This window comes from Nonomuraea sp. NPDC003707, assembly GCF_053587055.1.
In genome coordinates this window covers 486,676-543,538 of sequence record NZ_JBSFNK010000005.1, presented here as the reverse complement: position 1 = coordinate 543,538, position 56,863 = coordinate 486,676, and the positions used below count along the sequence as shown (strand labels likewise).

Below are 56,863 nucleotides of genomic sequence, written 5' to 3'. Positions count from 1 at the left end.
CCGATCGGGAACAGGGCGCTCACGAAGACCGCGGGGCCCGCCTCCGGCGCGGCCGAACTCGGGGCCGTGGACGCGGTGCTGCTCTCCCACGACCAGCACCCGGACAACCTCGACAGGGCCGGGCGGGACTACCTGGCGTCCGTTCCGCTGGTGCTCTCCACCGGGTCGGCGGCCGGGCGGCTGGGATCCTCCGTGCGGGCGCTGCCCAACTGGACGTCCGTCACGGTGGGCGACGGGCTGCGGGTGACCGGCGTCCCCGCCCAGCACGGGCCCGACGGGACCGAGCACCTGGTGGGCGAGGTGACCGGGTTCGTGCTCAGCGGTGACGGGCTGCCGACCGTCTACGTGAGCGGGGACAACGCCTCGCTGGACGTCGTACGGGAGATCGCCGGGCGGTTCGGCCCCGTGGACGTGGCGCTGCTGTTCGCGGGCGGGGCGCGCACGCCGCTGGTCGACGGCTACCTGACGCTGACCAGCGACGACGCCGTGACGGCGGCCGAGATCCTGGGGGCCGGGCACGTGGTGCCGCTGCACTTCGAGCACTGGGCGCATTTCACGCAGGGGCGGGACACCGTGGAGAAGGCGTTCGCCGGGTTCGGCGAACGGCTCCGGCTGCTCGCTCCGGGCGAAACCACCGAGATCCCCTGATCACGGCACCCGGATTCGCCGGCCGCCCGCCCGATCGGTCGGCTCGTGGCGAACGGCGCCGCCTGGCCCGCCCCGGCCTGGCAGAGTGGAGCTGTGAGCTGGAACGCGCGGGCCCTCGACGTGCTGGCGGCGGGGGAGCCCACCCCGCTGATCGACTTCCCGGTCCAGGCACCCGGGATCAGGCTGCTGCTGAAGGACGAGTCCGCGCAGCCGACCGGGAGCCTGCGGCACCGGCACGCCAGGGCGCTGTTCCGGCGGGCCATCCTCGACGGGCTGGTCGGCGAGGGCACGACCGTGGTGGAGGCCACGGGCGGCAACGCGGCCGTCGCGCAGGCCTGGTTCGCCCGGCGGCTCGGGCTGCCGTACATCGTGGTCATGCCGGGCGAGCGCAGCCAGGCGCGGGCCAGTGCGGTGGAGGCGCTGGGCGGGGAGTGCAGGTTCGTGACGCCGCCACTGGCGATCTACGACGCGGCGCGCGGGATCCCGGGCCATTTCCTCGACCAGTTCGGCCGGGCGGCCGAGCACGACCTGGGGGAGGAGCTGTTCGCCCAGGTGCGGCCCGACTGGGTGGTGACGGGCGCGGGCACGGGTGCCACCTCCGCCACGCTCGGGCGGTGGGTACGCGAGCACGACGTGCCCTGCCGGGTCGCGGTGGCCGATCCCGATAATTCGGCATATTTCCCGGGTTGGACGCTCGACGTGTCCGACTACGCGACCGGGATGCCGTCGCGGATCGAAGGCATCGGGCGGCCCCGCGTCGAGCCGGGGTTCCGGCCCGATCTCGTCGACCTCGTCATCCCGGTGCCCGACGCCGCGAGCGTGGCGGCGGCCCGGCACCTCAGGGCGGTCACGGGGCTCGCGGTGGGCGGCTCGTCGGGCACGGCGCTCTGGGCGGCGCTGGAGCAGGTCGAGCGCATGCGGGCCAGGGGCGAGACCGGCACCGTGGTGTCGCTGGTCGGAGATGCCGCCGACCGGCATCTGGAGACCTGTCACGATGACGCGTGGGCCACCGCGAAGGGGCTGGACGCCGGGCAGTTCGCCGATGAGCTGCGGCGCCGGGTCGCGCTCAGGCCAGGGGGTGGCTGACCCAGACGTTCGGCTCGACGTACACGGCGTGGTCCTGCTCCACGTCGCAGTGCACCGGGGTGAGCGCGCCGGGCACCTCCACCGGGCCAGGACGGTCGAACGGCAGGTCCGTCCACCGCCGCCACTCCGCCAGCGTGCCCGACACGACCATCGAGCGCGGCGCCACCTTGACGATCTTCCCGCCCACCCGCACGTGCACCCGTAACCAGGCGTCATGGGGCAGGCCGTCGGCGCGGGTCCTGAAGGCGTACTCGGCCATGGGGGTGCGCGGTTCGAGGTGCTTCCTGTTGGGCCTGACCGGCGCCACCAGCTCGCGGTATCCGAGGCCGGCGGCGCGCTCGCGCATGGCCGCGAGCATCAGGTAGGAGAGCCCCGTCCCCTGGAGGTCGCGGCGGACGGAGATCTCCAGGGCGGAGATGCTGTCGGGCCGCTCGCCGCGCTCGCGGGCCAGCCAGCCGTACCTGATCACGCCGTCCCACCCGTCGTCCGGCAGCTCGGAGCTCCCGGAGAGGAACGGCATCATGCACGCCCGCGCCGCCAGCCGTCCCGGCTCCTCCTCGGAGTCGGCCACCAGCACGTAGTCGGCGTAGGTCGTGGTGGCGAACGGATAGAACAGGTCCGCCATCGGGTCCTCGAGCACGAAATCGTGCCACGTATGGTCCATCTCGAACAGCGACGACGCGAACTCGGGACGCTCCGCGAGCGTCGTGATCCGGAGGGCCATGAGAATCATTCTCACATTACGGCCGACCGCTACGCACTTGTATAAAACAGGGCGAAAGGTGTGCGCTAGCGTCGGCCGCATGACAGAACTTGACGCCAGGCTGCGAGCCATCACCGACCTGTTCGTGGCCGAGGCGCGCGAGGGCGGCGGCAGGCACGAGTACGACGGCCGGATCCAGGACCTCTCGCCCGCGGGCGTGCGGTCCGGTCTGGCGCGGCTCGGCGAGGGGCCGCTGCCCGCGGACGCGCATGACGCCGAGCACCTACAGGTGTTCGAGGAGAGCCTGCGCACTCAGTTCGGCGAGCTGGAGCTGCACCGCAAGAACCCGCTGATCCATCTCTCGAACCTCGACCTCGCCTGCTACGACCGCGACTACGCCCCCGAGGAGGAGCGCGAGGCGGCCAAGGCGGCCCACCTCGCGCTCTGGCCCGAGGCGGTGGACCAGGCGCTCGCCTCGCTCGACCAGGTCCCCGCCCCCGTCGCGCAGTCCCTGCTCGCCGCGACCAGGGGACTGTCCGCCGGGGTCACCGACGAGGCCGCGCTCAAGGCGCACAGCCTGCTCGTGGCCCACGTCGAGCGGGCCGCGGCCGAGGGCGACCCCGACGCGGCGCTCGGCGGCGAGGCGCTGGCCAGGCTCATGGGCACGGCCGAAGGGCTGCCCGTCGACCTGGGCAGGCTCGCCGAGCGCGCCGACGCCGAGCGGGACCGGCTGATGGGCCTGCTCGCCGAGTCCTGCGCCAAGCTGGGGGAGCGGGACCGGGCGCCGCTGGACGTCGTACGGGAGCTGGTCAAGGACCATCCCGACCCCGACGGGGTCATCGAGGCGGCGCGGATCGGCACCGAGAAGGCCATCGCGTTCACCCGCGAGAAGGACCTCGTGCCCTACCACGACGGCGAGTGCCTGGTGGGGCTGGCGCCCGAGTCGCGGCGCTGGGCGATGGCCATGATGGCGTGGAACTCGCCCGGCGAGCCCGAGGGCCCGTCCTGGTACTACATCACGCCGCCGGACCCGTCCTGGCCGGAGCAGGACCAGGAGGAGTGGCTGGAGGTCTTCAGCAACGCGACGCTGCCGGCGATCAACGTGCACGAGGTCGCGCCCGGGCACTTCTCGCACGCCCGCGCGCTGCGGCGGGCCAAGTCGGACGTGCGCCGGCTCCTGCAGTCCCTCGCGTTCATCGAGGGCTGGGCGCACTACGCCGAGGAACTGTGCGTGGAGGAGGGCTTCGAGCCGGACGACCCGCGGTTCGAGATCGGCGTCTGGGTGGAGGCGCTGCTCCGCGTCACCCGGCTGGCCTGCGCGATCGGCGTGCACACCGGGCAGATGACGGTCGAGGAGGGCGCCAGGCGCTTCGAGTCCGACACGCACCTGGCCGGGCCGGCCGCGCTGTCGGAGGCCAGGCGGGCGACGTTCGACCCGACGTACGGGCGTTACACCTGGGGCAAGCTGCTCATCCTCGACCTGCGGGAGCGGGCGCGGGCGGAGTGGGGCGCGGACTTCAGCCTGCAGCGCTACCACAAGGCCCTGTTCGACCTCGGCTCGCCGCCCCTGGGCCTGATCGACCGCATCCTCTAGATCGCCCCCTCCCTTCTCAAGAAGGGAGGGGGTAGCGTCGGTCGCGAGCGAGGGGAGGATGATCCTGTGCGGGAGCTCTCCGGCAAGGTCGCCGTGGTGACCGGCGCGGCCAGCGGCATCGGGCGGGCGCTGGCGCTCAGGTTCGCGGCCGAGGGCATGGCGCTGATGCTCGCCGACGTCGATCCCGGCGGCCTCGCCGAGACGGCCTACCAGGCAGGCGACGGCAAGGTGCTCACGCAGGTCACCGACGTCTCCGACGCGACGGCCGTACGGCACCTGGCCAACCGCTGCTTCGGCGAGCTCGGCGCCGTGCACGTCCTCTGCAACAACGCCGGCGTCTTCCAGGGCGGCCGCATGTGGACCCGCGGCGAGGAGGACTTCGCCTGGCTGCTGGGCGTGAACCTGTGGGGCGTGCTCCACGGCATCCACGAGTTCGTCCCGCGCATGATCGAGCAGGACACCGAGGGGCACATCGTCAACACGGTGTCGGTGGCCGGGCTGTTCACCACGCCGGGATCGGGCGGGTACGCGGTCACCAAGTACGCCGCCATGGCCGCGTCCCAGGCCCTCGCCGAAGACCTGGCCGCCACGGGCGCCAAACTCCGGGTGACCGCGCTCTGCCCCGGCGCGGTCAGGACCCGCATCGCCGACTCCGAGCGCGTACGCCCGGCCGGTCTGGCCGCCACCCCCACCCAGGACGAGGCGGACGCGCAGGAATGGGTCGGCCGGGCGGCCGAGCGCGGCATCGAGCCGGCCGAGGTGGCCGGCCTGGTCGTGGCGGCCATCCGCGAGGAGCGGTTCCTGGTGCTGACCGATCCCCGGTACGCCGCCCGGCTGCGCCTGCAGACCGAGACCCTGCTCACCGGGAACCTGCCGCCCTACCAGTGACGTTCGTGCGCCAGCACCCGCACCACCGTGCCGCTGTGCGGCCTGACCAGCAGCCGGACGTGGTCGCCGGGCAGCACGTCCTGGTAGAGGCCCTGTGTGACCAGGAACGACCTGGCCTTCTCCGAGCTGCCGTCGTGCACGGCCACGTAGTAGGCGCACCTGCCGCTCGTCGTCTCGTGGTCCGGGTCGGCCACGGCCCAGTGCTTGACGACGTAACCGGAGACCTCCTGCCGTTTGGGGCCGGACGCGGCTGATCCGGGCGGCTCGATCTCGTCCCCGTGCCAGCCGCTGCCCGTGAAGATCCACTCCTGCCCGGGATCCGTCGGCTCGGCGTCCGGCCCGGCGATCTCCCGCCCGGCCGGGGTCAGCAGGAACCCCCGGCCCGCCATGAGCAGCCCCACCCCGGCCACGAACGACACCATCGTCGCGATCATCCCCGGCCACGACAGCCCGGCCGCGGAGATGGTGGCGTACCAGGGGATGAACAGCCCGGCGGCCAGGAGCACCGGAACGATCATGGTCGGCCAGCGCCGCCGCGCCAGGCCCAGGTCGATCGCGGTCTGCCGGGCCAGCGGGACCAGGCCGCCGTCCAGCTCGGCCCCTTCGGGCATGACCGCCATCACGGGCGCGTACGGCCGGCCCGCCAGGCGGGCGACCACCCGTTCCAGGACCCATCGCTCGTACGGGAGGAGCGGCTCCTGCCTCAGGGGCGCCAGCGAGAGGCGATCGTCCTCGATCGTCAGCCACCCGCGCCCGGCCAGCTCGAACAGCGCCGAGTGGAACACCTCCTGGGCCCGCATGCCGCGTAACAGCTCGACCACGGCCGGTGGCGTCTCGTGTCGCGGCGCCCGTCGCGGGCGGTCGCGGCTGGACACCTTGAAGGCGGCGGCCAGCGTGGCGGCCCACAGGGCCCACGCGGTCACCGGCCAGACAAGATCCATTGTTCTGTGTTAGCACGAGTGCCGGTGGCAGGCCAGGCGTAATGCACAAGGCCGATAGACTGTAGTCACCGCATTTCGCCTTTGGGGGGTTCTCACGGTGTCTGAATTCGACACAGTGCTGGTGGTCGACTTCGGCGCACAGTACGCGCAGCTCATCGCCAGGCGTGTGCGCGAGTGCCACGTCTACTCCGAGATCGTGCCTTCGACCATGCCGGTCGAGGAGATGATGGCCAAGAACCCCAAGGCGATCATCCTGTCCGGCGGCCCTTCCTCGGTCTATGCCGAAGGCGCTCCGCCGGTGCCGCACGGGCTGTTCGAGACGGGTGTGCCCACGTTCGGCATCTGCTACGGCTTCCAGGCCATGGCGCAGGCGCTGGGCGGCGAGGTGGCCCGCACGGGCGTGGCCGAGTACGGCGGCACCGCGCTGGACGTGCTCGAAGAGGGCGTGATCTTCGCCGGGCTGCCGGACGCCCAGACGGTCTGGATGTCACACGGTGACAGCGTCGCCGCCGCCCCCGAGGGCTTCACGGTGACCGCCTCGACGAGCGAGACCCCGGTCGCCGCCTTCGAGCACCCTGAGCGCGGCCTCTACGGCGTGCAGTTCCACCCGGAGGTGCTCCACTCCGAGCACGGCCAGGTGGTCCTCAAGCACTTCCTCGACGCCGCCGGCTGCCGCCCGTCGTGGACCATGCTCAACATCGTCGAAGACTCCATCGACGCCGTGCGCCGCCAGGTCGGCGACGGCCGCGCGATCTGCGCCCTGTCCGGCGGCGTCGACTCCGCGGTGGCCGCCGCGATCGTCCAGCGCGCCATCGGCGACCGGTTGACCTGCGTCTTCGTCGACCACGGCCTGCTGCGCAAGGGCGAGGCCGAGCAGGTGGAGCGCGACTTCGTGGCCGTCACGGGCGTGAAACTGCGCGTGGTGGACGCCGCCGACCGCTTCCTGAAGGCGCTGGAGGGCGTCTCCGACCCGGAGGAGAAGCGGAAGATCATCGGCCGCGAGTTCATCCGTGTCTTCGAGGACGAGCAGCGCGCCATCATGGCCGACGGACCGGTGGAGTTCCTGGTCCAGGGCACGCTCTACCCCGACGTGGTGGAGTCGGGCGGCGGCACCGGCACCGCCAACATCAAGTCCCACCACAATGTCGGCGGCCTGCCTGACGACCTCCAGTTCAAGCTGGTCGAGCCGCTGCGCGCGCTCTTCAAGGACGAGGTGCGCCGGGCCGGCGAGGAGCTGGGGCTCCCGTCCGCCATGGTCTGGCGCCAGCCCTTCCCGGGTCCCGGCCTCGGGATCCGCATCGTGGGCGAGGTCACCCGCGAGCGCCTGGACCTGCTGCGCGAGGCCGACGCGATCGCCCGCGAGGAGCTGTCCCGGGCCGGCCTCGACCGGCAGATCTGGCAGTGCCCCGTGGTGCTGCTGGCCGACGTGCGGTCGGTGGGGGTGCAGGGAGACGGGCGCACGTACGGGCACCCGGTGGTGCTGCGGCCGGTGACGTCGGAGGACGCGATGACGGCCGACTGGGCGCGGGTGCCTTACGACGTGCTCTCGCGCATCTCGACCCGGATCACCAACGAGGTTCGGGAGGTCAACCGGGTGGTGCTCGACGTGACGAGCAAGCCTCCGGGCACCATCGAGTGGGAGTAGTCCGCTAGCTGGGCCGGGGCGGGAGAGCTCGGGGCTCAGGGGGCTTTTCGGGGCTCAGGGGGCGATCGGGGCTTTTCGGGGCTCAGGGGCGGCCGGGGCTCGGGTGGTTTCCGGGCTCAGGCGGCGACCGGGGCGAGGGCGCCGATGGGGGCGTCGGTCTCGGCGCGGGCGAACACCGGCAGCTCGAACCAGATGGCCTTGCCGCGCGCCGTACGCTCGCCGCCCCAGCAGCAGGACAGCATGTCGACGAGGAACAGCCCGCGTCCGCTCTCCGCGTCCGCGTCGACGACCCGCATGTGCGGCAGGTCGGGGTTCTCGTCCTCGACCTCGCAGCGCAGCAGGCCGTCCTCGGCGGAGAAGCTGAGGCGGACCGGCCCGTACGCGTGCTCCAGCGCGTTGCCGACCAGCTCGCTGACGAGCAGCTCCGCGGCCTCCACCTGGTCGTCGAGGCCCCAGGCGGCGAGCTTGTCACGGGTCAGCCGGCGGGCATCGCACACCGAGCCGAGGTCAGGCGAGAGCCACCACGAGACCGTGCGGCACGTGGTCTGGCGGCGGCCGGTGACCGCGGTCAGGATGCTGCTCATCAGAAGCCTGTTCATGTCCTACCCCGAGTGGGTCCTCTTCCTTGCCTCTCGTTCAGTGAGCCTGGGTTGCTCACACCATCGAGAATGCCTCAGTGAGGTGCCGCAGGAAGAGGTGAAAACTCCCCGTATAGGTACCTATTCCACGTACGTAGGCAGCCCACGGCAGGGACTGGGGATGCTTTCTGATACGAGGGTGCCCTATGAGGTGGTCTGGGGCACGACGCAGTTGTTGTTCGGGGGCTTCCCCTCCGGCCAGGCGACACCCTTGAACGTCAGCTTTCCCGAGGCCGGGTCCAGCCGGACGACCGGCAGGGCCTTGTCGTACGGGTTGCCCGCGCCGGTCAGGCAGATCAAGCCGCTCGCGCCCTGGATCCGGTAGGCGGCGTGCAGGTCGGCGAGAACGTCCTTGACATCCTGCCGGGAAGGGACCTCCGTGGGGCTGATCGCGACCGCTTTCGCCAGGGCCCGGTGGGCGGTCAGGAGCACGTCGTGGGTGATGATCGTACGCCCGTCCTCGAGCGCCACAGGGCCGATCTTGGCGGTGGCGATGAGGTGCTGGAGCCGGGCCAGGGACTCCTGCGGCTCGGCGAGATAGCGCGGGAGGTCTTCCCGCTTCGGCTTGGAGCCTTTGCGGGTGTTCTCCCGCCACCACTTCTCCACCTCGACGTTCCAGGCGGCGGGGTGGGCCGGGGCGGCGTACTCGACGGACACGGACGGTCTGCCGCCGCCCGGGTCGCCCCGGATGAGTTCGAGGTCCTCGGCGTCCAGGCGGCTGTCGAGTGTCGTCGCGTCGGAGCCGGTGATCACGGTGTAGGACTTCTTGCCGGCGCAGTAGGTGTTCGCCAGCGTCTTGACGAAGAGCTTCAGATGGAAGGCCCGGCCGGCGAAATAGATGAAACGGGCGTTCGACTGACAGATGTTCAAGGCGAAGTCCTGGAACCGGTTCGGCGTGCGGCCGGGCTCCTCGAGGCCGGGTGACTCGTACGTCATGTCCTGGACCCCGGTGCCCTTCTTGCCCTTTCTGGCCTCGGTGAAGGCGTCGCGCAGCGACTTGTCGTAGTTGTCCAGGGGCCGGGTGTCCGCGACGAGCGCGCTCTCGGCGCCCGCCAGCTTCGGGTCGGACTTGAGCAGCGCCTCGGCCTGCTCTTTGGTGGTCGAGACCACGCGGGCGAGGCCGGGGAACGGATCCCCGCTCCGGTCCTGGGTCTCCGGGTTGGCGAAATCAGATGAGGTGACCAGGCTTGCGACGACGGGGATCCCCAGGTCCTTCGTCAGGTGGTGCATCGCGTTCCACGTGTTGGTCAGGCTGAGGTTGAACCCGGCGACGACGCGGAGCTGCGGTTCCCTCTCGGTGAGGTAATCCACGGTCTTCTGCCAGTACCCGTAGTCGCGGCCGGGGTTGGCGAGGACGAGGCGGATCGGGGGCTTCGCGGCGTCGGGGGTGTTGGCCTGAAGCTGGGCCAGATAGGCGCCCTGCACCTCGCTCAGGATCTGCTTGCGCACGGCCGGGATGTCCGACTGCATGGGGATCATCAACGCCACGGTGGCGTACGGTTTCGCCGCGATCCGATTGTTCTCCGCCTCGACGCGCGCGAAGACCTCCGGCATGCCGTCGAGATCCGGCATGAGCACGCCTGTGCCGTCCGACACGCCGATGCAGTCGCGGCCCATCACCACGAGCCCTTCCCCGCAGCTCACCGGCTCCGGCGGCGGGAGGATCACCGCGTACGTGACGAAACCCAGGACGCCCGCGAGAGCGAACATCTCGGTGGTGAGGGTCAGCGGTCCCGGCCCCCTGCGGGGCGGTTTCGGCGCCGGACCCGATCCCAGGGTGACCGGCAGCAGCCGGCTGGGCACCGGCTCGGCGCCGCCGGCGATGACGTTCTCGATGGCCTCTTTCCGCCGTGCGAACAGCGCCGGAATCTCCTTGGCGAGTTCGCCAGGAGAGACGGGCGGATTGGCCCCTCTCGCGACCGGTGCCTCGCCCCGCGCCGAGGTCGCCACGACGACGGGATAGACGCGCAGGCCGCGAGATCCGTGATCGTACGCGGCGAGGAGCGTGTCTCTGATCTTCCGCCGCGCCGGGACGAGGTCGACGTCGGGCAGGAGAATGACGGGACGGCGCACCCGGTTGAGCCGGCGGAAAAGCCCGTGGTGCGCGTTGATATCCGCCAGCAGGGCCTTGACGAGCAGGAGCTCTTTTTCGTCGATGTTGTTCTTGGACGGCTCGATCAGCAGCCGGCGCAGTTCCCTGACGAGCTCCTCGGTGGTCCCCAGCGGCCGTCTGAACGCCTTCTTCCGGTACCAGCGCAGGGTCCAGTGGGCACGGACCTGGAAAGCGCCGAATATGCCGATCACCAGGCCGACAAGGCCGCTCGCCAGGTTTCCGAGGTAGGAGTTGGTGACGACCTTCTTGATCGCCTTGCGGACCTCCTTCAGGATCTTCTGCCGGGCCTTGTCGATCGCCTCCTTGACCTTCTCCTCCAGCTCGGCGTCCAGTTCGCCCAGCTCGGCGAGGCGCTTCTGCTCCGGGTCGCGGAGATTCCAGTTCGCGAGCGCGTACGCGGCTTCGAAGCGGGGGAAGACGAGGGGGAGCCGGTAGGCGGGACGCGAGAGCCTGTGCACGACGGCCCGCAATTCCGCCGCGAACTGCGACAGGTCGGCGTTCGGCGGGGTTGTGCACGGCTCGTTGATCGGCAGGACGCTCGAATACTCTTCGTAGTACTCCGCGGGCCACGATCGAATCGCCTCGAGGTCGGCCGCGTGGTCGTCCGAGGGCTCGCACTGAAGGACCAAAGGCCCGGTCCGGCGGCCGAAACGGACCTTCCTCCGGCGGAGCCGGCGGAGGATCACCAGCTCCGCCAGCGCCGCGTTCAGGTGCTGAGCCACCTCGGCCCCCATCGTCGTCATCTCTGCGCCAGCGAGTGGGTTGGACTTTAACCGGTCGTGACCACGTCGTCACTGGATTTGGAGAAACGCCGAGGTCCTGTACGGCGGCGCTCGCCGTACAGGACGAGGGTTATGCGGGGTCAGTTGGCTTTCTTGTCCTTGTCGGCGAGCGTGCCGCAGGTGAAGCCCTTTTCCCGGTCGGGATCGAGCTGGATGTCGATCAGGATCGTGCTCTCCGAGAACTTGCGGAAGGTCATCAGCTTGTCGCAGTCATAGAAGGCGTATCCGCCCTCGAACTCGCCCAGGAGCATCATCCAGCGCCCGTCGTAGAGCGTCTTGCCGCTGCTGTCCTGGAGCCTGGCCCACTGGTCCTGGAAGCCGAGGCTGTCGAGCAGTGCGTTGGCCTGCCCGGTCTCCTGCACCTGCACGGCGCCGAAGACCATCTGGATGATGAGCGCGTATCCCAGCCCGACCCCCGTGAAGGCCCCGATCAGGACCTTCATCCCGGCGCGGCCGATCGACCTGCGGCGCAGCAGCCGGAAGGGCACCACATAGGCCAGGAAGCCCAGCAGGATCGCGAAGACGACCTCACCACCCCCCAGGTGCTCTTCCACCGCGGTGTACACGTAATAGAGGAATCCCATGTAGGACAGACCGGCCCAGACCGCGGCGATCACGGCGACGATCCACGGGCGTTTCCGGACGGCCTGGAACAGGCGGCCGGCCCAGCCGCGGGTGATGAGGTTGAGCAGCCAGCCCAGGCTGATGAGCAGGCCGATACAGGAGGCGGCGATCAGCGTCAGCGGCAGCAGGGAGCCCAGGAGCCGCCCGAAGAGCACGGACTGGTCTATGCCGGCCTGCTCGGGCGTGATGCCGAAGACGCTGTACATCTCCTTGAAGCCCATGTACAGCAGCGCGTACAGCGTGACACCGGCCGGGACCACCACCGAGCCGATCTTCTCGAGTACGTCGAGGACGCCGCCGCTGTCCTCTTCGCCCTCTGCCGTCGCATTGACGGCCTCGGCCGGGGGAGCGTCCGGCGTCGCCGGCTGAGCCGGAAGCGGCTGATCTAACGGGTAAGACTGATAAGTCATGATAAATCGGAATCCATGCCTGTTTGACGGAGTACGGGAGCAATTGCAAGATCATTGGCCGCTTGAGGGCAGTGCGGATTGACCCCATCCCGATCGCCTTAATGGCGATCCAGCACAAAGCCCTCAAAGCGGGCGGGCCAGGATCTCGGCAAGAGTAGGGGGACGCGGCGACGCCGCAGTCGTCACTTCAACTTCCTCGAAATGTTCCCCTGATCTTCGCTGATCGTCCGAGGTCGCCGCCTCGGCGGCGGCGCTCAGCCCCATACCGTAGCGGTCGAGGCGGCACAGCCGCGACAGAACCCCCTTGATGCCGATATGTGGCTGTAAGCCGCCGGAAGCTGCCACAAGTGCGCGGCGTTTTCACTGACTCGCACATTTACCTGACCGGTCCTGTGGTCAGTCGGAGTCATTCGTGTCATCACGTATTCACCGGCCGGGTGTGTCGTCCGCGTGTTCGCCGATCAGGGGGACGAACCGGGCGGGTGTCAGCAGGCGCTCCTGGACCAGGCGGTCGTGCCGCTTGCCGAAGAGCACGACGGTCTCGTCCAGCTCCGCGTGGATCGGCATGACCAGCCGTCCGCCCTCGGCGAGCTGCTCGGCGAGCGGGGCGGGCACGGTCCGGGCCGTGGCGGACACGAGGACGGCGTCGAAGGGCGCGTGCTCGGGCAGTCCGGCGGTGCCGTCGCCCACCAGTACCTCGACGCCGGTCACCCCGGCCCAGGCGAGGTTGGCCCGCGCGTGCCGGGCCAGGTCGGCGTGGCGTTCCATCGAGTACACCCGGCGGGCCAGGCGGGCGAGCAGGGCGGTCTGGTAGCCGTACCCGGTGCCGATCTCCAGGACCGTCTCCGTGCCCGACAGCCGCAGCGCGTCGATCATCTGCGCGATCAGGGACGGCTGCGAGGTGGGCTGGCCGTGGCCGATCGGGATCGGTTCGTCGAAAGGGGCGCGGTCGGCGTAACGCGGCGGCACGAACCGGTCGCGCGGTGTGGTGGCGAGGGCCGCCAGCAGCCGGGGATCTTCCACCCCGGCCCACTGGGCGGCCTTCACCAGCGTCTCGAACTCCATCGGCGGTCACCCGCCGACGTGCTGCTCCGAGCCATGCCCACCTGCTTCCCCACAGGCCGGGCTCGATGCTGTCGGTGTCAGCAGTTCTTGCCGCTGTTGACGCAGCGGACGATGGTGTTCATGAGCCTGTGCGACATCACGCCGATGGCGCCGGCGTGGTCGGTGCTCGGGTCGTTCTGCTCGCTCGCGGGTCCGTCCACCGCGAAGGGGACGTCTCCTGAGGTGGGCACGTCGTCGTAGGTGAGCGTCATCCGGAGCTGCGGCACGGCCTCGGTGCCGCTGGGGCAGGCGCCGGTCTCGTCAGGGAAGACGAGGTGCGTGCGGTGGTCGGCGCTGTCGAGGTTCTGACCGTCCCAGCAGCTGGGCATGTCGAAGACGCGGACCAGGTCGCTGCCGGAGGGGCAGATCGGATACTTGTCGGTCAGCCGGTCGGTGAAGCCCGTGCAGGTGAACGTCGGGCGGGCGTTCTCAGCGCCGTTGCTGGCCGCCCTGGCGTCGCCGGAGATCATCCTGAGGAACCGCGGCGCCGCCGTCACCTCCGAGGTGAGGTTCCCGCGGTACTCGAGCTTCACAGACGTCGGCTGTACGGGGGTGCCGGCGTTGTTCGTGTCGTCCCCGGCCGCGGATTCGTCGTCGGATCCGCGTACGCGCAGGGTCGGCCAGAAGTAGGCGGACCGGTCGTCGCTGGTGCGGCAGGTGGTGTCCGCGGCGGCCAGGCTCTCGTTGGTCGAGAACGCGTCCGTGGACATGTTGCCCACGTAGTCCTGCCTGAGCTGGGCCCCGTCCGACATGCCCGGGGCGAGGATGAGGTTGTCGGTGTTGGAGTGACCGTCGCGGTTCGTACCGCATCGGGAGGCGTACGTGCCCGTTGAGGCGTTCTCGCCTGCCTCTGGCTGCTCCGCCTTGGGGACGTCACGGATGTCGACGTAGTCGTCGGCCGTGGGCCCGGCATCCGCCGAGTTCTGGGCGTCGTCGAGCGAGCAGGTGGCGAGTTCGTCGAGGCCGGTGGGGCGTTCTGCGACGCGTCCGATGGCTATGGAGATGCGGTCGATGGCGGCGGCGCGTTTGTCGGCGAGTGGGCCGAGGATGGCGTTCTGGACGAAGTTGGCGCCTCCTTCTCCTGCTGAGGTGGCGAGTCGGTCGTTGGCCTCCTGGAGTTGTTTGTCGAGTTGGGCGAGGTTGCGGTCCACCTCGGCCTTGGCGGCGGCCGGGACGTCGGCCAGCTTGTCCGCCACGTTCGGGCAGACGATGGTCTGCGCCGCCGGGGCCGCGGTCTGGCTGCCGCTGGGATCAGGCGTGGCGGAGCCGGTCGCCGGGGGTGCGGTGGTTTGTTCCGGTGGGGTGGCTTGGTCGGATGAGGTTGCCTGGTCGGTCGGGGTGGCTTGGTCGGTCGGGGTGGCCTCCTGGGATGGGGTGGCCTTCTGGGACGGAGCGGCGGCGTCGCCGAGCGAGCAGGTGGCGAGCTCGTTGAGGCCGGTGGGGCGTTCTGCGACGCGTCCGATGGCTATGGAGATGCGGTCGATGGCGGCGGCGCGTTTGTCGGCGAGTGGGCCGAGGATGGCGTTCTGGACGAAGTTGGCGCCTCCTTCTCCTGCTGAGGTGGCGAGTCGGTTGTTGGCTTCTTGGAGTTGTTTGTCGAGTTGGGCGAGGTTGCGGTCGACCTCGGCCTTGGCGGCGGCCGGGACGTCGGCCAGCTTGTCCGCCACGTTCGGGCAGGAGATGCCCTCAGTCGCGACCGTGCTCAGATAGACATCCACCGCCCCGGTCTGCGCGTACGGCGGAGAGCCTGACAGGACGAGCGCGACGCTTCCGCTCAGGCAAACCGCCCCCAACCACGGCCTGAATCGTCTTTCCCCCGATGGACTCCACATGCGACCACTCCCTCCGGTTTTGTCGTGGGCAAGGAAAGTCCGATCTTCGACAGGTACGGGGGTTCTTACGGGAGGGTTCACCCGCATGCGTCCGGGAAGGGCCGCCAGACCTCCTCCTACCAGCGCGAATGCGTATTTATACACATTTGCGGATTGAACCCGGCGCGAGGCGCGGGTCGTACAACCGGGCGTCGAACACCGCTACGGGCCTCACCCCTGAGGCAACTGAAAGGGTCAATCATGACGAAGCGCATCCTCACCGCCTCCGGCCTCGCGCTCGCCACCGCGCTGATCGCCGCCTCCGTCAGCCCGGCCATGGCACAGGCGGACACGCAGTCGAGCACCGACGTCTATCTGGCGGCGACGCTGCTGGGCAAGAACGAAGTACCCGCCCCCGGCGCGAAGGTGGGTGACCGGAACGGCAGCGCGATCGCCGTGTTCCGCATCCACGGACAGCAGGTCGACTATGCGATCCGGTGGCAGAAGGTGGCCGCGCCGACCGCGTTCCACATCCACCGGGGCAAGTCCGGCAAGAACGGCGACGTCAAGATCCCGTTCTTCGGCGCGGCCCTGCCCGCCTCGCTCAGCGCCGTCAAGGGCACCGTCACGGTCAAGGACTCGGGCCTGCTCGCCAGGATCGCGAACAACCCCAAGGGCTGGTACGCCAACCTGCACACGGGCGAGTTCCCCGGCGGCGCCGTCCGCGCCCAGCTGCACCGGGTACGCCCAGTTTCGCTCGACTCGGTGCTGGCCGCCGGCTCGTCCCACCACACGCTCACCGCGCTGGCCGACGGCCGCCAGGAAGTGCCCGCGCCCGGCACCAAGGTCGGCGACCAGGACGGGCGCGCCGCGTGGCTCGTCTGGGTGAAGGGCACCAAGGTGCACTTCGCCACCGCCTGGAAACGCGTCGCCCCGCCCACGAACGGCCACGTCCACCGCGGCGTGAAGGGCAAGAACGGCCCGGTGGTCGTGGACTTCTTCGCCGCCGCCAACGGCCTGCCGGCCGGCGTCAACGGCATCGCCGGCACCGGCACCGCCTCGGCCAAGGTCGCCGACGGCATCAAGCACAACCCCAAGGGCTGGTACGTCAACCTGCACACCGCGGAGTTCCCCGGCGGCGCGGTGCGCGGCCAGCTCCACAACGGTGGCTGGTAGCGGCGCACGCGAACGCGCCGCGCGGGATCTCGCCCGCGCGGCGCGTTCGCGTGTCCCGGCTCAGGCGCTGATCAACGCCACCAGGACGAGGATCGAACCGCCCATCACCACCGTGTGCCGGACGTTCTGCAGACCCGGCATCACCCAGCTCGGGAAGCCGCTGCCGGCCGCCTTCAGCAGCGCCGGCACGTCGACGCGCCGGAGCATCGGGTCGCCCTTGCGCTCGAAGGCCTTCCGCACGGACGTGGCGGCGGTCAGCTGGCTGTAGAGGATGAGGACGTTGCCGACGAGCACGAGCGGCTGGAAGGCCCAGGACAGGACCTGCCCCCAGTGGTTTCCCATCAGGTTGAGCACGGCCAGGGCCGTCATGATCAGCGCGACCGTGGCGGGCACGATGGTCTCGTGGCCACTGGCGTCGAAGCTGATGTTGTTCTCTTTCAGGATGCGGGCGGGGACGCCCTGACGCTCCAGCTCCCGCACCGCGGCGACCCCTGCCTCGCGGCCGTAGCGGTGGCGTACGAGGGGGATGCTCACGAAGCCGAGAGCGATGAGCAACTGCAGAACGGCGGCGAAGGTCATCATGGCGGGGGCTCCTCATCGGGGGTGCTTCTCGATGAGGAAGACGATGCCGACCACCGCTGCTCCCGGGCTGACCGCGCGCTGTCACGGCCCTGCCGTCACGTATCAGCGACATCCCGCTCGGCAGAGCCTGGGCCCTATGGCAAATGGGACCGTGCCACACCGGCACCCGGAGCCTCACCGTGCGCTGGAACCCCTGACGTGCAGCTACGTAGGTACCTACGTAGTCCGGAATAGGTGCCTATATGGGGATTTTTCACCTCTTCTCCAGGGGGCCCACCGAGGCATTCTCGTGGTGTGAGCAATTCACGCTCACCTGAAGAGAGGACCGGAGGGAACCGGACGGCAGCCACCTCAGCTGCCACACGGGGTGCAGGGCAATGAACAGCGTTACGCGGACCAGCAGCCACACGACGGCCACCAGCCACAGCCCGGCAACACGCCGCACGGCTTCGTGGTGGCTGACGCCTGACCTCAGCTCGGTGCGTACCGCTCGCCGGCTGACCCGCGACAAGCTGACCGACTGGGGCTTCGACGACCAGATCGAAGTCGCGGAGCTCCTCGTCAGCGAACTGGTCGCCAACGCGCTGGACCACGCCCACGGACACGTCCGCCTCGGCTTCTCCGCCGAGAACGGCCTGCTGCGCTGCGAAGTCGAAGACGAGAACCCCCAGCTGCCCACCATGCGCACCGTCGACCTCGACGCCGAGCGCGGACGCGGGCTCTTCCTGGTCGACATGCTCTCCGGCTCCTGGGGCGGTACCCCCACTCCCCGCGGCAAGGCCATCTGGTTCGAACTCCCGACATTCGCCGAAGCCGAAGCCGACCCCTTCGAGGCATTCACCCCGATGGCAGCCTGAGAAACAGACAGGCCGGTTCCGCGTGGGAACCGGCCTGTCTGAGGCGGGGCGGTCAGGCGGACACCGCCACAGACTCCCGGTCCCTGGCGGGCCTGGGGAGCATCGTGAGCGCCGCCGCCAGGCCGACCGCGGCCAGCAAGGTCGAGCCCAGGAACGCCATCCGGTAGCCCGAGACCAGCGCCTCCGGCGCGGGGGAGCCGCCCGTGACGCCGGCCGCGACGGCCACCAGCACCGCGATGCCGACCGAGATGCCCACCTGCGTCGTCACGTTGAACAGGCCCGACACCATCCCCGACTCCTCCGGCGAGGCGTCCGAGGTGGCGGCGACGGTCACCGCGCCGACCAGGAGGCCGAAGCCGAAGCCGGTCAGCAGCTCGGCGGGAAGCAGGACCAGCAGGTAGTCGCCCTGCACCCCCACCCGCAGGTAGAGCGCCGCGCCCACCAGGATGAAGGCCATGCCGGCGGCCGTCGTCGTGCGCAGGCCGTACCTGGTCAGCACGCGTCCGCCGAGGAACGAGGCGGTCAGCGCGATCGTCGCGGGGATCGCCAGCGTCGAAAGGCCCGACAGGGTAGCGCTGTAGCCGAGCACGAGCTGGGTGTAGAGGCTGAGCAGGAAGGCCACCGGCTGCATCGCCATGGCCACCAGGAACATGATCACGTTGCCGGCGCGGAGCGTGCGCCTGCGGAAGACGTTCAGGGGGACGAGCGGGTTGGCCGAGCGGTACTCGATGGCGAGGAAGGCGACGATGAGGGCGATCGCGACGGCGCCGACGCCGAGCGTCCTGGCCGAGGTCCAGCCCGCCTCCGCCGCGTCCACCAGGGCGTAGATGAGCAGGCCCAGCCCGGCGGTCGAGGTGACGGCCCCGGCCACGTCGAAGCCGCGGGTCCGTTCGGCGGAGCGCGCGGCGGGCAGCAGTACGAGCGCCAGCGCGGCGACGCCCAGCCCGATGGGCGCGTTCACCAGGAACACGGAACGCCAGCCGAACCAGTCGGTGAGCAGCCCGCCGAGCACCAGCCCGGCCGAGGCGCCCATGCCGCCGACGGCGCCCCACAGCCCCATCGCCTTGTTGAGCGCAGGGTCGCCCTTGAAGATCGTCATCACCAGTGACATCCCGGCGGGCGCCACCAGCGCGCTGGCCAGCCCCTGCACCGCCCGTACGGCGATCAGCAGCACGCCGGACGCGGCCACGCCGCCGATCAGGGACACCGCGCCGAACAGCAGCATCCCGGCGATGAAGATCCGGCGCCTGCCCACGTAGTCGGACAGCCGCCCGCCGAGCAGCAGCAACCCGCCGAACACCAGCGAGTACGCCGTCGTCGTCCACGACAGGTCCTGGGCGTTCATGCCCAGCTCACGACCCATGTGCGGCATCGCGATGCCCACGATCGTGGAGTCCAGGATCAGTACGAACTGGGTGGTGGCCAGTAGCGAGAATGCGGCCCATTTGTTCTTCATGACCAAGTCTTCCTAGGGGAACGATTTGTAACAGTGGCCATGATGTGTGACCATCGAGGTCAACCGGAAGAAGGCACTTTCATGTCCCAGAGGAACACCGCTGTACCAGAGCAGCTCAGGACGTTGGACGACGCGCAGGCGATGATCGAGCAGGGCTTCTGCCCCATCCCGCCGCGCGAGATCCTGGACAAGATCGCCGGGAAGTGGGCCATCCAGATCGTCGTGGTGACCGCTCGCGGGCCGAGGAGGTTCACGGAGCTGGAGCGGGAGATCGAGGGCATCAGCCGTCGCATGCTCACCCTCACCCTGCGCAATCTTGAGCGCGACGGGCTGCTGGAGCGCACGGTCTATCCGACGGTGCCGCCCAAGGTCGAGTACCAGGCCACGCCGATGGCGCTGGAGCTGTACGAGGCCATGCTGACGCTCACCAACTGGTCGCGGAAGCACAGCGCGTGCGTGGCCGCCTCCCGGGAGCGATACGACGCCCGCCAGGCCGCGGAGGACACGCCGGGCTTCGTACCCGCTCCGGGACGCTTCCCCGCCACCGTCTGAGCCCGGCCCGCCGGCCTACTCCCGATCGCCCTCCCGCCCAAGCGCCCCCGTCCCGCCCGACGCGCCTGGGGCTCCTGGTCCATTCGGCTCGCTCGGCTGAGGGTCTGGCGTCACGGGCTCCGAGAGCGACGCCGCCCGAGCCGTGCGCTCACCCGGCTCGGGCCCGTGACCCGCAGCCCCGTGAGCCGTGGCCTCGTCCGCTGATGGCGCATCCGGCGCGGCGGCCGTAGGTGCGTCCGGCGCGGGGGCGTTCCCTGAGGGCGCGTCCGGGGCGGGCGCGGGGGTGCCGGGCTGTGGCAACGGGGGCCGGGGCGCGGCAGGCTTGCGGCGTAGTGCGCGCCCGACCCCCCGTACCGAAGCCACCACCAACCGCCCCGCACTCCCCAGCAGCAACGGCACCAGCAGCACCCCCACGAAGATGGGTGAGGCCATGTACCGGAAGTCCTGCGCCGAGATGTTGGCCAGCACCGTGAGCTGCTGCCCGGCCACCACGGCCGCCACCCCCAGCACGTACCGGTTCCGCAGCGCCAGCGCCCCAAGCGCCACCGCCAGGTACGACACGTACGCCCACAACGCCCCCCGCCACAGCACCCAGTCGTACTGCGGCGCCAGCGCCCCGGTCAGCCACGGATCGGCCACCTGGTTCAGCTCCCACGACTTCGGCCGCAGCGAGTAGACCCACCGTCCCGGGAAGTCGGGCACCTTGTTCGGCCCGACGTAGGTGTCGGCGTTGGGCCGCAGCGAGAACCGGTACGTCATCCCGCCGATGGCGAACTCGTCCTGCACGGGCCGCCACGCGATCGCCCCACGGCACAGCCGGGTGTCGATGATCATGCGGGGTTCGGAGATCAGCAGCCGTTTCCACAGGTCGAGCAGCTCGGAGGCGTGCGCGTCGGCCTGCGGCCAGCTGAAGTCCCGCCGCCAGATCAGCGGGTTGATCGTGTAGCAGGTGCCGCCGTCCCACCACCGCGTCAGCGGCGCCACGGTGGCCATCAACGCCTTGTCCTGCTCGGTGAACAGCTCGGGACGGTCCCGGTACGCCACCGCGATGTCGCCGAAGGCCGTGTGGTACACGTACGTCTTGGACGGGGCCATGATGCCGAACTGCGGGAAGACGAGGTTCGTGAGCACGAGCGGCAGGGCCGCGGCGAAGGTGCCGGCGAGCAGCAGCCGTACGCGCATGGTCGTGACGATCGCCAGCAGCGCGAGGACGGCGACGCCCACGACGAGGAAGCCGTTCGCCCGGAAGAGCCCCAATGTCGTGAAGAGCAGCCCGAGCCCGACCAGCGTGGGCACGGTGACGGCGCGTCTGGCCGCGATCCGGGCGCACACGCCCGCGACGGCGATCGCGCAGATCGTGAACGGCACGTCCTTCCACAGCGTCACCGAGAACGCGCCCACGGGCGGCGCCAGCGGCATGAGCATCGCCACGAGCGTGGTCGGCAGGCGTGGCGCGCCGAGCGCCTTGAGCGACTGAGCCAGGTACGTCAGCGCCGCCGCCATGGCGGTGGTCTGCGCGAACGTGACCGCGCCCAGGTCACCCGTCTTGGTGAAGCTCAGCGACAGCAGCGCGTCGTAGAGCACCGAGTGGTCGCTCACCCAGGGGCCGACGACGGTGTGGCTGAGGTAGAGGACCGAGTCGCGGCTGAACAGGCCGGGGTAGAAGGCCGCCCACCAGCAGGCGAGGACGGCCTGAATGATCAGAAAGGTCGGGATCGCGACCCACGGCCTTGGTTTCGCGGTGCCCATGGCCCGTCAGGGGTAGCTCACTCCGGGCTCGGGTTTCTTGCCGCGTAGCAGGGTCGGCACCGTGACGAGGTGATAGCCCTGCTTCTTGAGCTCCTTGAGGATGGACGGCATGGCCTTCACGGTCGCCGGGACCGTGTCGTGCATAAGAATCACTCCGTCGCGCTTGGCCAGCCTGAGCACGGCGGCCTTGATCTTCTTGGCGTCACGCAGCTTCCAGTCGAGCGTCGTGCCGGTCCAGAGCACCTGCGCGAGCTCCACCTGGTCGGCCAGGCCCAGCACGCGGTCGTCGGTGTGCCCGTACGGCGGGCGGAACATCGCCGGCCGCAGCCCCGTGGCCTGCTGGATGGCTTCCTGCGTGGTCTTGAGCTCGTCGAGGATCTGGTCGTCGAGCAGTGTCGGCAGGGAGGCGTGCGACCAGGTGTGGTTGCCGATCGCGTGTCCCTGCGCCAGCGTCTGCCTGGCGATCTGCGGCCGCTGCTCCACCTGCTTGCCGACCAGGAAGAACGTGGCCTTGACCCCCTCCTGCTTGAGAAGCTTGAGCAGGGTCGGGGTGCCCTCGCCCGGACCGTCGTCGAACGTCAGCGCCAGGCACTTGACCCGGTCACAGTCGACCGTCGCCGCCTGGGCGGGCAGCGAGGTCGTGGCCAGCACGGCCGCCAGCAGGGCATGAATCACCACGGATCACAGCCTAAAGCCAATGCGCGCACACCGTTGAACACCCCCACGTCTCGGTCTGAACACGCTCATCTCCCGAGCCGGGCCCGCAGGAACAGCGTGACGCCCTTGAGCGACTTGACCGGCAGGTACCGCTCGGCCCGCACGACCGCCGACAGCCCCGCGTTGACCAGGAGCGGCATCTTCCGCAGGTCGCTGCCCCTGGACCGGCGCCGGTGCCGGGCGACGAGGGGACGGAGCAGCACGTTCCAGCTCCAGACGCGATCGACCTTCAGCCCGGCCTGCTCCACCACGACGGTCAGCGATTCGCGGGCGTAGCGGCGCACGTGCCCGACCGCGTCGTCGTGGGCCGACCACAGTGCCATGTCGCACGGGACCGCGATCAGCGCGTGTCCGCCGGGCGCCAGCACCCTGGCGATCTCCTCCACGACCAGGTGGTCCTCGCGAACGTGCTCCAGCACGTCGAACGCGGTCACCAGGTCCAGGCTCCCCGGCTCGAACGGCAGCGCCCGCGCGTCGGCGCGCACGGCCTTGAGCCCGCGCTGCCTGGCCACCTCGACCGCCGTCGCGCACGAGTCCGTCGCGGTCGCCTCCCAGCCCGCCTCGACCAGCACTCTGGTGTTCCCGCCGCCGGCGGCGCCGATGTCCAGCGCCCGCCCGGGACGGCCCAGCCCGCGCAGCTCCCTGCGCAGGATGGCCCGGCGCTCGCGGTACCACCAGTGGCGGTCCTCGAGCGCGATCAGGCGGCGGATCTCAGTGGTTTCCATCGATCAGTTCCTCGTACGGGAGAAGACCCAGCGGTCCAGGGCGGTGAAGCGGATCAAGGTGAGCAGGCAGTACGTGCCGGCGACCGCGCCGACCTCCGTCAGCCGCCCGGCGTCACGGGGCAGCGCGAGCACGGCCATGGTGGTGAGGGCGTAGTTGGCCAGGAAGAGCGTCGCCGCCCGCACGTGCATGGCGGTGCGCCGGTGGAATGTCCAGCGGCGGTTCGCCTCGGTGCCGACGACTCCGGTGAGGACGAGTGCGGCGAAATTCGTCATTGCCGGCGACCAGATATCGCGCAGCGGCAGATAAATGAGCGCGTACAGAATTGCGGAAACAATGCCTATCACGGCGAACGAGGTGAATTTCGCCGGCGTCACCGCGCGGGGCCGCGCCACGACCGCGTCCGGGTGCGTGGGTGTGAGCTCGGACCGCGCCACCTCCACGCGGGCCCGGCCCATCGACATCGACCAGGCGACCCTGGCCAGCCCCTTCAGGTCGTCGACGGCCGTCCTGACGATCTTCACGCGCGAGTCGGTGTCCTCGATCCAGTCCACCGGCACCTCGTGCACGCGCAGGCCGTTGTGCTCGGCCAGCAGGAGCAGCTCGGTGTCGAAGAACCACGAGTCGTCCTCGACCTTGGCCATCAGCGGCCTGACCACGTCGGCCCTGGCCGCTTTGAAGCCGCACTGTGCGTCGCTGAAGCGGACGCCGAAGCCGTACCTGAGCAGGGCGTTGTAGCCCCGCGACACCACCTCGCGGCGCAGCGAGCGGCGGGTGCGCGCGCCCCGCGCGAGCCGCGTCCCGATGGCGATCTCGGAGTGGCCGCCGGCCACTGAGGCGACCAGCGGGAACAGGGCGCCGAGGCCGGTGGACAGGTCGACGTCCATGTACGCCACGATGTCGGCGGGGCTGTCCTGCCAGGCCGCGCGCAGGGCCGCGCCCCGGCCCCGGATGTCGAGCCGGCGGACGTGTACGCGCTCGAACTGCCCGGCCAGCTCGTTGGCGACCGGCCAGGTGGCGTCGGTGCTGCCGTTGTCGACGATCGTGATGCGCCACGGCAGCGGGAAGCCGTCGCCGAGGAAGCGGGCCAGCGTGCGGATGCAGCCGGGCAGGGCGCGTTCCTCGTTGAGCACGGGGATGACGATGTCGACGCTCGCCGGCCGGGCCGTGGTGTCGAGAACGCGGGGGCTCGGCTCCGTCGCGGCACGCGTTTTCATGGGAGTTCCTGATCCTGATCGGTGGCCGTACGTCCACGAAAATGCTCCTGGGGCCGTCCAGCGTGGCGCGGGCCGTTTCTCCGCAGCATTCCGTGAGGGGGAGAGACTTTTACCGGGCGGTGAGCCGGTAAACGGAGAAGGACGAATTGCGGAAGCGCAGTCGCGCGTATTTCCCCAATTCCGGGTTCATCCCGGTGAAGAGCCACTTGACGCCGTAGACCTCGGCGAGGCGCCGGACGTTCTCCGCCGTGGGCGCCCGGAAGACCGCGTCGTTCGCCGCCAGCCGTACGGGATCCGCGAACGGCACCTCGAGATACGGCGAGACGAACAGCTCGGCCCGCGACAGCGTGCTCTCCGCGTACGCCCATCCCTCGACCAGCACCCGCCGCTCGGTGAACCCCGACACCCAGTAGTGCCGGCTGTCGCACCCGGGCGCTTCGACCGGGCGGCAGTGCAGGTCGGTGGCCACCACGTCGCCGGGCGAGGAGTGCGCACGCAACCACCGCCCCGCCCTCAGCGCCCCCGCGGGGATCTCCGTCTCGCGGCCCTCCGGCACCACCCGCAGGACCAGCTCGCGCGCGGAGGCCGGCACCGCGTACCCCGCCAGCAGCGCCACCACCGCCAGCACGGCCCCGCGCCGCCACACCAGCACCGCCGCCGCCACCACCCCGAGCACGAGGTACGGCACCACCACCCGCACCGCCGCGTCCCCGGGCACCACGATCCACGTGGCGAGCAGCGCGACCCCCGCCCCCGCCGCGACCATGCCGACCGACATGGCCCACGGCACCCGCCGCCCGGCCACCCCGCACACCGCGGCGACCGACAGGTAGGGCCGGACGCTCTCCAGGAAGTAGAGCTGCGAGTCCGACGGATGCCCGAGCAGCGCCGCCGCGCCGACCCCCGCCGCCCCCATGCCGAGCAGCAGCGACATGGACGGCTCCAGCGCCCGCCGGCCCAGGGCCGTCACCCCGCCCCACACGCAGAGCAGGCAGAACAGGTGCACGACGGTCAGGACCAGCAACGGCGTCACCGGCACGGCGGCCAGCTCGGGCGCCGCCACGCCCGTCACCAGCCCCCAGAGCCCCCGCATCGCCGCGAACGGCGCGATGGTCGTCCCCTGGGACCCCCGCCCGAACACCACGAGCTGCGCGACCAGCAGGCACGCCAGCGTGATCCCGGCCACGCCGAGCCACGCGCCCGGCACCCGCCGCTCCACCGCCCACCGCACGGCCACCACGACCAGCAGCCCCGCGAGCAGCAACGGCAGGAACGTGGCCTTCGCCCCGGTCAGCGCCAGCAGCAGCACGACCAGCGCCGCCCAGCACCGCCGCCCGCCGGTCAGCAGCAGCAGCACGGGCGCGAACAGCAGCGCCCCGAACGTCTGCGTCGGGCTGGCCCAGGCGGTGAACATCGGCCGCGTCGTGAAGACCACGTCCTCCTGAAGGACCGGCCCGAGCAGGAAGTACGTGACCCCGGCCGCCGCGACCCCGGCGCCCCAGCTCCCGCCCAGCCGCCGCCCGAGCACCGCCACCAGCACGACCATGGCCGCCGTCATCGGCAGCGTGGCCAGCCGGTAGACCAGCGTCACCGGCTCGATCCCGGTCACCCAGCTCGTGGCGGCCAGCTCGGCGTAGACGAACCAGTGGTAGGAGAGCCGCTCGCCCAGCACGGACGGCAGCGTGGGCGGCACGTGGTGCTTGACCTCGCCGACCAGCGCCAGGTGGTAGGGCAGGTCCACGTACGCGGCGGAGACCGGCACCCGGTAGAGGTTGAGCGTGCTCCACGCGATCAGGTAGGCGACGACCGCCGCCAGCGCCCACGCGCACCATGCGGGCATGCGCTCCCCGGCGGCCCCGCCCCGCCAGTGCCGCCGCAGCCGGGGCACGCAGGCGAACGCGCAGAGCACCCCCGCGGACGGCACCAGCACGAGCAGCGGCACCCCGGCCGCCCTGGCCGGGAGGTAGGCCAGGACCTCGACCGCGTACCCCATCGCCAGCCCCGCCGCGACGTCCTCGGCCGTCGACCTCCCGCCGCCGGTCAGCGCCCGCCACAGCAGCGTCCCGGGCAGCGCCACCCCGGCCCCGAGGTAGGCCGCGAAAACGGCCAGGTCGCGGGCGGAGACCCCGCAGCACAGAAACACCACCACCGCACCGGCGCACACGACCCCCGCGGGCACCCACCCGAGCCACCGCCCGGACGACGCCGGCCACCGGGCGAGCCAGGCCGTGGGGGGCGCGAACGTCATCTGATCACGGTCACCAGTCGCGTGAACTCGGCCGGGAGATCGAACCCGTCCCACACCCGATGGAAGCTCAGCGCGCTCCCGATCGGTACCATGCGATCGACCCCGCGCCCGCCCAGCTCCCTGGCCAGCCGCTCCAGCTCGGCCCTGGCGAACCCGAAGTGCGTCATCGTCTGGTCCCGCCGCTCGACCAGCGAGCCCAGCTCGGCCAGCGACCCGAGCCTGGCGTGCGCGAACGTACCGGCGCCCAGCCACTGCCTGGGCGCGGCGGCGGCGGCCGACAGCGTGACGTTGGCCAGCGCGTTGCCCCGGAACTCGATGCTCTCCGCCAGCCCGTCGGCGGCCAGGCCGTAGGTGGAGACCCGTTTCTCCACGGCCATCGCGGCGTCGACTCCCCACCCCCGGACCGTGACCACGCGCGACACGTGCTCGCAGAAGTCGGCCCGCGCCGTGTCGCAGTCGCCCTCCGCGCCCACCCAGAACACCGTCCTGGGCGAGGAGCAGGCGGCCTGGTCGAACCAGTAGGTGTCGTTGACGAAGCCTTCGGCCACGGTGACCCGCGCGGCCCTGGGCGCGCACAGCCAGGCCGCCGCGCCCACGACGGCGAACGAGGAGCGGTCGGGGAAGACCAGGTCGCGGGCGTGCGGGGCGAGTGAGTGCCGCCGCATCTCCTGCACGGTGCGGTCGCCGCCCCACACCACCCGCAGGTCGCAGGCGGCGGAGAGCGCGGCGGTGACGGAGTCGCTGCGGCCGTAGGAGACGATGCGCTGGGTCGCCGCTATGACGGGGTCGGCGTCGGCCAGCGCGTCGTGCAGCGTCTCCAGGATGACCTCGGCGACCGCGCCGGAGCGCGGCGAGAGGCGCACGATGTTGCGGTTTCCCATCAGGGCCGACAGGGCCCAGGAGTAGACGAAGACGGTGTCGACGTTGGCGGGCGGGATGTGGAAGACCATGCCGCGCGGGACGCGTACGTGCTCGTTGGCGAGGCCGTCGACGGTGCGGGCCAGCTCGCTGGGGCGCAGGAAGAAGCCGAGCGAGCCCAGCTCGGGATGGCGCCGCGCCAGCGCGGGCCGCAGAAGCCGCTTGCCGAAGCCCGAGAGGAACTCGCGCACCCGCTCGTCGCCCACGTCGAGCCCGCCGCGCAGCTCACCCAGCAGGTCCTCGGCGGACACCGGAGCGGCGGCGGGAAAACGCACGTCGAGCTTCGGGTCGTCCAGCATCAGCCCCGCCCCATGGTGTCGCTGCAGCCGCGCGCCTCGGCCCTGGGCAGCCTGCCCAGCACCTCGAACCGCTTGCCCGGCCAGTGTCCGTCGTCGACGCCGTGCACCACGCCCAGGTCCTCGGTCAGCAGGACATGGCCCGGGTAGGACGTGGGCAGCGTGCTGACGACCTCGATCAGCCCCGGCTCGCCGACGGGGACCTCCTGCCAGGTCTCCGGATCGCGGACCACGACATCGGCGAAGTCGGGGCAGTAGAGCCCGTCGCCGTCGGGCCCCTCCAGGAAGACGGTCCCGATCTGCTCGACCATCCCGTAGAAGTTGTGCACCCGGGTCAGCCCGCACTCGGCCGCCAGCCGCCGCCGGAACTCGGCGTTGTCGACCGCCTGCTCGGCCAGCCGCTTCCACCCGCCGGAGTGGACCAGCACCCCCTGCGACAGGTCCGCCCCGAGGTCGCGCAGGTGGAGCCAGACCATGAACGTGAACCCGAAGATCAGGAACCGCTCGCCGCCGTAGCGGGCCAGGAACCCCTTGACCGCCTCGGCGTCCACCCGGCCCCGCTCGTCGAGCACGAACGTGTGGTCCCTGCCGAAGTTCATCATCCCGAGCACCCCGGCCCCGCGGGCGCTCAGCGTGGGGTCACGGACGACCGAGCGGCTGTCCACGACCAGCATCGGCAGCCGCCGCCCGCCCAGCACCTCCCTGAGCGTGGCCGCCAGCATCCGCGGCTGCGTCGCGGCGGCCTCGCGGTCGAGGTAGACCCGGCTCGGCCGCTGCCCGGTGGTCCCGCTGGAGGTCAGCACCCTGAACACCTGGTCCTCGGGCACGCTGCGCAGCTCGTGCGTCTTGAACAGCCGCACCGGCAGCCAGGGCAGGTCCGCGAGCCGCTCGTACGGGGGGCCGGCCTGAATGGCGTCGAGCACCCGCCGGTAGGGGGCGCACGCCCGCCGATGCCGCTCGGTCAGCGCCGCCAGCTCGCCCACCAGCGCTGCCTCCCGCTGGGGCTCCGCCAGACTGAAAACGCTCATCCGCCACCCTCCGCCGTCATGTGCGGGACTCCAGGGCGCGGTAGTCGATCTTGCCGGTGGCCAGGAGCGGGAGGCTGTCGACGGCGCGCACGTCGAACCCGCTCCAATGGACCCGCAGCTCGGCGCCCAGCTTGCGGGCCAGGCCCGCGCGGCCGGCCGCGTCGAGGCCCTCGGCCCACACCGTCACGCGGTCGTCGCCGCTGGTCGCCGCCACCGGGACGGAGCCGCGCAGCAGGCGTTCGACGTCGTCGAGGTTGACCCGCACGCCGAAGATCTTGGCGATGCGTTTCAGCCGCCCGGTGAGGTAGAGGAAGCCCTCGGAGTCGAGCCGGCCCAGGTCGCCGGTGCGCAGCACCCCGCCCAGGTCGTCGCCCCTGGCCAGGTCGGCGGCCGTCTCGGCGTAGCCCATCATGACGTTGGGCCCGTGGTAGACGACCTCGCCCTCGTCGACGGTCAGCCGCCCGCCGGGGATGGCCGGCCCGGCGGAGCCCGGTTTGTCGGCCAGCCGGTCGGGAGGCAGGACGGCGATCCGGGCCGTCGCCTCCGTCTGCCCGTACATCACGAAGAACCGGTCGGCCTGGCCCGCGAACTCCTGGACCAGGTCCTGGCCGAGCCGCCCGCCGGCCTGCGTGAGCGTGGCGAGCGCGGGGTGCTCGGAGCGGTCGTAACGCAGCCTCCGCAGCATCTCGTACTGGTAGGGGACGGCGGCCAGCGACGTGCACCGGTGGGCGTCCAGATGGGTCCAGAACGACCGCTCCAGCAGCCCCGCCTCCGTCAGCATCACCGTCGCCCCGACGATCAGGTGGCTGTTGAGCACGGACAGCCCGTAGCTGTAGTGGAGCGGCAGGCTGGTGGGCGCGATCTCGTCGGGGTCGATGGCCAGGGCCGTGGCGATGGCGGTGGCGTTGGCCAGCACGGCCTGGCGCGACAGGCGTACGAGCTTGGGGTTGCCGGTCGAGCCCGAAGTGGCGAGGAGCACGGCGAGGTCGGGATGCGGCTCGGGCACGTCGCGGCGCGGCGGCGGCGAGCCGTCGGCCGCGTGCGTGAACCCGAGCAGCGCCGCCGGCCTGAACCGGCCCACCAGCTCGGCCAGCGCCCCGGGAGCCAGGTCGGGGTCGAGCAGCGCGATCGGCCGGCCCGACCGCCAGGCGGCGAGGTAGCGCAGGACGGACGTGACGTTGTTGCGCATGCCGCAGAACAGCGGCCCGGGCCGCAGCCGGGTCAGGGCCTCCGCGGTGCGCGCGACGTGGCCGGCCAGCTCGTCGCCGCCGAGGCCCGCCGCCTCTCCCGCGACGACGAGCCGGGCCTGTGGGTGCGGGAACATCACAGCACCAGCCCGCCGTCGACGCCGATGACCTGGCCGGTGACGAAACCCGCGTCTGGCGAGAGCAGGAACGCGGTCACGCGGGCGACGTCGGCGGGCGTGCCGAGCCGCCCGAGCGGGGTCGCGGCGACCGTGGCCACCCGGCTCTCCTTGTCGAGCGTGGCGAGCATGTCGGTCTGGATGTAGCCCGGGGCCACGGCGTTGATCCGGATCCCGGCGGGCCCCAGCTCCTTGGCGGCGGCCTTGGTGAGGCCGATCACGGACGCCTTGGTGGCGGAGTAGACCGCCTGGCCCGCGCCGCCCATGCGGCCCATCATCGAGGAGACCAGGACCACCGCGGGGGAGCTGCCCCGCCGCAGCAGCCTGAGCGCGGACTGCAGCGTGTACGTCGCGCCGACCGCGTTGACCTGGAAGAGCCGTTGGACCGTGTCGTGGTGGGCCATGCCGAGCGGGCCGGCCGCGTGGATGCCGGCATTGATCACGAGGGCGTCGAGGCGGCCGTGGCGCTGGTAGATCTGCCGCATCACGGCCGAGACGGCGGCGGGGTCGCCGACGTCGCAGGCGACCGAGTCGGTCACCCCGCCGGTCTCCTCCGCGACCTCGGCGGCGGCCTTCGCGGCGCGCTCCTCGCCGCGGCCGTGGAGCACCACGTCGTGGCCCGCCCCGGCCAGAGTGACCGCCACGGCCCGGCCGATGCCCGCCGTCGAGCCGGTGACCAGGACGACCCTGGGCTCAGCCGGCGGCGGCGCCGACGCCATGCTTCTCCAGCAGCCCGGCCGCCTTGGCGAACGAGCTCATGTCGATCATCTCGTCGGTGTCGATCATGACGGAGAACTCGTCCTCCATCGCGGCGATCAACGCCATGTGGGCCAGCGAGTCCCACTGGGGGATGGCGCGGTATTCGAGCCCGTCGACGTAGGTGTCGGCCGGAAGGTTGAGCGCGCTGCGGAAGACGGCCCGCAGGCGGTCGAGATGACTCATGATCACTCACTCTCTGTCCTCAAGCCACGACGTAGTGTAGCGGGAATTGCGCGCCAGGAGAAAACCAAGACCCCCTCTCGGGTAATGGAACCGTATAACGAGGCGTGGCACCCGTTGAGGGCTGGGAATGTCGGACGGGACACGGTCCACCGTACGGGGGGAATGATGGACGAATCCAATCACTGGTACGGGCACTCTCGCATAATCGGCCGATACTGCGGCCTTCCGGATGAGACGCCGAAACGCATCCAGGGCTTCCTTCAGCACGGATGGAACTATCTCCACGGATTTCCGCCCAACGACCACTGGTGCAGCCCTGGATATCCCCGTTTCATCTGGTCTGACGTGCTACATCGCCGGGGTTGGTCGATGGGCCGCAGGGGGCACTACCTCATCGGCGCGCCATGGATATACCTCCTTCATCTGGAGCCTGAGCTGGGCGTGGTCCCCGAACGCAAGGGTACGATCTGGTATCCCTTTCATGGCTGGGAAAAGCATTCCGTCAGTGGTGACCATGCCCGGTTGGCCGACGAAATCCGAAATGTCGAGACCGGTCCGGTCACGGTCTGCCTTTATTGGCTGGAATTCGCGAATCCGGACATTCGGCGAGCGTACGAATCGAGGGGATTCCGGGTCACCTGCCATGGCGAGCGCGGCTCCCGGTGGGAGGGAAAGGGACGCGACTTCCTGCGCAAGCAACTGGTCCAGTTGCGACGCCACCGCAGGGTGGCCTCCAACCGGCTCGGCAGCGCGCTGTTCTACGGCGCCTCGGTGGGATGCGAGGTGGCGGTGTACGGGGATCCGATGCAGTTCGAGGACGAGCGTCCCGAGTACGGGGGGACGGCGCGCCGCATGCGGCTCTGGCCGGAGCTGCACGGCACGCGCGTCGACACCGAGCTGGCGTCGGAGGTGGCGCGGCGCGAGCTGGGATTCGAGTATCAGGCGACACCGGAGGAGCTACGGCGAATGTTCGGATGGAAACGGGGGGCGCGCACGTGATCACGGGGGAGGCGCCCGAGAACGTTCGGTTGATCGGCGGGGAGATGCTGCTGTGGTCCGACATGTCCAACATGGGCGGCATAACGGACTGGCGGGGCACGGCACTGGAGCTGGTCGGCCGGCTCGTCCCCGACAGCGGCAGGGTGCTGCTGGTCGGCCCGCATCCGCAGGTGCTGGTGGACGACGTGGTCGCGCGGGCCCCGTCGGCGGCCGTGCTGCTGCGCTCCTACCCTGACGCCTGTGCCCTGGGCGAACGGCACCCGGGGCTGGCGGTGTTCTGCGGGCGGCTGGAGGTGTTCGCCGCGGAGCAGCCGTACGACCTGGTGCTGGCCCTCGACGGGCTGCTGCGCACGCACTCCGCGGAGGCTTCGGCGGCGGCGTGGAGCGAGTCGCTGGCGGCGCTGGCCGAGCTGGTCGCGCCCGGGGGGCGGCTGGTGCTCGGCGTACGCAACGACCTGGGCGTCGATCGGTTCCTGGAGGCCAGGCCCGCGGACCGGGAGGGCGCCGACGACCAGTGGGCGCCGCACGGCTTCGACCCGAGCTACCCCAGCGGGCCCGAGGCGCTCGACCGCGGGCTGGAGTCGGCGGGGCTGCGCGTGCGGCGGTGCTACGCGGCGTATCCGGGCAGGCAGGCGCCCCGGGCGCTGCTGTCCCGCGAGGCGCTGGCCGCCGACCTGCCGGACGCCCTCACGTTCCCGCTGAGCGCGCGTGGCGGCGACCGCATGCTGGTGGCCGACCCGCTCCGGCTGACCCGCCTGGTGTTCCGGCACGGGCTGGGCGAGGAGCTCGCGCCGCTCTGGCTGGCCGTGGCCACCGCCGCTTCAGACGATGACGACCACGTGGAGCTGCCGTTGGGGCTGGTCGAGGAGGGCTCCGCCCTGTACGAGCTCACCGCCGGCGGCGCCAGGCGGCTGCCGGACGGCGAGGAGCTGCCGATCCCGGCCGGCCGGGTCGTCGAGGAGATCCTCGTCGAGGCGTGCGTCCGCGAGGACGTCAGGACCGTGCGCGAGCTGCTGGCCCGGCTGGCCGAATGGCTGGAGGCGGGCGGCGACGTGACGGCCGCGACCGACAGCCTGGTGTACGACGGCGAGCGGTTCGCGGCCATCAGCCCAGCCGCCGAGCCGTCCACCCCGCCCGGCCCGAAAGTCGTCCTGTGCCGGATCCTGTGGCGGTTCGCGGTCAGGCTGCTGGCGGCCGGTCACCACCACCCGTGGCCGTGGCCGCTGGAGGCCGACCAGCTCGCGCTGACCCTGTGCGGCATGGCCGACCGTCCCTGCGACCAGGGCGACCTCGACCGTGCCCGCAAGCTGGACGTGGAGCTGGGCTGCCCCGCCGAGGTGGCGGAGCACGCGCCCACGTACCGGGATCTGCTGGGCGCCCGGGACCGCCTGGCCGACCAGCTCACCGCGGCGCTGGCCAGGATCTCGCGCCTGGAGACCAAGCTCTCCTACCGCGAACGCGAGCTGGTCAGGGCGAAGGCCAAGCTACGCAGGACCCAGCGCAAGGCCAGCGCCTTCCGCAGGACGCTCGGATATCGCCTCTCCCGCCGCCTGGCGCGCCCCGGCAAGGTCGCCCGCAAGGTCATCCGCCTCCTGTCCGGCTGATACAGCGAGGACGCAGGCGCAGGGCGGAAGGACGAAGGACAAAAGGAAGAGGAATAGGTGTGCCGGTTCTTTCGGTGATCGTTCCGTTCTACAACGTCGAGAAGTACATCGGACCCTGCCTGGATTCCATCGCCGCGCAGACGCTGGGTGATCTGGAGGTGATCTGCGTCGACGACGGCAGCGTCGACGGCGGCCCGGCGGTCGTCGAGTCCAGGCAGGCGGCCGACCGCCGGATAGGTCTCATCAGGCAGGACAACATGGGCGTGGGCCGCGCCCGCAACGTGGGCGTACGCCGGGCGACCGGCCGCTACCTGGCCTTCGTGGACGGTGACGACACCGTGCCGCGCGACGCGTTCAAACGCCTGGTGACCTCGCTCGAGTCCACCGGCTCCGACCTGGCCTGCGGCAACGTCATGCGGCTCTACCGCAACCTGCTCATGCCGTCGTGGGCCCACCGGGAGGCGTTCGCCAAGCCGGTGAAGAGCACCCACATCACCCGCCACCCGCTGCTGATCCGCGACCGCATGTTGTGGAACAAGGTCTACCGCCGCTCCTTCTGGGAGCGCCTGGGCCTGAGCTTCCCCGAGCGCATGTACGAGGACCAGCCCGTCGCGATGGCGGCCCACGTGGGAGCGAGGTCGGTGGACGTGCTGGCCTCGGTCGTCTACCACTGGCGGCAGCGCGACGAGCCGGGCAGCTCGATCACCCAGCGCTGCCTGGAGCCCGACAACCTGCGCGACCGCCTCCTGTCGGTGCTGGAGACCGCCTCCCTGCTGGGCCGCGGGGCGCCGGCGCTCAAGGCGGACTTCGACCGCGACACGCTGGACATCGACATGGCCGTCGCCGTGGAGGCCATGGCCGCCATGGGCACGACGGCGGACCCGGCCCTGCTCGACATGATCGTCCGCTACCTCGACGGCGTGTCGCGCGAGGCCTGGCACAGCATCCCGTTCGCGCAGCGCCTCCAGGTCCACCTGCTGCACCGGCGCCGCCTGGGCGAGCTGGCGTACGTGTTCACCCAGGACCGCTGCGGGCAGCTGCAGCCGCGCGTCGGCGCGGCCGGGCTGCTGCGCAGGCGCTGGTACGCCAGGCACCCGTCGATGCCGCCGCACCTGTCGGAGGTCTCCGGCGAGCTGGCCCTGGTCCCCCGGCTGGTCGACCTCGACTGGCGCGACAGCGTGCTCTGCGGCGCGGGCCGGGTGGCGGTGGGCCGGTTCGACGTGGGGGAGCTGCGCCGCATGCGGGTGCGGGTCTGGCTGGAGGAGCGCAGGACCGGCGCGACCATCCCGCTGTCCGACGAGGTGAGCGCGCCCACCTGGGAGAACGTGGTGCAGGAGGACGGCGGCGCGCTGCCGGAGCACGCGTTCCCGTTCCGCTTCGCGTTCGACCCGGCCGTGCTGACATCCGCGCAGCTCGCCAGGCGCGGCCGCTGGGACCTGCGCGTGCAGCTCAGAGGGCATGGGCTGCGGCTGGACGGCCGGGTGGCCGGGCCGCGCTGGCTGCCGCCCCTGATTCCCGCGCCGAGGCGCAGGTCGGGCGTGTGGGTGGTGCCGATCCGCAGCACCAAGGGCGCCTGGGGGCTGCGCCTGCGCAAGGCGCGGGCGGTCATCGGGGAGTGCCGGGTGGACGGCGGCGACCTGGTGTTCTCGGGGGAGATCACCGACATCGGCGACGGCGAGCCGGTGCTGCGGCTGCGGCGCAGGAGCGACGGCGAGGAGATGTACTTTCCGGTGACGCTGGCGGGGCGCGACTTCCACGCGCGGGTGCCGCTGGCCGACATCGACGAGAGCGTCGGCCACGAGTCGTGGTGGGAGGTCGTCATCGACCAGGGCACACCCATCCGCCCGCTGGTGCGGACCGGGCAGCGGCCGATCGCGACCGTCGCGGCCAGGCGCTTCCTCGTCGACCGGGGCGAGGACGGCTGCCTGCTGCTGGCGGAGCGCTAGCGCAGGATCGCCGCCAGGGTCTCCACGGCCCGGTCCTGCTGGGCGTCGGTCAGGTCGGGGAACAGCGGCAGCGACAGCTCCTCGGCGTAGTACGCCTCCGCCCGCGGGCAGAGCCCGCGCCGGTAGCCGAGGTCCTCGAACACCGGGTGCCAGTACGCCGGCACGTAGTTGACCTGCACGCCGATGCCGGCGGCGCGCATGCGGTCGTAGACCTCGCGCCGTCGGCCGTCGCGGACCCTGACCGGGTAGAGGTGCCAGCTCGGCCGCACGTACGCGCGCTGCGCGGGCAGCGTCAGCCCCGGCACGTCGCGCAGCAGAGCGTCGTAACGCGCGACGAGCTCGCGGCGCCGCTCGCGGAAGCCCTCCAGCCGCCGGAGCTGGCTGACGCCCAGCGCGCACAGCACGTCGGGCAGCCGGTAGTTCAGCCCGAACTCGTGCACCTCCTGGTGCCACCCGCCCACGTCCGGCTCCCGCTGGTCGGCGGGCTCCCTGACCAGGCCGTGGTTCCTGAAGCGGGCGGCCCGCCGGAACCGCTCGGGGTCGGCCGCCGCCACCGCCCCGCCCTCCGCCGTGGTCACGGTCTTGGTCGGGAAGAACGAGAAGGCCGTCAGATCGGCCAGCGCCCCCACGGGCCGGTCCTTGTACGCGGCCCCGATCGAGTGCGCCGAGTCGGCCATCAGCACCGCCCCGGCCGGGTCGGCGACCGCGCGCAGCTCGTCGTAGTCGGCGGGATGGCCCGCGTAGTCCACCGCCGTGACGACCCTCGTCCTCGGGGTGAGCACGGCGGCGACGGCGTCGGGGTCGAGGTTGCCCGTGTCGGGCTGAACGTCGGCGAAGACCACCCGCGCGCCCAGTAGCGCGGCCGCGGCGGCCGTGGCCACGAACGTCAGGGGCGAGGTGACCACCTCGTCGCCCGCCCGCACCTCGGCCGCCACGTAGGCGACGTGCAGCGCGGCCGTCCCCGACGTGACCGAGACGCACGGCACGCCGCCGGTCCAGCGGGCCAGCTCCGCCTCGAACCTGCCGACCGCGGGCCCGGTGGTCAGCCAGTCGCCGCGCAGCACCTCGGCGACCGCCTCGATGTCGGACTCGACGATCGACTGCCGTCCGTAGGGGAGCATCAGCGGGCCACCATGGCGCGCAGGTCGTCCACCGAGAGCCATTCGTCGTTGGTGTCGGAGCGGTAGGAGAAGCCCTCGGGCAGCGGCTCGCCGGTCTGCGGCGGCGTGTAGCCCCAGGTCGCGATCGTGGGCTGGACGATGTAGCGATCGGCCAGGCGCAGCGTCCTGCGGCCGTCGTCCGGCCCGATCATCTCCTCGTGCAGCTTCTCGCCCGGCCTGATGCCGATCTCGTAGAGCGGGCTGTTCGGCGCCAGCGCCTCGGCCAGGTCGGTGATGCGCATGCTCGGCAGGCGCGGCACGTAGAGCTCGCCGCCCCGCATCAGATCGAACGAGTCCACCACGAACCGGACCGCCCGGTCGAGCGTGATCCAGAACCTGGTCATGCGCTTGTCGGTGATCGGCAGGCTGGCGCCCTGCTCGGCCAGGCGCAGGAAGAGCGGCACCACCGAACCCCGGCTGCCGACGACGTTGCCGTAGCGGACGACGGAGAAGCGGGTCTCGTGGGCGGCGGCGTAGTGGTTGGCGGAGACGAAGAGCTTGTCGGCGACCAGCTTGGTGGCCCCGTACAGGTTGATCGGGCTGGAGGCCTTGTCGGTGGAGAGCGCGACCACCTTGCGCACGCCGCTGTCGATCGCGGCCTCCACCACGTTCTGTGACCCTGCGACGTTGGTGCGGACGTACTCGAACGGGTTGTACTCGGCCGTGTCCACCTGCTTGAGCGCGGCCGCGTGGACCACGTAGTCCACCCCGTGCATGGCGCGGGCCAGCCGGTCGCGGTCCCTGACGTCGCCGATGAACCAGCGCAGGCGCTCGTCGTCGCCGAAGAGCTGCCTGGTCTCGTACTGCTTGAGCTCGTCGCGGGAGAAGACCACCAGGCGCCGCACCCCCAGCGAGTCGAGTGCGTTGCGGATGAACGCCTTGCCGAAGGACCCCGTTCCTCCGGTGATCAGAATCGACGATCCACTGAGAATGCTCACGTGGCCCCCTGGGTTCGCGCTTACGCGCAGTAGTCGTTCGAGCAGGGCGGTAGCATAGCGCGATCGATAAGCGACACACGGTCACACGGGGGATTGGGGCATCGGTGCGCATTGTCGGGATTGTTCAGGCGCGGATGGGCTCGACACGCCTGCCGGGCAAGGTGCTCCGGGAGCTGGGCGGCCGGTCGGTGCTGGAATGGGTGGTTCGCGCCGCCCGCGAGGCGGGCACGCTCGACGAGCTCGTGGTGGCCACCACGACGGAGCAGGCCGACGACGCGGTCGTGGCCGAGTGCCGCCGCCTCGGCGTGTCGTGGCACCGTGGGCCGGTGGACGACGTGCTGACGAGGTTCATGGAGGCGCTGGCGGGGCGGCGGTGGGACGCGATGATGCGGTTCACGGCGGACTGCCCGCTGCTGGACCCGGCCGTGATCAGGGAGGCGGCGCTGGTGTTCCGCGCCGTACGCGGGCTCGACTACCTGAGCACCGCTCTGACGCGGACGCTGCCGCGCGGGCTCGACGTGGAGATCGTGGGCAGGAGCGCGCTGGAGCGGGCTGACGCCGAGGCCGCCGACTTCCACCGCACCCACGTGACCTCCTACGTCTACTCGCATCCGGACGACGCGCGGCTGCTCGGGCTCGCCTACCAGCCGATCGCCGGCGACCTGCGGGTGACGCTCGACACCGAGGACGACTGGCGGCTCATCACCCGGGTGGTGGACGGCCTCGGCGACCGGTGCGTGCCGTTCGGGACGCTGGTGAGCTGGCTGCGGGAGCGCCCCGAGGTCTGCAGGCTCAACGCCCACGTCCAGCAGAAGGAGCTCCAGGACGCGTGATCCGGGTCGGCTTCCGGTGCGACGCCGGGGTGCGCAGCGGGGTCGGCCACCTGGTGCGGTGCGTGGCGCTGGCCGAGGAGCTGCGCGCGCGGGGCGTCGAGGTGACCTTCCTCGGCGAGGTGCGCGGGTCCGCCTGGGCGCGGGCCCAGCTGCGCGAGCGCGGGCTGCCGCTGGTGCCCGCCCCCGAGGAGCCGTCCCGGCTGGCGGCGCTGGCCCGGGAGCTCCGGCTGGACGCCGCGGTCCTCGACTCGTACGAGCTGCCGGAGGGGACGGGGGCGGCGCTGCGGGGAGCGGGCCTGACCGTGCTGGCGATCGTGGACGGCGACCCGCTGGGCCAGGAGGCCGATCTCTACCTGGACCAGAACCTCGGCGCGGAGCGCCGCCCCTTCCCCGTGCCCGCCCGGCGCCTGGCCGGGGCGCGTTACGTGCTCCTGCGTGACAGCGTGCGCGGGCTCGGGCGGGCACGGCCGGCGGGGCCGGTGCCGCGCGTGCTGTGCTTCTTCGGCGGCACCGACAGCGCCGGCGTGGCCCCCGCCTGGGCCGGGGCGCTCCTGGCGGCCGGGGTGCCGTTCGAGGCGACGGTCGTCAGCCCTGCGCCCTTCGAGGCGGGCGGGCCGATCGCCGTGATCCCGCCGACGGACCGGCTGCCCGAGCTCATGGCCGGGGCCGACCTCGTCGTCACCGCCGCCGGCTCGGCCGTCTGGGAGCTGCTCCACCTCGGCGTCCCCACCGCCCTGACCTGGGTGGCGGACAACCAGCTCATCGGCTACGAGGAGCTCGTCGGCCGGGGCGTCGCGGCCGGGCTCGGGCGCGCGGCCGACGCCGCGGCGGTCGGCGTGCTCGCCCGCCTGCTCGCCGGCCCCGCCGCCCGCGAGGAGCACGGGCGGCGGGGCCGCGGCCTCGTGGACGGCAAGGGCAGGGAACGCGTCGCCGACGCGCTCCTTAGATCAGATCCCAGGTGAACGGCGTGCCGTAGGGCACGTCCTTGGTGAACTGCCGCCCCATGACCACCGTGGCCGTGTCCGGGGGCAGGCCGCCCGCCGGCCGGATCGACCGTACGTTCGCCGGGGACACCACGTCGCCCTTGCGCACGTCCTGCACCACGTAGAGCGACCGGCGGAACCGCAGCCCCTCGCGCTCCGACGGCCGCGGTCCGATGATCACCTCTCCCAGCGACAGCCACGCCCGCCGGCTCTCCACCACCAGCGCTGCCAGCTCGTCCGGCTCCAGCGAGAAGGCCGAGTCGACCCCGCCGTCGGCGCGCGACAGGGTGACGTGCTTCTCGATCATGCACGCCCCCAGCGCCACCGCGGCCAGCGGCACCCCGATCCCGGGCGTGTGGTCGGAGAGCCCGACCTCCACGCCGGTGAGCGCGCTCAGCGCCATCAGCGACCGCAGGTTGCTCTCGTCGGGAGAGGCGGGGTAGCTGGCCGTGCAGGACAGCAGGGCCAGCTGGCTGGTGCCCGCTTCCAGCGCGGCGACCAGCGCGGCGTGGATCTCGCCGAGCGACGCCATCCCGGTGGAGATGATCACCGGCTTGCCGGTGGCGGCCACGAGCCTGATCAGCGGCAGGTCCACGATCTCCGACGAGGCGATCTTGTACGCCGGCACCTCCAGCTTCTCCAGGAACTCGACCGCCGTGGGATCGAAGGGCGTGGAGAACGCGATGAGCCCGTGCTCGCGCGCCCGCTCGAAGATCGGCTGGTGCCACTCCCACGGCGTGTGGGCGCGCTGGAAGAGCCGGTAGAGGCTCTCGCCGCCCCACAGATCGTGCCCGTCGCCCACGCGGAACGAGGGCCCGTCGCAGTCGATGGTCAGCGTGTCGGGCCGGTAGGTCTGCAGCTTCACCGCGTGCGCCCCGGCCGCGGCGGCGGCGTCCACGATGGCCAGGGCCCGCTCCAGGCTCCCGTTGTGGTTGCCGGACAGCTCGGCGACGATGAACGGCGGGTCGTTCCGCGAGATCGGCCGCCCCTCGATGGAGATCATGACTGCTCCTTCACAAGCCGGATGGCAACGACGTCGCGGGACTCGCCGTCGACGTCCCGCAGGTAGGCCCCGACCTCCAGGAAGCCGAACCGCCTGTGCAGCCGCCTGACCGCCTGGTTGCAGGCCAGCACCTCGCCGCGCAACGTCGTCAGGCCGAGCGTCCCGAAGGCGTGGTCGATCGCCGCCCGCTCCAGGCCGATCCAGGCCCGCAGCAGCTCCCCCGACCGCTCAAGCGCCTCCAGGTCCAGGTAGAAGCCCCAGGAGGCGCTCTCGGACGACAGCCCGAAGAAGGTCACCACGCCCGAGGGGGTTCCGTCGTGCTCGTAGATCAGCACGCGCTTGCGCGCATCGGCCCGGGTGGCCTCCCACCACTGGGCGTGCTCGTCCTCTCCGATCTTGTGCGTGGCGAAGCTGGCCGCTCGTACGCGCGGATGATTGCGCCATCGCCGCATGGACGGCAGATCTTTGTCCTCGACGCCTCTCAGCACCTCTCCCCCTACTGTTGGTGTCCAATCAATTGCTCAACGTAGCCGATTATGCGTCCGGTAAAGAGCTGATCAGGGACACGGAATCCGCGGAGTGGTCAAGGCATGCTGCCCTCGAACCCACATCCCGAGAGCCAAGGAGCAAATCGGATGATCCCCCTGCTCAGCGTGGTCGTCCCGATCTACAACGTCGAGCCGTACATCACGGAATGCCTGAAGTCGCTGGCCACCCAGACCCTGGACGACATCGAGGTCATCCTGGTCAACGACGGCTCCGGCGACGGCAGCCGGCGCGTCGCCGCCGACTTCGTCGCGCGGGACGGCCGCTTCGTCCTCATCGACCAGCGGGACAACCTGGGACCGGGTCCCGCGCGCAACGTGGGGATCCGGCAGGCCCGCGGCACCTATCTCGCCTTCGCCGACAGCGACGACGTCGTGCCGCCGGAGGCGTACGAGCGGCTCGTCGGCACGCTCGCGGAGACCGGCTCCGACCTGGCGTGCGGCGCGGTGGCGCGGCTCGTGGACGGCGTGCTGGAGGAGTCGATCCTGCACGAGAAGGCGTTCAGGCGGCCGGAGCTGTGCACCCACATCACCGACAAGCAGGTGCTGGTCAGGGACCGTACGGTGTGGAACAAGGTCTACCGGCGCGACTTCTGGGAGCGCAACGCGCTGGCCTTCCCCGCCGGCATCTACGAGGACGTGCCCGTCGCGATGCAGGCGCACGTCCTGGCCGGCAGCGTCGACATGGTCGGCGACGTGGTCTACCACTGGCGCAAGCGGGACGCGGGGGAGACCTCGATCACGCAGCGCCGGGCCGAGCTGCCCAACCTGTGGGACCGGCTGGCCGCCATCCGCGCGGTCCGCTCCTTCCTCGACGAGCGGGCGCCCGAGCTGCTCGACGGCTTCGACGCGCTGGTGCTGGAGAAGGACATCGTGTTCCTGTTCCAGGCGCTGGAGGGGAGCGATGAGCCGGGGGCGCTGCTGGAGCTGGCCGACGCGTGGCTGGCCACGCTGAGCCCGAAGGCACTGGCCACCGCGCCGTCGCTGCGCCGCCTGGAGCTGCACCTGCTCAGGCGCGGCCTGGTGGCCGAGCTGCGCAAGGTACGCGAGTTCCGGCGCACCTGCGAGGACGGCACCCGCATCGTGCCGCGGGGGCTGCGCGTCACCAACTGGTACGGCGACTATCCCTTCTTCCGCAGGCGCCGCCGGCTCCGGATCCCCGACGAGGTGTTCGACGCCCGCGACGAGCTCAAAGTGGTCGCCAGGGTCGAGGAGTGCGCGTGGACCGGGTCCGAATACCGCCTGCGCGGGCAGGTGGCGATCCACCGGGTCGACCGCAAGGTCGGCAAGGTCAGCCTGTGGCTCAGCGACGGCCGTCGCCGGGTGCCGCTGGAGGTGCGGCGCGCCGGCCGCCACGGCGTCTCCGCCGCCTTCGACCCCAAGCGGCTCGAAGGCGGCGGGCCGACCTGGCGCCTCATGGTGCGCGCCGAGACCCGCGGCCTCGTGCTCAAGAGCTGGTTCAGGGACGGGGACGCGAACTCCGCGTGGCGGTTTTCCGTGCCGGGTTGGTCAAGAAGCGGCATGGACATCACCCAGTAGTTCCAGACAGTAATCGATCAGGCGCGTCGCGTGGTCATGCTGGAGTCCATGAGGACCTATTCGCTCGATGACGTCTTCGAGACACGCAAGCGGAGAGATTCCTGGTGGACCGTTTACTTCGTGGACCCGGTCGCCTGCCGGGTCGCCCTTCCCATCGCCAACCACACCCAGCTGACGCCCAACGGCCTCACCGTGCTCTCGCTGGTCCTCGGTGCGATGTCGGCCACCTGTTTCGCCCTGAACCACCACGTAGCGGGCGCCGTGGTTTTCTATCTCAGCTTCATGATCGACTGCGTGGACGGCAAAATCGCCCGGCTGAAGGGCACGGGCACGCCGTTCGGCCTCTGGCTCGACTACGTGGGGGACCGGGTCAGGGTGGTCCTGTGTGCCGGGGGGCTGGCATACGGGCAGTACGCCCTCACCTCGGATGTGCGCTACGTCGTGCTCGGGGCGGCGGTGGCCGTACTGGACCTCTTCCGGTACGTCAACGCGCCGCAGATGAAGCGCGTCCGCGATGCCGTCAGGGAGGAGCGGGGGGAGCGCGAGCCTGAGCCCGAGTCCGAGGAGGACATCGACTCTCTCGAGCGGGTGGCTCTCGTCCCGAGGCCACGCCGGCCGCGCAGCTTCCCCAAGCGGTTCAACAGGTTCCTGGCCCGGCACCGGGTCCGCTCGCACCTGATCAGCGGCATCGAGTTTCACGCCGCGGTGTTCGTGGTCGCGCCCCTTGCGGGGGCATGGGCGCTGATCCCGCTCGCCGCGGTGGCCGGGGCGCTGCTGCTGGTCAACGAGGTCTTCCTTGTCTACCGGTTGTGGCGCTTCACGCGCAGGCACGGCGTGCCCTCCTCTCAGGAGAGCCGAGAGCACGTTCTCGTCTAGTTTTCGGGGGTTACTACGAAATGTCCGACCGGCCAGTCTTCGTCATTGGATGTCCGCGGTCCGGCACCACGATGCTCCAGCTCATGCTCCACTCGCACCCCCGCATGGCGGTGCCGCCGGAGACGCGTTTCCTCATTCCCGCCTACTACCGCCGCCGGACGTGGGGCGACCTGCGGATCGTCTCCCGCCGCCGCGCGCTGGCGCAGTGGATCGCGACCGACCGCAGCACGAAGTTCCGCGAGCTCAAGATCGACAAGGACGACTTCGTCAGGCAGGCCGTGGAGGGGCCCGGCTCGCTGGGATCGGTGATCGGGACGGCCTTCCGCATGTACGCCGACCGGTTCGACAAGGTCCGCTGGGGCGACAAGCGGCCCAGCTACGTCAAGCAGGTCGACCTGCTGCTCAGGCTCTTCCCCGACGCCCAGTTCATCCACCTCATCAGGGACGGCCGCGACTGCGTGGCCTCGCTGAAGGAGATGCCCTGGTACACGCTGGACTCCTTCCACGCGGTCGCCACCTGGGCCGAGGCCATCGACGCGGGCGGCCGGCTCAAGCGCACGCTGGGCGAGGACACGTACTACGAGCTGCGGTACGAGGACCTCACCGACGACCCGATGACCGAGCTGAAGAAGCTCTGCCACTTCCTCGACGAGGAGTTCTCGGCCTCGATGATCTCCCCGCGCGAGGCGGCCAGCGTGGCGGTGCCCCAGCACAAGGTCTGGCACAGCAACACGCACGGCGAGGTCATCCGCAGCCGCGTCGGGAGCTGGGCGAACCGGCTGGACGACTGGGAGATCGCGCTGTGCGAGCACATGCTCGGCGACCGCCTGGAGTCCATGGGGTACGAGCTGACCGGCGCGCCCAAGCCGGCCAAGGAGCACGTGACGGCCTGCCAGAAGACCATGCAGAAGCGCAAGGCCAGCCGGATGCGCAAGCAGATGCGCGACCGGTTCAACCGGCTGCGCGAGCCGAGCCCCGTGGGCGCGATGCTCACCGCGCGCCAGCGGTCCCTGGCGGGCGTGCCTCAGCACCGTACGGAGCTGGCCGAGCCCGTCTAAAAGGCGCCATCTGGTGCCGTCTAGCGCCGGATGTGGGCGAACAGCCGCTCCCAGCCGTCGAGCACGTGGTCGAGGCGGAACGCCTCGGCCCGTGCGCGGGCGTCGGCCCCCAGCCGCCGCCGCTCCTCCCAGGAGGCGACCAGCCCGCCCAGCGCGGTCGCGAACGCGTCCACGTCCCCCGGCGGCACCAGCAGGGACCCGGCGGAGCGCACGCCGCCCGACACGTCGAACGCCACCGACGGCACCCCGTGCGCGGCCGACTCCAGCAGCACGACGGGCAGCCCTTCGTGCCCGCTGGTCAGGCCCAGGACGGAGGAGTTCAGGTATTCGGCGGGCATCCGGTCGCTCGGCACCAGCCCCTTGAAGACCACGCGGTCGCCGACGCCCTCCCCGTGCGCGTGCTCGCGCAGCCGGTCCAGCTCGGTGCCGTCGCCGATCAGGTGCAGCTCCCACGGGGGCGGCGCGCCCGAGCGGGCGAACGCGCTGATCAGCCGGTCGAACCGCTTGACCCCTTCCAACCGGCCCACGCCGAGGACGCGGGAAGCGTCGAGCGCGGAGAGCTCCTCCGGCCAGTGGGCCAGGGGGTTCGGCAGGGCCCAGGCGTTGGGCAGCAGCGCGTGCTCGGAGAAGAGCCGGGCGTCGTCCTCGCTGAGGAAGACCGCCTGGTCGAGGCCGGGGTAGTGCCGTTTGATGGAGCCGAGGTGCCAGCAGCCGCGGGCGTGGTCGTACGAGCCGTGATACTGCCCGATCGGCCGGAACGCCGGGGGCAGCAGCCTCGACACCCGGGCCACCGCGGCCGGCGAGGTCATCACGGCGTAGCCGGGCCGGATCTTCCCGAGCAACTCCTTCAGCCGCCGGCCGGCTCTCTTGCGGGCCAGGAGGCCCTGCGACTCCGTCGGCCGCCGGCTGATCACGTGGTGGTGGTAGAGCGGGCGGTCCACGTACCGGAACGGCGCCGCCGCCCGGTGCAGCCCGATCACGTGCACCTCGTGGCCGCGCCCGGCCAGCCCCTGGGCGAGGGTGTGCGTCACCCGCTGGACGCCGCCGAGCGTGTCGGCGTCCACGCAGGCGAAGACGACGCTCATCGCGCACCTTCGAAGAAGTCGTCCACGATCCTGGCGGCCGCGTCGCCCCGCTCGTCGGCGCACCACAGGTCGCGGAAGGCCGCGTACCGGCCGGCGTAGGCGTTGTGCAGGTCGGGCAGCCGCCTGAGGGCGTCCACCAGCTCGGCGGTGGTCGACACGCACGGGCCCGGCGCGATGGCGGGCAGGTCGTGGTACACCCCGCGCTCGGCCAGCCGGTAGTCGTCCCAGTCGTCGATGTAGAACAGCATCGGCTTGCCGGTGAGCGCGTAGTCGCACATCACCGAGGAGTAGTCCGTCAGCAACGCGTCCGAGGCCAGCATCAGGTCGTTGATCTCGGGGTACGACCCGGCGGACCGGACGAAGTGCTTGAGGTGCTCGGGCGGGCTGTAGCGCTCGACCGGGTGCGTACGCAGGATCAGCACCCACTCGCGGGCCAGCTCGTCGGCCAGCAGCTCCAGATCCACCCGTACGGACTGGCCGCTGCCTTTGACGCTATCCCTGTACGTAGGCGCATAAAGCAGGATTTTTCGGCCGGGTGGGATCTCCAGCCGCTCCAGCACGTCATCGGCCCGCTCGGCCCGTACCAGCGCGTCGCACCGCGGCGTCCCGTACCGGTAGACCTTCCCCGCATAGCCGTTGGACGGCAGGAACACCCGCGAGAACTCGGCGCTCGGCGAGACCAGCGCGTCCCACCGCGCGACCGCGGCCCGCCACTGCGCCCGCGGCCCGTCGAAGTCGGTACGCAGGTCGGGCGCGTCGAACCCGATCGACTTGATCCCCTGCCCGTGCCAGGTCTGCAGGTAGCGGGTGCCGTGCGGCTTCGGGTAGTCCAGCGGGAACCCGTGGCTGTCCACCCAGATCCCGGCCCTGGCCATCGTCCAGACGTAGGCCCAGCTTCCGCGCCGGACGAGCCGCGCGTCGGCTGGGAAGTTCCGGCGCCCCTTGGCCACCGACCAGACCACGTCGATCGGCAGGTCGCGGCGGCGCAACTCCTCGTAGATGGCCCGGGGGCTGCCGCTGTAGCCCTTGCCGACGTCGGACTCGAACAGGGCGAGGTTCTGCCGGGGCGGCACCACCTTGATGAGCAGCTTGTAGGCCCGCAGCTTGTTCGCCGGTGTGTTGAGCCGGCTCATCAGCGCCTGCTTGACCCGCCGCAGCACCGAGCGGGTGACGGAGTCGGGGCGCACGCACAGGTACGCGGCGCATCCCTCGGCCTTCACCGTGCACCCCGGCAGCTCGACGGGCCGCAGCCGCGGGTCGGCGAGGATGCGGTCGGCCGTGGTGTGCCCGTCGGAGGTCCTGGTGAAGACGATGCGCGGCTCGCACCTGCCCGTGGGCCTGCAGACGACGTCGGTGACGTAGCCTCCACCGCCGGACGGCTGCGGCTTTATCGGGATTTTTAGGGATCCGAGCTCCAGGGTCGCCGTCCAGTCCAGCGGCAGCGCCCCGAACGGGTCGTACGTGCGCACGGTCATCCGCACCCGCTCGCCGTCCGAGATCATCTCCGTCAGCTCGTGGCGCAGCCTGGACTCGGAGAAGGGCAGCTCGGCCAGCCGCAACTTCGTGATGTCCATGCCGGGCGAGACCGTCGTCCCCCAGTAGGTGCGCCCGTTCAGCCGCACCGCCGACCGCGGGGCGGCCCTCGGCCCGGTGAGCGAGGCCGCGGCCACCCGCAGGTCCTCGGTTCGGTCGTCGAGGATGAGCTGGCAGCAGACCCGGTCCAGCGGCTCCAGCTCCTCCAGCACCCAGCGGGGCATCTCCTCCATGTACGGCCGGACCACCGCGGCGAACTCCTTGACCCACACCGGCTCCCGCGCCGGCAGCGGGTTGAGGTAGACCCGCAGATCCTGGCGCACGAACCGGCGCTGCCGCTGGGGCACCAGGTCCCCGGCCCCGTGGGCGCGCAGGACGTCGTCGCTCAGCCGGGCCGCGATGACCCGCTGCCGCACGTTCTCCAGGTCGTCGACGCTCAGCGAGATCGAGTCGTTCGTCGCCGCCCGGTGCCAGAGGTAGACCGTCCACGGCACGATCGCGAACCTGCGCGAGACCGCGTAGAGCCCGGCCGAGAAGACGTGGTCCTCGTAATGGATGTCCTCGGGGAAGCGCAGCGCGTGGTTTCGCAGCCAGCCCACGTTGTAGAGCTTGTTCGTGCTGAAGCAGTCGAGGAACAGGTCGGGCTCCTGGCGGATCCCCTCCACCACCCTCCGCCTGGCGAACAGTTCGGGATAGTAGGGTCTCAGCCGCCCGTTCGACTCGAACAGCCGCGAGATCTGCCCCGACACGAAGTCGGCCCCGGACCGCTCGATCTCGGTGAGCAGGCTCTTGCAGGCGTGCCTGGGCAGCTCGTCGTCGCTGTCGAGGAACATCACGTACGGCGCGGCCGCGGCGTCGAGCCCGTCGTTCCTGGGCGCGCCGCAGCCCCCGCTGTTGACCTGCCTGCGCAGGTAGAGCACCCGCGGATCGTTGTCCATGAGCCGGGCGGCCACCTCCGGCGTGCCGTCCGTGCTCGCGTCGTCCACGATGATCACTTCGAGGTCGCGCAGGGACTGCCCGAGCACGGATCGCACGGCCCTGGGCAGGCGGGCCGCGTCGTTGTAGGAGATCACGACCACGGTGCAGTCCGGCATCCCACGTCCCCCCGCTGGTTCGACCACCTGCGGAAATGGGACTTCCCTCAGCTCGGGCGAAGTGTCCGGACTTGATGGAGTATTTGCTGAAAATCAGCCCTTTAGGCGATCAGCGCCGCAGCCGGCGGATCACCCACACGATGACCAGCAGCGCCGCGAGCGCGCCCGCGACGGGCGCCAGGCGCTTCAGCAGCGGCTGCCCGGCGATCTCCAGCAGGTCCAGCGCCTCCTCGTCGGCCGTGCGCGACGTGCGGGTCGTGCCCGCGGGCCGCGACTCCGGCTCGGGCGGCGTCGGCACCGCGGTCAGGTGCCGCTCCTCCTCCGGTCCCGGCGCGGCGGCGACCAGCTCCACCGTGGGCTCGGACAGCAGCTCGGCCAGGTTGGCCGCGAACTTCTCGATGAGCTTGCCGCCGACCTCGGCCATCACGCCGCGCCCGAACTGGGCGGGCCGGCCGGTCACGTTGAACGACGTCTCCACGGTCACCCGCGTGGCCTCGTCGACCGGCGCCAACCGCGCCTTGACCGTGGCCGAGGCCGTGCCGGAGCCCCGGGCCTCCTTGCCGGACGCCCGGATGGTGAGCGTGTAGGAGTCCTTGTCGACGTCCTCGAACCTGGCCGAGCCCTTGTAGGTCACCACGATCGGGCCGACCTTGACCTTCATCCTGCCGGTGAACTCGTCACCCTCGAAGATGTCCAGCGTCGCCCCCGGCAGGCACGGCGCGACCCGCTCGACGTCGAGCAGCACCGCCCACGCCTGCTCGATCGGAACTGGAACAGTGAATTCGTGCTCGAACCGCATCGCCATCGATCCGCTCCTTTTCCCGCTGGTTGCGACACTACGTCGGGGTGGGGGCGCCCCGGAAGAGGCGCCCCCTCGGACCTCGGTGGTCAGGGCGATCCGGCCGCCGTGCGTACCGCGCGGTGGGTCAGGACCCTGGCCAGATGCCGCCGATAGTCGGGCTGTGCGTGCAGGTCGGACGGCGGCGAGGTGCCGGCCGCCGCCTCCGCGCACGCCTGGCGCACCTGGTCGCCCAGCTCCACGCCCTCCAGGGCGGACTCGGCGGCGTGGGCGCGCAGCGGCGTCGAACCCATGTTCGTCAGCCCGATCCTGGCCTCGGCGATCGACCCGTTGGAGCGCCTGACGGCGGCGGCCACGCCGACGATCGCCCACGCCTGGGCCGTCCGGTGGAACTTCTCGTAGTGGAAGCCCCAGCCCGCGCCCAGTTTCGGGACCTTCACCCCGACCAGGATCTCGCCGGGATTCAGCGCCGACTCCCAGTAGTCGACGAAGAACTCGGCGGCCGGGATCTCCCGCTCACCCTCCTGCGACCAGGCCACGAACGAGCCGTCCAGCGCCAGCACCACGGCGGGCAGGTCGCCCGCCGGGTCCGCGTGGGCCAGCGAGCCGCCGAACGTGCCGCGGTGCCTGATCGCCGGATCCGCCACCTGGGCGGTGGCCAGCGCGACCAGCGGGCAGTCGGCCCGGACGACGCCGGAGTGCAGGATCTCGTCGTGCGTGGTCATCGCGCCGATGAAGACGTGGTCGCCGCGGTCGTGCACACCCTTCAGCTCGGGCAGCCGGCCGACGTCGACCAGTTTCGACGGGTACGCCATCCGCAGCCGCATCAGCGGCAGCAGCGACTGCCCGCCCGCCAGGACCTTGGCGTCCTCGTCGGACGCGAGCTCCTGGCAGGCCTCCGCCAGCGAACCCGGCCGCACGTAGTCGAACTGCGCGGGGATCATCGCCGCACTCCTTCCATGGCACGCCATACGCGTTCGGGCGTGCACGGCATCTGCACGTCGTGGATGCCGCTCGGGCGCAGCGCGTCCACGATGGCGTTCACGACGGCCGGGGTCGAGGCGATCGTGCCCGCCTCGCCCACGCCCTTGACGCCCAGCGGGTTGCTGGTCGCCGGGGACTCGGTCCGGTCGAGCTGGAACGCCGGCAGGTCCGCCGCCGACGGCAGCAGGTAGTCGGCCATCGTCGTGGTCAGCAGGTTGCCCTCGGCGTCGTAGACGGCCTCCTCGAACAGCGCCTGCGCGATGCCCTGCGCGATGCCGCCGTGCACCTGGCCCTCGACGATCAGCGGGTTGACGACCTTGCCGACGTCGTCGACCGCCACGTACGAGCGGATCTTCACCATGCCCGTCTCGGTGTCCACCTCCACCGCGCACAGGTGGGTGCCGTGCGGGAAGGAGTAGTTCTCCGGGTCGAACGTGGCGTCGGAGTCGAGCCGCGCCTCCACGCCCTCCGGCAGGTCGTGCGCCGTGAACGCGGCGTAGGCCAGCTCCTGGATCGTCTTCTGCGCGTCCGTGCCCCGCACCTTGAACGCCCCGCCCGCGTACTCCAGGTCCTCGGGCGAGCACTCGAGCACGTGCGCGGCGAGTTTGCGGGCCTTGTCCTTGACCTTCTCGCACGCCTTCAGCACGGCGATGCCGCCGACGACGAGCGAGCGCGAGCCGTAGGTGTCCATGCCCTTGTGCGCGATGGCCGTGTCGCCGTGCAGCACCGTGACGTCGTCGAACGGCACGCCGAGCGCGTCCGCCGCGATCTGGCTCCACGACGTAACGTGGCCCTGCCCGTGCGGAGAGGTGCCGGTGATGACCTCGACCTTGCCCGTGGGCAGCATCCGCACCGAGCCGTGCTCCCAGCCGCCGGCGCCGTAGTTCGCCTCGCCGAGCATCCTGGACGGGGCCAGGCCGCACATCTCCGTGTACGTGCTGACGCCGATGCCGAGCTGCACCGGGTCGCCCCGGTCACGCCGGTCGGCCTGCTCCGCGCGCAGCTTGTCGTAGCCGAACAGGGCCAGCGCCTTGTCCGTGGCCGCCTCGTAGTTGCCCGAGTCGTACGTCAGGCCGGAAATGGTGGTGTACGGGAACTCGTCGTGTTTGATCCAGTTGCGCCTGCGCACCTCCACCGGATCGATCTTCAGCTCGGCGGCCAGCTCGTCCATCATCCGCTCGATGCCGAAGGTCGCCTCGGGCCGCCCCGCGCCCCGGTAGGCGTCCGTGGGCATCTTGGTGGTGAACACGCCCGTGCAGCCGAACTCGTACGCGTCCATCTTGTAGATCGCGTTGAACATCGACGCGCCGAGCAGCGGGATGCCCGGCGTGACCAGCATCAGGTACGCGCCCATGTCGGCCAGCAGGTCGACCTGCAGCCCGCGGATGCGCCCGTTGGCCTCGGCGGCCAGCCGGATGTGCTGGATCTGGTCGCGGCCGTGGTGCACGGTCAGGTTGCCCTCGGAGCGGGACTCGGTCCACTTGACCGGCCTGCCGAGCTTGCGGGCCAGCAGCAGGCAGAGCACCTCCTCCGCGGTGACCTGCAGCTTCGAGCCGAACCCGCCGCCCACGTCGGGGGCGATCACGCGGATCTTGTGCTCGGGGATGCCGGTCACCACGGCCAGCATGACCCGCAGGACATGGGGGATCTGCGTGGACGACCAGACCGTGAACGCGTCGCCGTCGGTGTCGGCCATGACCGCCCGCGGCTCCATCGCGCTCGGGATGAGCCGCTGCTGGATGTACGTCCGGTCGATGACGACGGGGGCGTCCCTGAACGCGGCCTCGAGGTCACCGGAGTTGATCTTGACGCTGAACGCCTTGTTGCCGGCCTCGTGCACCTTCGGGCTGCCATCCGTCAGCGCCTCGTTCATGTCGAGGACCGCGGGCAACGGCTCGTACTCGACGTCGATGGCCTCGAGCGCGTCGGCGGCGCGGTAGCGGTCGGTCGCGATCACGCAGGCCACGGCCTCGCCGACGTACCTGACCTCGGACACCGCCATCGGCGGGTGGTCGGGGATGACGACGTCCTCGCTCACCGGCCACGCGCACGGCAGGCTGCCCTGCTCGGCGGCGAAGTCCTGGCCGCTGAAGGCCGCCACGACCCCGGGCAGCTCGCGCGCCCCCGACACGTCCACCCTGGTGATCCGGGCGTGCGCCATCGGGCTGCGCAGGAACATCACCTGCAGCATGCCCGGCCGGACGAGGTTGTCCGTCCACTGCGTGCGCCCCGTCAGGAGCCTGGCGTCCTCTTTGCGCTTCCTCGGCCTGCCGATTTCCTGGCCGATTTCCTGGCCGGCCTCCTGCTGGACGGTCATGGCGTGGTCACCGCCCGCCCCATTTCCTGCGCGCCCCGGCGGACGGCCTTGACGATGTTGCAGTAGCCGGTGCAGCGGCAGAGATTGCCTTCCAGGCCCTCCCTGATCGTCTCCTCCGACGGCTCGGGATCCTCCCTGAGCAGGTCTATCGCGGCCATGACCATGCCGGGCGTGCAGTAACCGCACTGCAGTGCGTGTTCTTCGTGGAAGGCCCGCTGCATCGGGTGCATCGACCCGTTGACGCCCAGGCCCTCGATCGTCAGGACCTCGCAGCCGTCGGCCTGCACGGCGAGCACGGAACAGCTCTTCACACTCTTGCCGTCGAGCATGACCGTGCAGGCGCCGCAGTTGCTGGTGTCACACCCGATGGGGGTGCCGGTCTTGCCGAGCCGCTCTCGTAGCAGATGTACGAGCAGGAGCCGCGGCTCCACGTCCTCCTCGTACTTGATCCCGTCGACGGTGACGGTGATTCGGGGCATACGTCCTCCCTCAGGAGCAGGGGATTGGCGGACACACCCGAAACTACGCCGGTGTTTTTCCCGGTCAAGGGTTACTTACCGCGAACCACCCTGGCGATGATCGCCACCAGCCCCGCGAACGCCAATCCCAGCACCAATACCCCGATCAGGACCAGCGGATCCGTGATCGCGCGTGTCACTACGAGAATGCCCAGAACCACGAAGAGCACACCGCTGAGCAGCGCCATCCAATCCGTTCTGTGCAGGCGTCGTGGCCGTTCGACGTCACGCGGCACGCCGCACCTCCATGTCCCCGAGCCCGCCCCGCAGGTTGAGGACGATGGTCGAGACCTTGCCGTCAGGCTTGACCTCGGGCTCGAGCACCTTGTCGTACCGCACGTCCACGCCGCCCCTGACCGAATGGTCGACCTTGACGTCGCCGACCTTGTTGGTGGCGTGCACCTCGATCCTGGCCGTCGGCGGCACGATCACCATCAGCTCGCCCATCGTCACCGCGGCGTTGAACGTCACCTCGGCGCCCGGCTCCAGCTTCAGCTCCGACAGGTCCAGCCGCCCGTCGCCGACCCCGACGTCGTACAGCATGGTCGACTGGGTCACGCTGGTCGGCGCCCAGTCCGACTCGCCGATGTTCCGCGGGATGCCTCCGAGCACGAAGCCCAGGGCCACGATGACCGTCACGAGGGTCCCCGCGGCCACCAGTCCGGCCCCGCGTCCCCACCAGGCGGCGATGAGCAGCCCGGCGCCGATCGTGATGAGCACGGCGCCGCCGACGATGGTCGGGCTCACTCCGGCGGCCGACCTGGCTTGGACCGCCACGACGATCCCTCCAATGATGATTGCCAGCAGGATGGTGATGGCGCCGATGAACGACCTCGGGCGCGGCTTCCGCTCCCTCTTGGGGACCGGACGGCCGTACAGGACGGGGTCGTACGGCGAGTAGCCTGCTGCCCGCTTGGCCGGGTCGAGCGGCTGGTAGGGGCCCTTCGGCGCGAACGGCTCGCCGTAGGGGGTGTAGTCGAGGCGGGTTCTGGGCTGCGACTGGTACGAGGGGACCCGGTGCTCGGCGGTGACCTTGGTGTCCTCACCGGCGGGCACGTCCTCACCGGCGGGCGGGGCGGGTGGGGCGGCCTCGTGCACCCGGGTCGGCGGCTCCGGCTCCCGTTCCGTCTCCCGAACAGCTTCCTGCACCGGCTCCGGGACGACCGCCTCCTGCACCGGCTCCGGGACAGCGGGCTCCTTGACCGGCTCCTGGGCGGCAGACTCCTTGACCGGCGGTGGCCCCGCCGCGGGCGCGGGCGTGGGCGGGGGTGTGGGCTGTCTCACCGGCGACGGCTCCGGGGAGGACCATACCGGCGACGGCTCCGCGGGGGGCGTGGGCCTGACCGGCGGGGCTTCGGGAGCGGCGGTCGCGTGCCGCTGCCTCCTGCTCAGCCGTTCGGGCATCGAGCGGGCCAGCCCCAGCAGGTCCACCCCGCTGGAGTGGGCGGCGAGCAGCGAGACGGCGAGCAGGACGGCCACCACCAGGGTGCCGACGTCGAGCCACACCGTCGCCAGGTTGAGCGCCAGCCCGAACGCCAGCACCGCCGTCATCAACGCCATCACGGCTTCGGCGTCGAAGTCGCGGCGCGTCCACTGCTCGATGATCCCCGGCTTGCCGTTCGGCTCCTTCATCAGCAGGAACGCCGCGAGATAGAGGAACAGGCCGATGCCGGAGCCCAGCAGAAGCACGGCGAAAGCCACGCGGAACACCACGGGGTCGATGCCGGTGTGCCGCCCAAGACCGGAACAGACCCCCATGAGGAAGCGCCCCTCGTTGCTGCGTCGCAGCGACCGGGGCGGGGCGGCCGGTTCTTTGGGCGGAGCTTCTGTCATGTCACCATCGTGGACCTACGTGTGGTGTGCTCGCATCCGGGACACCCCTGACCCGACCCGGGGGTTGTTCCCTGATGCCCGAAGTGCCCCCGACATGTGACTATGGCGATGTTATGGCTGACCAGAAGACTCTCGCCGAGCCGACCGGCGACGCGCCTTATCGGCGCTTGATGCGCCCCATGGAGGGCCGCCTGCTGGGCGGTGTCGCCCAGGGCCTCGCGACGCAGCTCTCGCTCGATCCCGTGGTGATCAGGCTGATGTTCGTGCTGCTCAGCGTGGTCGACGGCGTCGGCATGGTGGCGTACGCCGTGTTGTGGATGGTCACGCCGCGGCAACCGTACGAGGGGCAGCCGCCGCAGCGGGACTGGAGCCAGCTGGCCGCGTTCAGTGCGATCGGGGTGGCGCTGTTCGCGGCCAGCTGGCTCACGGGGGCGTCCAAGGGCGGGATCGGCATGCTTCCGTTCGCCGTGGGCGGGATCGGGGCGCTGATCCTCTGGCAGCAGGCCGACCCGGAGCGCCGTAAGAGCTGGGTGCAGGGCGCCACCACGAGCATCAGGAAGAACCGGGTTCGCACGCTGCTCGGCGTGGTGCTCGTGGTGATCGGCGCGGCGGGCTTCCTGTACGCGGAGGGCGAGCTGAACCAGGCCAAACCCGGCCTGCTGTTCACCGTCGTGGTGGTCGGCGGCCTGGCCGTCATCGCCGCACCCTGGCTCGCCGGCCTGTGGAAAGAGCTGCAGCTGGAGCGGCGCGAGCGCATCAGGCAGGAGGAACGCGCCGAGGTGGCCGCCATGGTGCACGACTCGGTGCTGCACACGCTCACGCTCATCCAGCGCGTCGCCCACGATCCGCGCGAGGTCACCCGGCTGGCCCGCTCCCAGGAGCGCGACCTGCGCAACTGGCTCTACCAGCCCGCCCAGGACGCCGACGCCACCGTGGCGGCCGCCGTACGCAGGATCGCGGCGGAGGAGGAGGACGCCCACGGGGTGCCCATCGAGGTCGTCTGCGTGGGAGACATCGCCCTCGACCCGGCGGGTAAGCTGGCCGCCCAGCTCAAGGCGGCCCGGCAGGCGATGGTCAACGCGGCCAAATACTCTGAGAGTCCAGCTATTTCCGTTTATGCCGAAGTAGAGGGTGAAGAGGTCACGATTTTCGTGAAGGATCGTGGCAAGGGGTTCGACCTCGACGCGGTGCCACTCGACAGGATGGGCATTCGGGAGTCCATCATCGGGAGAATGGAACGCCACGGAGGCACGGCCCGGGTACGCACCTCCGTCGGTGAGGGCACGGAAGTGATGTTGACCATGAAGGTGGAGAAGGCATGACGCGCGTGTTGATCGTCGACGATCACCGGCTGTTCCGCTCCGGCGTACGCGCCGAACTGGGTGACTCGATCGAGGTGGTGGGCGAGGCCGAGGACGTGGAGACGGCCGTCAAGGCGATCGCCGAGCACCAGCCCGACGTGGTCCTGCTGGACGTGCACATGCCGGGCGGCGGGGGCCAGGAGGTGCTGCGCCGGGTCCTGGGCGCCGGCTCCCAGGTGCGTTTCCTCGCCCTGTCGGTCTCGGACGCCGCCGAGGACGTCATCGGCGTGATCCGGGGCGGGGCGCGGGGCTACGTGACCAAGAACATCAGCGGCAAGGAGCTGACGGACGCCATCCGCCGGGTGGCGGAGGGGGACGCGGTCTTCTCGCCGCGGCTGGCCGGGTTCGTCCTGGACGCCTTCGCCTCGTCGGAGGCGCCGTCCATCGATCCCGAGCTGGACTCCCTGACGCAGCGCGAGCGCGAGGTGCTGCGCTTGATCGCGCGGGGGTACGCGTACAAGGAGATCGCCAAGGAGCTCTTCATCTCCGTCAAGACCGTGGAAACCCACGTCTCGTCGGTTCTGCGCAAGCTCCAACTCTCCAACCGCCACGAACTCTCCCGCTGGGCCACCGCCCGCCGCCTCGTCTAACCCCACCCCTCCGCACCCCACCCCACCCCACCCCTCACCGGGGCCACCCTTCACCTCCTGCACCCCCTCACGTCCTCCACACCCCTCACCACGGCCCGCCTCACCGCGCACCGCGGCCCACCTCACCCCTCACCCCGTCCCACCTCACCGTGGTCCGCCTCCTTTGGCCACCCCTCACCCCGTCCCACCTCACCGTGGTCCGCCTCCTTTGGCCACCCCTCACCGTGGCCAGCCCCACCGCGGCCAGCCCTCACCCGGCCGGTCCCTCCCGGTGCTCCCACAGTCCGTCCCCGGCACTCACCGTCCCACCAGCCCAGCGCCTCCCGCCCGTCCCGTGCACTCCGCCGTCCGCGCCATCCCCGCGACCGCCGCCGCACCCCGCATCGGCCACCGCCGTGCCAACTGCCCGCCCGTCGCGCGCCCTGCCGTGCTCCAACGCCCCCGTAATCCCGGC

The 56,863-nt window shown here is 71.1% G+C and carries 49 protein-coding genes (1 of these 49 cut by a window edge); 18 read left to right on the top strand and 31 right to left on the bottom strand.

Annotated elements, in window-relative coordinates; all coding sequences use genetic code 11:
- Positions 1-648, top strand: the 3' portion of a protein-coding gene (locus ACWDRB_RS16430; RefSeq protein WP_449894549.1) for an MBL fold metallo-hydrolase. The gene continues 96 nt to the left of window position 1, outside the view; 648 of the gene's 744 nt are visible here — the last part of the coding sequence; its start codon lies beyond the left edge, outside the window; its stop codon occupies positions 646-648.
- Positions 649-741: 93 nt separating this feature from the next.
- A complete protein-coding gene (locus ACWDRB_RS16425; protein ID WP_449894547.1) occupies positions 742-1,734 on the top strand; it encodes a PLP-dependent cysteine synthase family protein in 993 nt (330 codons plus the stop codon).
- Here ACWDRB_RS16425 and ACWDRB_RS16420 read toward each other — a convergent pair.
- Positions 1,715-2,458: an N-acetyltransferase gene (locus tag ACWDRB_RS16420; protein ID WP_449894545.1), complete on the bottom strand. Its 744-nt coding sequence runs from the start codon at positions 2,456-2,458 to the stop codon at positions 1,715-1,717. The two genes, ACWDRB_RS16425 and ACWDRB_RS16420, sit on opposite strands and share 20 nt — an antisense overlap.
- A gap of 79 nt (positions 2,459-2,537) precedes the next feature.
- Between ACWDRB_RS16420 and ACWDRB_RS16415 the strand changes: the two genes are divergently transcribed.
- Both ACWDRB_RS16415 and ACWDRB_RS16410 read left to right on the top strand, forming a co-directional pair.
- Complete coding sequence (locus ACWDRB_RS16415; protein WP_363962239.1) at positions 2,538-4,031, top strand: DUF885 family protein; 1,494 nt, start codon at positions 2,538-2,540, stop codon at positions 4,029-4,031.
- A gap of 66 nt (positions 4,032-4,097) precedes the next feature.
- A complete protein-coding gene (locus tag ACWDRB_RS16410; protein ID WP_449894542.1) occupies positions 4,098-4,919 on the top strand; it encodes an SDR family NAD(P)-dependent oxidoreductase in 822 nt (273 codons plus the stop codon).
- Here the strand turns inward: ACWDRB_RS16410 and ACWDRB_RS16405 are convergent.
- A complete protein-coding gene (locus tag ACWDRB_RS16405; protein WP_449894540.1) occupies positions 4,910-5,860 on the bottom strand; it encodes a hypothetical protein in 951 nt (316 codons plus the stop codon). The genes ACWDRB_RS16410 and ACWDRB_RS16405 overlap by 10 nt on opposite strands.
- 97 nt (positions 5,861-5,957) lie before the next feature.
- Between ACWDRB_RS16405 and guaA the strand changes: the two genes are divergently transcribed.
- Entirely contained in the window at positions 5,958-7,505 is a 1,548-nt protein-coding gene (gene guaA / locus ACWDRB_RS16400) for a glutamine-hydrolyzing GMP synthase (RefSeq protein WP_449894538.1), read from the top strand.
- 116 nt (positions 7,506-7,621) lie between these two features.
- On the opposite strand, the gene ACWDRB_RS16395 is transcribed toward guaA, so the two are convergent.
- The 5 genes from ACWDRB_RS16395 to ACWDRB_RS16375 form a co-directional block, all read right to left on the bottom strand.
- The gene (locus ACWDRB_RS16395) at positions 7,622-8,104 is read right to left on the bottom strand and encodes an ATP-binding protein (protein WP_449894536.1); all 483 of its coding nucleotides are present in this window, start codon (positions 8,102-8,104) and stop codon (positions 7,622-7,624) included.
- A 183-nt stretch (positions 8,105-8,287) separates the two neighbouring features.
- Positions 8,288-10,999 (bottom strand): hypothetical protein, encoded by a 2,712-nt coding sequence (locus ACWDRB_RS16390; RefSeq protein WP_449894534.1) that lies wholly within the window; start codon positions 10,997-10,999, stop codon positions 8,288-8,290.
- A gap of 119 nt (positions 11,000-11,118) precedes the next feature.
- On the bottom strand, positions 11,119-12,072 hold the full coding sequence (locus ACWDRB_RS16385; RefSeq protein ID WP_449894532.1) for a hypothetical protein: 954 nt from the start codon (positions 12,070-12,072) through the stop codon (positions 11,119-11,121).
- Between the two features lie 426 nt (positions 12,073-12,498).
- Complete coding sequence (locus ACWDRB_RS16380; protein WP_449894530.1) at positions 12,499-13,137, bottom strand: protein-L-isoaspartate(D-aspartate) O-methyltransferase; 639 nt, start codon at positions 13,135-13,137, stop codon at positions 12,499-12,501.
- 77 nt (positions 13,138-13,214) lie between these two features.
- Entirely contained in the window at positions 13,215-14,894 is a 1,680-nt protein-coding gene (locus ACWDRB_RS16375) for a DUF1996 domain-containing protein (protein ID WP_449894528.1), read from the bottom strand.
- Positions 14,895-15,248: 354 nt separating this feature from the next.
- On the opposite strand from ACWDRB_RS16375, the gene ACWDRB_RS16370 reads away from it, so the two are divergent.
- Positions 15,249-16,163 carry a CHRD domain-containing protein gene (locus tag ACWDRB_RS16370; RefSeq protein ID WP_449894526.1) on the top strand — a complete coding sequence of 305 codons (915 nt, stop codon included), beginning with the start codon at positions 15,249-15,251 and terminating at the stop codon, positions 16,161-16,163.
- A gap of 60 nt (positions 16,164-16,223) precedes the next feature.
- On the opposite strand, the gene ACWDRB_RS16365 is transcribed toward ACWDRB_RS16370, so the two are convergent.
- Positions 16,224-16,745, bottom strand: a complete 522-nt coding sequence (locus ACWDRB_RS16365) for a hypothetical protein (RefSeq protein WP_449894524.1) — start codon at positions 16,743-16,745, stop codon at positions 16,224-16,226.
- Positions 16,746-17,122: 377 nt separating this feature from the next.
- Here ACWDRB_RS16365 and ACWDRB_RS16360 point away from each other — a divergent pair, with 377 nt between their 5' ends.
- Complete coding sequence (locus ACWDRB_RS16360; RefSeq protein ID WP_449894522.1) at positions 17,123-17,602, top strand: ATP-binding protein; 480 nt, start codon at positions 17,123-17,125, stop codon at positions 17,600-17,602.
- A gap of 52 nt (positions 17,603-17,654) precedes the next feature.
- Here the strand turns inward: ACWDRB_RS16360 and ACWDRB_RS16355 are convergent, their stop codons facing one another.
- On the bottom strand, positions 17,655-19,058 hold the full coding sequence (locus ACWDRB_RS16355; RefSeq protein ID WP_449894520.1) for an MFS transporter: 1,404 nt from the start codon (positions 19,056-19,058) through the stop codon (positions 17,655-17,657).
- An 81-nt stretch (positions 19,059-19,139) separates the two neighbouring features.
- Between ACWDRB_RS16355 and ACWDRB_RS16350 the strand changes: the two genes are divergently transcribed.
- Positions 19,140-19,610 carry a winged helix-turn-helix transcriptional regulator gene (locus ACWDRB_RS16350; RefSeq protein ID WP_449894518.1) on the top strand — a complete coding sequence of 157 codons (471 nt, stop codon included), beginning with the start codon at positions 19,140-19,142 and terminating at the stop codon, positions 19,608-19,610.
- Positions 19,611-19,625: 15 nt separating this feature from the next.
- On the opposite strand, the gene ACWDRB_RS16345 is transcribed toward ACWDRB_RS16350, so the two are convergent.
- From ACWDRB_RS16345 to ACWDRB_RS16300, 10 genes are all read right to left on the bottom strand, one after another.
- The gene (locus ACWDRB_RS16345) at positions 19,626-21,359 is read right to left on the bottom strand and encodes a hypothetical protein (protein ID WP_449894516.1); all 1,734 of its coding nucleotides are present in this window, start codon (positions 21,357-21,359) and stop codon (positions 19,626-19,628) included.
- A 6-nt stretch (positions 21,360-21,365) separates the two neighbouring features.
- A complete protein-coding gene (locus tag ACWDRB_RS16340) occupies positions 21,366-22,037 on the bottom strand; it encodes a polysaccharide deacetylase family protein (protein ID WP_355190350.1) in 672 nt (223 codons plus the stop codon).
- A 65-nt stretch (positions 22,038-22,102) separates the two neighbouring features.
- Positions 22,103-22,801 (bottom strand): class I SAM-dependent methyltransferase, encoded by a 699-nt coding sequence (locus tag ACWDRB_RS16335; RefSeq protein WP_350731117.1) that lies wholly within the window; start codon positions 22,799-22,801, stop codon positions 22,103-22,105.
- Positions 22,802-22,804: 3 nt separating this feature from the next.
- A complete protein-coding gene (locus tag ACWDRB_RS16330) occupies positions 22,805-24,016 on the bottom strand; it encodes a glycosyltransferase (protein WP_449894512.1) in 1,212 nt (403 codons plus the stop codon).
- Positions 24,017-24,125: 109 nt separating this feature from the next.
- The gene (locus ACWDRB_RS16325) at positions 24,126-26,264 is read right to left on the bottom strand and encodes a hypothetical protein (RefSeq protein WP_449894510.1); all 2,139 of its coding nucleotides are present in this window, start codon (positions 26,262-26,264) and stop codon (positions 24,126-24,128) included.
- The gene (locus tag ACWDRB_RS16320; RefSeq protein WP_397371306.1) at positions 26,261-27,481 is read right to left on the bottom strand and encodes an acyl-CoA reductase; all 1,221 of its coding nucleotides are present in this window, start codon (positions 27,479-27,481) and stop codon (positions 26,261-26,263) included. The genes ACWDRB_RS16325 and ACWDRB_RS16320 overlap by 4 nt, the downstream gene beginning before the upstream one ends.
- Positions 27,481-28,506, bottom strand: a complete 1,026-nt coding sequence (locus tag ACWDRB_RS16315; protein WP_449894508.1) for a LuxE/PaaK family acyltransferase — start codon at positions 28,504-28,506, stop codon at positions 27,481-27,483. The genes ACWDRB_RS16320 and ACWDRB_RS16315 overlap by 1 nt, the downstream gene beginning before the upstream one ends.
- 16 nt (positions 28,507-28,522) lie before the next feature.
- The gene (locus ACWDRB_RS16310; protein WP_449894506.1) at positions 28,523-29,830 is read right to left on the bottom strand and encodes an AMP-binding protein; all 1,308 of its coding nucleotides are present in this window, start codon (positions 29,828-29,830) and stop codon (positions 28,523-28,525) included.
- The gene (locus ACWDRB_RS16305) at positions 29,830-30,588 is read right to left on the bottom strand and encodes an SDR family NAD(P)-dependent oxidoreductase (RefSeq protein WP_449894504.1); all 759 of its coding nucleotides are present in this window, start codon (positions 30,586-30,588) and stop codon (positions 29,830-29,832) included. The genes ACWDRB_RS16310 and ACWDRB_RS16305 overlap by 1 nt, the downstream gene beginning before the upstream one ends.
- Positions 30,563-30,811, bottom strand: a complete 249-nt coding sequence (locus tag ACWDRB_RS16300; RefSeq protein WP_350731131.1) for an acyl carrier protein — start codon at positions 30,809-30,811, stop codon at positions 30,563-30,565. The genes ACWDRB_RS16305 and ACWDRB_RS16300 overlap by 26 nt, the downstream gene beginning before the upstream one ends.
- Positions 30,812-31,180: 369 nt before the next feature.
- Here ACWDRB_RS16300 and ACWDRB_RS16295 point away from each other — a divergent pair, with 369 nt between their 5' ends.
- Genes ACWDRB_RS16295 through ACWDRB_RS16285 form a run of 3 tightly spaced genes read left to right on the top strand, consistent with a single transcriptional unit; the run spans position 31,181 to position 35,360 of the window.
- Positions 31,181-31,810: a hypothetical protein gene (locus tag ACWDRB_RS16295; RefSeq protein ID WP_449894501.1), complete on the top strand. Its 630-nt coding sequence runs from the start codon at positions 31,181-31,183 to the stop codon at positions 31,808-31,810.
- Positions 31,807-33,414, top strand: coding sequence for a hypothetical protein (locus ACWDRB_RS16290; protein ID WP_449894499.1), 1,608 nt, complete (start codon positions 31,807-31,809; stop codon positions 33,412-33,414). The genes ACWDRB_RS16295 and ACWDRB_RS16290 overlap by 4 nt, the downstream gene beginning before the upstream one ends.
- Before the next feature lie 59 nt (positions 33,415-33,473).
- Positions 33,474-35,360, top strand: coding sequence for a glycosyltransferase family 2 protein (locus ACWDRB_RS16285; protein WP_449894497.1), 1,887 nt, complete (start codon positions 33,474-33,476; stop codon positions 35,358-35,360).
- Here the strand turns inward: ACWDRB_RS16285 and ACWDRB_RS16280 are convergent.
- Together ACWDRB_RS16280 and pseB are read right to left on the bottom strand one after the other, a co-directional pair.
- Entirely contained in the window at positions 35,357-36,481 is a 1,125-nt protein-coding gene (locus ACWDRB_RS16280) for a DegT/DnrJ/EryC1/StrS family aminotransferase (RefSeq protein ID WP_449894495.1), read from the bottom strand. The two genes, ACWDRB_RS16285 and ACWDRB_RS16280, sit on opposite strands and share 4 nt — an antisense overlap.
- Positions 36,481-37,458, bottom strand: a complete 978-nt coding sequence (gene pseB / locus ACWDRB_RS16275) for a UDP-N-acetylglucosamine 4,6-dehydratase (inverting) (RefSeq protein ID WP_449894493.1) — start codon at positions 37,456-37,458, stop codon at positions 36,481-36,483. Before pseB ends, ACWDRB_RS16280 begins: the two co-directional genes overlap by 1 nt.
- A gap of 104 nt (positions 37,459-37,562) precedes the next feature.
- Here pseB and ACWDRB_RS16270 point away from each other — a divergent pair, with 104 nt between their 5' ends.
- Positions 37,563-38,291 (top strand): cytidylyltransferase domain-containing protein, encoded by a 729-nt coding sequence (locus ACWDRB_RS16270; RefSeq protein WP_449894491.1) that lies wholly within the window; start codon positions 37,563-37,565, stop codon positions 38,289-38,291.
- Positions 38,288-39,253: a PseG/SpsG family protein gene (locus tag ACWDRB_RS16265; protein WP_350731145.1), complete on the top strand. Its 966-nt coding sequence runs from the start codon at positions 38,288-38,290 to the stop codon at positions 39,251-39,253. Before ACWDRB_RS16270 ends, ACWDRB_RS16265 begins: the two co-directional genes overlap by 4 nt.
- Here the strand turns inward: ACWDRB_RS16265 and pseI are convergent.
- Both pseI and ACWDRB_RS16255 read right to left on the bottom strand, forming a co-directional pair.
- Positions 39,234-40,277: a pseudaminic acid synthase gene (gene pseI / locus ACWDRB_RS16260; RefSeq protein ID WP_350731147.1), complete on the bottom strand. Its 1,044-nt coding sequence runs from the start codon at positions 40,275-40,277 to the stop codon at positions 39,234-39,236. The genes ACWDRB_RS16265 and pseI overlap by 20 nt on opposite strands.
- The gene (locus ACWDRB_RS16255) at positions 40,274-40,765 is read right to left on the bottom strand and encodes a GNAT family N-acetyltransferase (RefSeq protein WP_449894489.1); all 492 of its coding nucleotides are present in this window, start codon (positions 40,763-40,765) and stop codon (positions 40,274-40,276) included. The genes pseI and ACWDRB_RS16255 overlap by 4 nt, the downstream gene beginning before the upstream one ends.
- Before the next feature lie 147 nt (positions 40,766-40,912).
- Here ACWDRB_RS16255 and ACWDRB_RS16250 point away from each other — a divergent pair, with 147 nt between their 5' ends.
- From ACWDRB_RS16250 to ACWDRB_RS16240, 3 genes are read left to right on the top strand one after another with little or no spacing between them, the layout of a single operon-like run.
- Positions 40,913-42,361 carry a glycosyltransferase family 2 protein gene (locus tag ACWDRB_RS16250; RefSeq protein WP_449894487.1) on the top strand — a complete coding sequence of 483 codons (1,449 nt, stop codon included), beginning with the start codon at positions 40,913-40,915 and terminating at the stop codon, positions 42,359-42,361.
- 48 nt (positions 42,362-42,409) lie between these two features.
- Positions 42,410-43,237 (top strand): CDP-alcohol phosphatidyltransferase family protein, encoded by an 828-nt coding sequence (locus ACWDRB_RS16245; RefSeq protein ID WP_449894485.1) that lies wholly within the window; start codon positions 42,410-42,412, stop codon positions 43,235-43,237.
- Positions 43,238-43,257: 20 nt separating this feature from the next.
- Positions 43,258-44,295, top strand: coding sequence for a sulfotransferase family protein (locus ACWDRB_RS16240; protein WP_350731155.1), 1,038 nt, complete (start codon positions 43,258-43,260; stop codon positions 44,293-44,295).
- 20 nt (positions 44,296-44,315) lie between these two features.
- Here ACWDRB_RS16240 and ACWDRB_RS16235 read toward each other — a convergent pair whose 3' ends face one another.
- The 8 genes from ACWDRB_RS16235 to ACWDRB_RS16200 all read right to left on the bottom strand — a co-directional run bounded on the left by ACWDRB_RS16235 (position 44,316) and on the right by ACWDRB_RS16200 (position 54,458).
- Complete coding sequence (locus tag ACWDRB_RS16235) at positions 44,316-45,380, bottom strand: glycosyltransferase (protein ID WP_449894481.1); 1,065 nt, start codon at positions 45,378-45,380, stop codon at positions 44,316-44,318.
- Positions 45,377-48,007 (bottom strand): CDP-glycerol glycerophosphotransferase family protein, encoded by a 2,631-nt coding sequence (locus ACWDRB_RS16230; protein WP_449894479.1) that lies wholly within the window; start codon positions 48,005-48,007, stop codon positions 45,377-45,379. Before ACWDRB_RS16230 ends, ACWDRB_RS16235 begins: the two co-directional genes overlap by 4 nt.
- A gap of 109 nt (positions 48,008-48,116) precedes the next feature.
- Positions 48,117-48,812: an SRPBCC family protein gene (locus tag ACWDRB_RS16225; RefSeq protein ID WP_350731161.1), complete on the bottom strand. Its 696-nt coding sequence runs from the start codon at positions 48,810-48,812 to the stop codon at positions 48,117-48,119.
- 83 nt (positions 48,813-48,895) lie between these two features.
- Positions 48,896-49,750, bottom strand: a complete 855-nt coding sequence (locus tag ACWDRB_RS16220; protein ID WP_449894477.1) for an FAD binding domain-containing protein — start codon at positions 49,748-49,750, stop codon at positions 48,896-48,898.
- Complete coding sequence (locus tag ACWDRB_RS16215) at positions 49,747-52,107, bottom strand: xanthine dehydrogenase family protein molybdopterin-binding subunit (RefSeq protein ID WP_449894474.1); 2,361 nt, start codon at positions 52,105-52,107, stop codon at positions 49,747-49,749. Before ACWDRB_RS16215 ends, ACWDRB_RS16220 begins: the two co-directional genes overlap by 4 nt.
- Positions 52,104-52,586 (bottom strand): (2Fe-2S)-binding protein, encoded by a 483-nt coding sequence (locus tag ACWDRB_RS16210; protein ID WP_350731167.1) that lies wholly within the window; start codon positions 52,584-52,586, stop codon positions 52,104-52,106. Before ACWDRB_RS16210 ends, ACWDRB_RS16215 begins: the two co-directional genes overlap by 4 nt.
- 71 nt (positions 52,587-52,657) lie before the next feature.
- On the bottom strand, positions 52,658-52,813 hold the full coding sequence (locus ACWDRB_RS16205) for a hypothetical protein (RefSeq protein ID WP_449894471.1): 156 nt from the start codon (positions 52,811-52,813) through the stop codon (positions 52,658-52,660).
- Between the two features lie 37 nt (positions 52,814-52,850).
- Complete coding sequence (locus ACWDRB_RS16200; RefSeq protein WP_449894468.1) at positions 52,851-54,458, bottom strand: PspC domain-containing protein; 1,608 nt, start codon at positions 54,456-54,458, stop codon at positions 52,851-52,853.
- A gap of 113 nt (positions 54,459-54,571) precedes the next feature.
- Between ACWDRB_RS16200 and ACWDRB_RS16195 the strand changes: the two genes are divergently transcribed.
- Complete coding sequence (locus tag ACWDRB_RS16195; protein ID WP_355190387.1) at positions 54,572-55,780, top strand: ATP-binding protein; 1,209 nt, start codon at positions 54,572-54,574, stop codon at positions 55,778-55,780.
- Positions 55,777-56,409, top strand: coding sequence for a response regulator (locus tag ACWDRB_RS16190; protein WP_185070757.1), 633 nt, complete (start codon positions 55,777-55,779; stop codon positions 56,407-56,409). Before ACWDRB_RS16195 ends, ACWDRB_RS16190 begins: the two co-directional genes overlap by 4 nt.
- Positions 56,410-56,863 lie beyond the last annotated feature (454 nt).

Coding starts and splice junctions, on each gene's coding strand:
- ACWDRB_RS16390 (WP_449894534.1), bottom strand. CDS start 10,999: ATGACGACGATGGGGGCCGAGGTGGCTCAGCACCTGAACGCGGCGCTG.
- ACWDRB_RS16365 (WP_449894524.1), bottom strand. CDS start 16,745: ATGATGACCTTCGCCGCCGTTCTGCAGTTGCTCATCGCTCTCGGCTTC.
- ACWDRB_RS16200 (WP_449894468.1), bottom strand. CDS start 54,458: ATGACAGAAGCTCCGCCCAAAGAACCGGCCGCCCCGCCCCGGTCGCTG.
- pseI (WP_350731147.1), bottom strand. CDS start 40,277: ATGATCTCCATCGAGGGGCGGCCGATCTCGCGGAACGACCCGCCGTTC.
- ACWDRB_RS16350 (WP_449894518.1), top strand. CDS start 19,140: ATGTCCCAGAGGAACACCGCTGTACCAGAGCAGCTCAGGACGTTGGAC.
- ACWDRB_RS16315 (WP_449894508.1), bottom strand. CDS start 28,506: ATGAGCGTTTTCAGTCTGGCGGAGCCCCAGCGGGAGGCAGCGCTGGTG.
- ACWDRB_RS16305 (WP_449894504.1), bottom strand. CDS start 30,588: ATGGCGTCGGCGCCGCCGCCGGCTGAGCCCAGGGTCGTCCTGGTCACC.
- ACWDRB_RS16195 (WP_355190387.1), top strand. CDS start 54,572: ATGGCTGACCAGAAGACTCTCGCCGAGCCGACCGGCGACGCGCCTTAT.
- ACWDRB_RS16300 (WP_350731131.1), bottom strand. CDS start 30,811: ATGAGTCATCTCGACCGCCTGCGGGCCGTCTTCCGCAGCGCGCTCAAC.
- ACWDRB_RS16295 (WP_449894501.1), top strand. CDS start 31,181: ATGGGCCGCAGGGGGCACTACCTCATCGGCGCGCCATGGATATACCTC.
- ACWDRB_RS16405 (WP_449894540.1), bottom strand. CDS start 5,860: ATGGATCTTGTCTGGCCGGTGACCGCGTGGGCCCTGTGGGCCGCCACG.
- ACWDRB_RS16415 (WP_363962239.1), top strand. CDS start 2,538: ATGACAGAACTTGACGCCAGGCTGCGAGCCATCACCGACCTGTTCGTG.
- ACWDRB_RS16280 (WP_449894495.1), bottom strand. CDS start 36,481: ATGCTCCCCTACGGACGGCAGTCGATCGTCGAGTCCGACATCGAGGCG.
- ACWDRB_RS16225 (WP_350731161.1), bottom strand. CDS start 48,812: ATGGCGATGCGGTTCGAGCACGAATTCACTGTTCCAGTTCCGATCGAG.
- ACWDRB_RS16235 (WP_449894481.1), bottom strand. CDS start 45,380: ATGAGCGTCGTCTTCGCCTGCGTGGACGCCGACACGCTCGGCGGCGTC.
- ACWDRB_RS16220 (WP_449894477.1), bottom strand. CDS start 49,750: ATGATCCCCGCGCAGTTCGACTACGTGCGGCCGGGTTCGCTGGCGGAG.
- ACWDRB_RS16395 (WP_449894536.1), bottom strand. CDS start 8,104: ATGAACAGGCTTCTGATGAGCAGCATCCTGACCGCGGTCACCGGCCGC.
- ACWDRB_RS16335 (WP_350731117.1), bottom strand. CDS start 22,801: ATGGAAACCACTGAGATCCGCCGCCTGATCGCGCTCGAGGACCGCCAC.
- ACWDRB_RS16215 (WP_449894474.1), bottom strand. CDS start 52,107: ATGACCGTCCAGCAGGAGGCCGGCCAGGAAATCGGCCAGGAAATCGGC.
- ACWDRB_RS16310 (WP_449894506.1), bottom strand. CDS start 29,830: ATGTTCCCGCACCCACAGGCCCGGCTCGTCGTCGCGGGAGAGGCGGCG.
- ACWDRB_RS16345 (WP_449894516.1), bottom strand. CDS start 21,359: ATGGGCACCGCGAAACCAAGGCCGTGGGTCGCGATCCCGACCTTTCTG.
- ACWDRB_RS16380 (WP_449894530.1), bottom strand. CDS start 13,137: ATGGAGTTCGAGACGCTGGTGAAGGCCGCCCAGTGGGCCGGGGTGGAA.
- ACWDRB_RS16360 (WP_449894522.1), top strand. CDS start 17,123: ATGAACAGCGTTACGCGGACCAGCAGCCACACGACGGCCACCAGCCAC.
- ACWDRB_RS16250 (WP_449894487.1), top strand. CDS start 40,913: ATGATCCCCCTGCTCAGCGTGGTCGTCCCGATCTACAACGTCGAGCCG.
- ACWDRB_RS16210 (WP_350731167.1), bottom strand. CDS start 52,586: ATGCCCCGAATCACCGTCACCGTCGACGGGATCAAGTACGAGGAGGAC.
- ACWDRB_RS16230 (WP_449894479.1), bottom strand. CDS start 48,007: ATGCCGGACTGCACCGTGGTCGTGATCTCCTACAACGACGCGGCCCGC.
- ACWDRB_RS16355 (WP_449894520.1), bottom strand. CDS start 19,058: ATGAAGAACAAATGGGCCGCATTCTCGCTACTGGCCACCACCCAGTTC.
- ACWDRB_RS16385 (WP_449894532.1), bottom strand. CDS start 12,072: ATGACTTATCAGTCTTACCCGTTAGATCAGCCGCTTCCGGCTCAGCCG.
- ACWDRB_RS16190 (WP_185070757.1), top strand. CDS start 55,777: ATGACGCGCGTGTTGATCGTCGACGATCACCGGCTGTTCCGCTCCGGC.
- ACWDRB_RS16420 (WP_449894545.1), bottom strand. CDS start 2,458: ATGGCCCTCCGGATCACGACGCTCGCGGAGCGTCCCGAGTTCGCGTCG.
- ACWDRB_RS16205 (WP_449894471.1), bottom strand. CDS start 52,813: ATGGCGCTGCTCAGCGGTGTGCTCTTCGTGGTTCTGGGCATTCTCGTA.
- ACWDRB_RS16370 (WP_449894526.1), top strand. CDS start 15,249: ATGACGAAGCGCATCCTCACCGCCTCCGGCCTCGCGCTCGCCACCGCG.
- ACWDRB_RS16330 (WP_449894512.1), bottom strand. CDS start 24,016: ATGAAAACGCGTGCCGCGACGGAGCCGAGCCCCCGCGTTCTCGACACC.
- ACWDRB_RS16320 (WP_397371306.1), bottom strand. CDS start 27,481: ATGCTGGACGACCCGAAGCTCGACGTGCGTTTTCCCGCCGCCGCTCCG.
- ACWDRB_RS16245 (WP_449894485.1), top strand. CDS start 42,410: ATGAGGACCTATTCGCTCGATGACGTCTTCGAGACACGCAAGCGGAGA.
- ACWDRB_RS16325 (WP_449894510.1), bottom strand. CDS start 26,264: ATGACGTTCGCGCCCCCCACGGCCTGGCTCGCCCGGTGGCCGGCGTCG.
- ACWDRB_RS16240 (WP_350731155.1), top strand. CDS start 43,258: ATGTCCGACCGGCCAGTCTTCGTCATTGGATGTCCGCGGTCCGGCACC.